Source organism: Pelagicoccus sp. SDUM812005 (assembly GCF_031127875.1).
Classification (GTDB): Bacteria; Verrucomicrobiota; Verrucomicrobiia; order Opitutales; family Opitutaceae; genus Pelagicoccus.
This window is the reverse complement of the sequence record NZ_JARXIA010000010.1, coordinates 115,343-173,013: the sequence shown is the minus strand read 5'-3', so window position 1 is coordinate 173,013 and position 57,671 is coordinate 115,343. Positions and strand designations below refer to the sequence as shown.

Sequence of the window (57,671 nt, the reverse complement as noted above, 5' to 3'; positions counted from 1 at the left end):
TGGCGCCATATTGGTCGACAAGAAGAATTTCGAACGCAAGCCGTCCTACGACAAGACCGAGCGCGCGTATGGAGCCATAACCTACGATCCGTTCGAAAAGACCCGCTTGCGCTTCACGATCGAGAGTTTCTCGAACGACCACAACCGCCCCAACACCTTGACCCCTCGCGACGCGGCGACACCGTGGATTGAAGGCGGATCATGGGGATACAATCCTTCCAATGGAATGCTATCCAACGCATCGGGCCAAATGAAGGGACCGATCGCGCAACGAGCCGACTCTCCCCGTATGGACGAAACTCGCGCTTACATCATGGGCCTCCCCGGCTACGACGCGTCTCAATGGAACGACGATCAAACAACCTACAACGGTGTTAAAATCTATGGTTGGGATGCCATCGGCAACCAAGACTCTGTCCTGTATACGCCCGGTATCGAGTTCGGCAACTCCTCCCGTCCGAAGATCCAAGTTGCGAACGGCGCCCCGGTTAGCTACGACTATTATTACGGTGGGCCTTATTCCGCAGGATTCACCGCTGATCCATCAGGAGGCACTAACAACAACGGCCTTCTTGATAATGTAGCTACTACGGATGAAGTTTACGCCAACCCAGTCTGGGCGGACGCATACGATACCGCCTATTCGCAAAGCCGCCTGAATCCTACGCTAAATAGAACGTCCAGCGGGGCTCTCATTGGCAGCTATAAGTGGCCGGGGGTTACGGATACCTCTGTGTACGACTACACGTCCACCAATATTCTTAACATGAATTTTGGCAAGGGGGACGCTAAGACCTACAACCTGGAGTTCGAACAAGAGATCCTCGAAGACTTAAACTTCAACGCAGGTTACTTCCGCCAGGATTACGATTCGACCACGAACTACACCGTATCGCAGCTCAACGTAGCGACCGTGTATGTGGATACGAATACACACTATCCAGACGGAACCGTTAACCCTTACTTCGGGAAGACCTACGCCTACGACTTCGATCCTGACCAGTTCCTCAACAACAGCCGCAACGAGAGCACTCGAGCGATGCTGGCATGGACTCCCGACTTCACGAAGAACGACAACTGGACCAAGTGGCTCGGTAGCCATCAGGTGGTAGCGAACATGACCACCAACAAAGTGGAAAGCCAGTTCATCCGCAAGCGCTGGTTCATCCAGGACAGCGAGGAAGGCAACGCCTCCGGCGTGCGTCATTTCCTGCCGAACCCGAACAACAACCCTGACGGTTCACCCACGGGCTACGCCGGCACCAACCGCAGCGTACACCGCCTCTTCTACCTCGCCGATCCTAGCGATCCCAACGGCAAGGTGACGCAAGGATCCGGAACCTGGAGAGCGGAAAGCTACACCGGCGACATGAGCTACTTCGACTACGGAAACAGCTCTTGGGACGGCCTGCAATACACCACCGGTTGGGTCGACACCCCTTGGGGAACAGGAGGAACGCAACGCCAGGTCGATTCCGAAAGCTTCTCTATCACGAGCCGCCTTTGGGAAGACCGCATCGTCGCCACCATCGGCGTGAGAACCGATGACTACAAGGCGCGTTCCACCACGACGGGAGCCCTTCTGGACGAAAGCCAGAATCAGATTGCCCCAAGCATGACGAATCAGGAGCAGTGGGTTAACGGCGTCTTGCAAACCGAGACCATCCTCAACCGCTACAACTACTGGGACCGTCTCTCTGGCGATACCGAAACCCTCGGCGGCGTATTTCGTCCTTTCAGGAACTGGGGTGGCATCGATAGCGAGTTCTTGAACACCCTCGGCTTCAGCTACAACAAGTCCGACAACTTCAACCCGCCCAGCAGCCCTGCGGTTGACGCCTTCGGCACCCCGCTGCCGAAGCCGACAGGCGAAGGCGAAGACTACGGTGTTCAGTTCTCCCTCTTCGAAGGAAAGCTCTTCGCGCGTCTCAACTGGTTCAAGTCGTCCAACGACAACGAACGCACCAGCCCTGGCGCTTCGATCAGTCGTCTGACGAACAACGTAGATACCACGCTCTTCCGCAACTGGGCGCGCACCATCGCCTTGATCAACATCGGCGAGGACCCAACAGAGGATAATTTCGGTACCAATCTCTCCACAGCTCAGGAAGAAGCGCTGGAGGACGATATCGCTGCAATCTGGCAGCTCCCTTACGACTACTACCAAGACATTGGAAGCATCGGAGCCACACGTTCGGCCGTCGCCGAAGGAATGGAGCTGACCCTTACCTACAATCCTACTGAAAACTGGACCATCAAGGTAACTGGCGGCGAGCAAGAGACCGTCTACTCCGGCGTACTCAAGGAGTTCGACGAATGGTACGACGTTCGCTTCCCAGTTTGGCAGTCTGCCAAAGCAGCGGATTACTTGCTGCCGGAATACCAAGAGTTCGCCACCTACCAGACTCCTGGTGGACGTAGAGTCGATCTCACCAACTTCTGGAAATCTACCGGATTCAACAGCAACGTGAGCGACGACGACCAATGGGGTAACGTGTATGTTGAGGACTACTACAACAATGTAGTCGCTCCGCAGTACGCGATCTACAGCGAACTCGAGGGACAAGCCTCCCCCGGTCAACGCAAGTACCGCTCGTCCATCCTCACCAACTACCGCTTCACAGACGGCCGCTTCAAAAACTTCGCGGTCGGCGGCAGCATGCGCTGGGAAGACAAAGCGATCATCGGCTACTACGGTCGCCCCAATCCAGCAGTAGCGGGCGCGACAGATATCACCTTGGCTGACATCAGCCGTCCGATCTACGACGAAGCGAACACCTACACGGACCTCTGGTTCAGCTACGACAAGGCGCTTAGCGACGACTTGAACCTCAAGGTTCAGCTCAACATCGTCAACGCGTTCGAAGACGGCGGCCTGCAAACGGTAGGGGTCAACTACGACGGTTCCGCCAATGCCTTCCGTATCAAGGATCCCCGCCAGTTCATCCTGACCACGACCTTGGACTTCTAGACGAAGCTCATCGTCCAACGATTCTCAACGGTCTCCTTCTCTCGAAGGAGGCCGTTTTTTTGGTATTCTAACACTCGATACGTGTAGCTTCGATGCCAATCGTCAAGCGGCCTCGCCCCTCCTTAAACGATGAACGCTCCTCGGGGCTAGAGTATTTTTCGTTTGATCATTCGCATAAGGTAGGGCGGGACCGCCGGGCACGCCGCGTTTCCCTCATCACACAGTACGACTAACTAAACGAAAAACGCTCCAGCTTGGCTAACGAACTCCCGCTCCCGTGAGTTGCTGCATGAATTGCAGGTACGCAGCCTCTTGCGGGGCGAGCTTCAAGGCTTCGGCAAGGCTGTCACGCGCCGAGAGCACGTCGCCTAAGCGCGTTTGCAAAACGGCTAGGTTGAACCACCAGCGATCTTGGCTCGGATCGATGCGCAGGGCCTTTTTCATCGAAGCCACCGCATCCTGATTGTTTCCTTGCTCCGCAAGCAACAGGCCAATGGAAAAGGGATACAATCCGGAATTCGGATCGTAGGCGCTGGCGATCCTCAGGTGCTGGATCGCCTCGGCAATCAACCCCACCCGATCGTAAAGAATGGATACGTCGTAGCGGATGGGAGCGCTCTTGCGATCGAAGCCGATCGCGAGCTCCCCGTACTGCTTAACCAAGTCCGCGTTGCCGTTGCTCGCCGCCTGCGAGGCCAGCTTCAAGGCTCCGGATGGGCGATCCGCATTGTAGCGCAAGTATTCGTTGTACTCTTCGCGGAGCTCCGGCGTCATGTAAGGGCTTCCCGATAGCGTATCCGCAGCCTGCATACGAACGATGCGGGCCGGATCCTGGGCGGCCGCCTGCAGCGCCTCCAGCCCATCCTGGCGGCTGCCAAGCAGCAGCACCGCGGAATCTCGCACGATCGCATGCTCGGCATCCTTGTAGGAGAGAGCTAAGTCGCGTACCGCGTCCAGTCCGACGAAGGGCCTGAGCAGACGCAGCCAACTGGCTTGCCAATACGGATTCTCCTCCGCCTTCAGCCGCTCGATAATGGCCTCCGGCTCCGCCAGCGCCCCCGTCCACGCATCGCTCAGCAAGTGAGCGCGCTGACGCAGGTCGGCCACTCGCTCCGACTCGCCGAACCATTGGTTGAATTGGCCGAGTAGTTCGTCGGTATCGATATCTTGGTGACACTCGCTACAGGCATCGGGAGCTCCGAAGGTCTTTGCCATGTAGGGATCCGGAATCGTAAATCCGTGGTCACGACGCGGATCGCGAGCCATATAGTCGCGTTCCGGCATATGGCAAGCCACACAGGAATCTCCTTCCGACCCGATCGGATGGCGACTGTGATTCGAGAGGTCCACGATGCTGGCTCCGAGATTTCCGGTACTGTGGCACTGGATACAAGTGGCGTTGGTGTCGGCGGGCAGCTTCAGGGTCGTTTCATGAGGATCGTGGCAATCCATGCAGGAGACGCCGGCGTGGCCCATCTTGCTATGCATGAAGGAACCCCAGACGAAGTTTTCCTCGTTCGCCTTGCCATCTGGGAAATAGGCGGTGGGATGATCGTAGAGCATGAGGCGGTAGTGGTCCTCGAAGGATTCGCCTGCCTTGAAGTCGCCGTGCGAGAGCTCTTCGCGGCGCGCGTGGCAACTGGCGCAGTTTTCCATCATGACCCGCATGTCCGGCTTCGCTGGCGGCAGGTAGTCCGCTTTGCCGGCGTTGGCCACATGCTCTTCCATGTCGGAATGGCAGGCGATACAGCTGATGCCCTGATGGGTCCAAGAGCTGGCGTAGCTGTCCTTGGCCGGATCGTAGTTCTTTTCGTATTCAGTGGTATGGCACCAGGCGCAGTTGGAGTTCCAGTTCATGCCCTGCCCGGACCAATGTCCCCATTCGCCCAGCAAACGTTCCTCGTCGCCGAACACGTTGAACCATTCCTTCTTCTCCGTATCCCAAGCCATGGCGTGAGCCTGCCAGCGTCCCCGTTCGCCTTCCACCAGCGGCTGCTGCAGGGGCGTAAGTCCGATCACCGCCTTGGCCTTGGCCGGGAGGTAATCGCCATCCGCGTTCTTTTCGCTGATAAAGAATTCTCCGCCCTCATGGCTCACCCGATACTCGCGTCCGGCCGCGTCCTTGAACTCGCCTACGCCGTAGCGGGCGGCATCGGTTTCGATATCGACGAAGCGGTTCGCGTTGGCGTGATGGCTGCCGACCCAGGAGCTATGCTCTTCCTCGTGGCACTTCAAGCAGGTCTCGGGCTGCCGCCAATCGCCGTGTTCCGCGACGGTGTCGGTGGGGACCGCGGCCCGGTCTTGTTCTTCCGCCTTTTTCGAGCAGCCGAAAAAGAGCGCCATGACCGCAATATATGCGGAGCCTAGGACGAAAAGGGATTTCTGGGGGGAGAATCGTTTCATGCGACAGGGCTATCTAACAATCCATTTCACCCTCCGCTTCCAGAACATTCCTGCTCAAAGACCGATTTACCGAGCACCGACAAACAAAGGTAGACAGCCAATCCCTGGCACGCATCCTCTTGTCCATCGTGCCGATCCAACTCCGAAAATTCAAAGCAGCGACCCGTGGCCATGGCTTTACCCTGGCCTTGCTGGGCGTGGCCTTGGCCGCCTTCGCCTACCCGAGCCTCGGCAACGAGGGCGGCCCCCTGCATCCGGAGCTCACCACGAAAGTCGCCGTGGCCCTGACCTTCCTGGTTCAGGGCCTCTTCCTCCCGACGCGGCAGATCGCCGCCAGCGCCACGAAGTTCCGCCTGCACGGCTTCTGCCAAATCGCGATCTTCCTGCTGGCCCCTGCTTGCATGCTCTGTCTTCTGCTGGTATCCGGATCCTGGATTCAAGCGGACTTGCGGGCGGGCTTCCTCTTCCTGTCGGCCCTTCCCACGACCATCTCCTCCGCTATCGTCATGACCGCCAATAGCGAGGGCGACAGCTCCGCAGCCCTCTTTTCCACCACCTGCTCCAACGTGCTCGGCATCTTCGCTACGCCCGCGCTTTGCGCCGCGCTGCTGAGCTCCTCCATCACGGCGGAGCTCCCCTTGCTTCCGCTTATAGGCAAACTGTCCCTGCTGGTCTTGCTGCCTCTCCTGCTCGGCCAAGCGATCCGTCCATTCGTCCGCGACTGGGCTCAAGGCTCGAAGGTCCTGTTCAAGCGATTGAGCAACGGCTTCGTGCTCTACATCGTGTACTCCGCCTTCTGCGGAAGCTTCGCCAGCGGCGTCTGGCAGACTGTGGCAAGCCAGGAACTGCTGGGAGCGCTGCTTCTCACCTTCATCTACCTGCTCTCCTTTTCCGCAATCGTCTGGCTCGCGAGCCCGCTGGCCTCCCAGCAGATGCCGGAACGGATCGCCGCTTTCTTCTGCGGCTCACAAAAGACACTGGCCGCAGGGGTGCCCATGGCAGCGCTCATCTTCGCGGGCGGCTCCGACGGGGTTCCCGCTCCTTCTCTCGGCCTCGTCATCCTGCCGCTGCTTTGCTACCACGCCCTCCAACTATTTCTAGCCGGCGTCCTAAGCCCCGTTTTCGCCAAAAAAGTAGTAGCCGCCTAAGCAGCCCGCCTTTCCAGGCGGCTCATTCCATAGAGGGCCCCGAGGATCAAGGTTCCGCCCAGCACGATGCCAAGCCCGATCGTCTCGCCCTCCACCAGCAGGGAGGACTCGATCACGCCGCAGAGCGGGATCAGGAAACGGTAGGCCGAGAGGACATTGACGCTGTATTGCTCGATCAAACGGTTCCAAAGGGTGAAGGCGGTTGCCGACAGGAACGCCAAGTACAGCAGGGCCCACAAGGCCTTTCCGCTCAAATCCCTCCAAAATCCGTCCCAGCCCTCGAGCCCGACCAGCAGCAGGCACAGGCCGCCCGCGAAGAGCGAGATCGCCGTGATGGCTCGACTCCCGTGGAAGGCCGACAGCTTCTTGAGCCCGATGGCTCCGAAGGCACCGGAGAGCGACGCCAGCAGGAAACACAAAGCCCCGAGGCCGACCTGCCCGCTTCCCGCCCCCGGAGCGTAGACCGCTAAGCCGATTCCCAGCGAGCAAAGCCCGATCATGGCCCATTGCCACCCGCTCGGCAGCGCCGTCCGCAGGAGGAGCGGAGCGAGCAACATCCACCAAAAGCTGCCCGAGCTTCCCAGCAAGGCTCCGAGGGTTCCGCTGGAAACGCTCAAGGCGTAGTAGAAAAACACATACTGCAAAACCGTTTGCCCGAGGATCACCCAAATCAGCAAGCCGCGGGGAGCGGTCCGGACCGTCTCCACCACCGAGCTCCGGCAAAACGGCACGATCAGCAAGCCCGCCAGCGTGAAGCGCAAGCCGGCGAATACCATTTGCTCCTGGAAGCCATCGATAGCCAAGGCCTCGTAGCTCAACTTGATCACCGGAAAGGCGCTGCCCCAAAGAGCGGCGCAGACCAGGACCTGCAAATAGAAGCTGAAGGATAAAGGTTTCATCGACGCGAAAGCATGCAGACAAAGCGATCCTGACTTCCCGTCCGCAACGTAAAAAGGCTTCGCCTGCCGCGAAACGGCCCCATCCCGCCTGCCCTGGTCGTTCCCTACGTCCCTCGGACCGTGCTGCAAAATTGAACGCCAATTTCACCGCTCTGGAGTGGCGCGACGCTAGCTTTGGTGGCATAGTCTGGGGGCCTTTTTGCCCCTGCAAAACTCTCGCTTCGCCGACGCAATCCGAAGCGAGCCCAAGCCGTTTCCTTTTCCAGTGCTGCACCTACCTGCCTAATCCAATCCCAATCCCGTGCCTACCGGCCTCAGATTCATTCGCGCTAAACGCCTCCAGTCCATCCGCTTGGGCTGGCTGCTCTGCGCCTGCCTATTGGCCCTCCCGCAGGCCCGAGCAGTGGACGTCCTGAACCTCTTCAGCGAGGCGCCCACCCTCGAAAGGGCCCGAGTTCTCGTCAATGCGGGCAAGTACGAGGAGGCCATCGACTACACGCAAGCCGCCCAGGAGCTAGACCCTTGGGTTACCGATTGGGAGATCCTCAAGGCGGAGTCCCTCTTCGCCCTGGGCCAGTACGAAAAAGCCTACGTCTCGCTGGACGCCTACGTTAAGGAACGCTCCTACGAGATTCGCCCCCGCCTGCTCCTTCGCCAAGCCGCCCTCTACACGGGCCGCAGCCTGGAGGCCGAACGCCAGAAGGACGCCCTCGGCTATCTCGTCAACGAACGCTCCCGCCGCTACGCCTACGATCCAGAAAACGTGGTCGCCATCGGGCACATCGCCCTCCTGTTCGACGTCGAACCCAAGCTGGTGCTGGAGAACTTCTTCCGACGGGCCCAGGAGTTCAGCAGCAAGCCCGTATCCGCTTTTCTCGGTACAGGGAACCTCGCCTTGTCCAAGGACGATTTCAAGCTCGCCTCCAAGGCCTTCCAAGAAGGCCTCCTGGAATATCCCGACCACGTCGAGCTCCTCTACGGCCTGGCCTGCGCCTACGAAGAAGGCGACCGGTCTCAGCTTATCAACTACGCCCAGCAAGCCCTCGCCATCAATCCGCGGCACGCCGCCACTCTGGTCCTGCTCGCCGAGCATTTCCTCGCCGCCGAGTCCTTCGAAGCCGCCGAGCAAAACCTGGACGCCGCCCTGCAAACCAACCCCCGCCATCCGGATGCCCTCGCCCTCAAGGCCACCCTGGCCTACCTGCGTAACGACAGCGAGAGCGGCGACACCCTTCGAGCCGCCGCCCTCTCCTCCTGGCCCGGCAACCCCGGCGTGGACTATCGCATCGGCAAGCAGCTGTCCCGCAAGTACCGCTTCTCCGACGGAGCGAGCCACCAGCGCATCGCCCTCGGGCTGGACGAAACCTTCAATCCCGCTCGCATCCAGCTCGCCCAGGACCTCCTGCGCCTCGGTCGCAACGAGGAAGCCTGGCCCCTCGCCGACGCCGTGCACGAAGCCGACCCCTACAACATTTCCGCCTACAACCTCGTCACACTGCGGGACCGCTTGCAGGATTTCGAAACCATCGAATCGGAACGCTTCCTCATCCGCATGAGCAAGGAAGAGGCGCCCGTCTACGGACAGCGGGCCCTCCGCGTGCTCGAGGACGCCCATGCCCGGCTCACCCAACGCTACGGCCTCGAGCTGCCGCAAAAGACCACCGTCGAAATCTATCCCAATCCCGCCGACTTCGAAACCCGCACCTTCGGCGTTCCCGGAAATCCGGGCTTCCTCGGCGTCTGCTTCGGGCCGGTTTTCACCATCAACAGCCCCTCCACCCGAGCGGCCAACTGGGAAGCCGTACTCTTCCACGAATTTTGCCATACCATCACCCTGCACCTTACCAACAACCGCATGCCACGCTGGCTGTCGGAAGGAATCTCCGTCTACGAGGAACAGGAGGCCAATCCCGCTTGGGGACAGCGCATGAGCGCCTCCTACCGCAACCGTATCCTCTCCGGCCAAATGCAGCCGATCAGCTCCATGAGCTCCGCCTTCCTGCAAGCCGAGGACGGCGAAGATATCCAATTTGCCTACTACCAGTCGTACCTAGTCATTGAATACATCGCCCAAAACTTCGGCTTGGAACCCTTGCGGCACCTGCTCGTTGCCTTGGGCGAAGGCGTATCCATCAACGACGGACTCGAGCAGCACCTCGCCCCGCTCGCGGAATTGGACGAGGGCTTCGCCGCCTTTGCCCGGCAGCAGGCTTCCGAGCTGGCCAGCGACTACCGCTTCGATTCCGCCTCCGGTCCGCTCGGCGCCGTTCTGAATCTGGCCTCGCCCCAGAAAAACTACAGCGACTCGCTCGACCAAGCCCGCCAAGCCCTAGAGGCTGAAAACTGGAACGAAGCCATCGAGCTGCTAAGCGAGCTGGTCGAAACGGCTGGCTACCTGCCCGGACAGGAAAACGCCCACTGGCCCCTCGCCCAAGCGTATCGGGGCATCGGATACGCGGAGCAGGAGAGGACCACCTTGGAGGACATGCTGCGCCACGAAGCGAATCGACTTCCGCCCGTAACCCGCCTGCTCGAGCTCGCCAAGGAGAGCGGCGATCCGCGCGAGACCTTCAAGTGGTCCAACGCTTGGCTCGCGATCAACCCCATGGCCGAAACGCCTTGGCGCGCCTTACTGGACGCCTCCCGTTCCCTCGACCATCCGCCGCGCTCGATCGAAGCCGTATCCGCCTTGCTCGCCCTCAAGACGCCCGATCGCCCCTCCCTCCATTTCCAGATGGCCAAGCTGACGCAAGAGTCCGACCCCGAAGGCGCCAAACGTCACGTGCTGCAAGCCCTTGCCGACGCCCCGCGCTTTGCCGAGGCCTACGAACTTCTCAGGAACCTCCAGCTCCAAATCGCCCAAGCGGAAGGTCCCGATCCGCTGGAGGCTCTCGACCTAAATAATGACTTCGTCAACTAAACGCATCCTGCCACGCTGGACATTGGCCTTCCTGCTCGCCTTGACGATGGGCAGCCTCCAGCTCGCACGCTCTCAAATGCTCGACCGCGCAGGGGTGCCCGAGTGGGAGGTTTCGCCGGCGTTCAAGGAGGATGTCTTCACCTTCGCCCGCATCGAATACGACTCCTTCGGCCGCGGCGGTGGCTGGGGCGGGCGACGCGGCCGCTGGGCGATCGACTACCCGGACGCCGAGCTCAACCTCGCCTATCGCCTCCAGCAAATGACCAGTCTCAAGGTCAATCCGGACTCCGCCGTCGTTCGCCTCGACCAGGACAACCTAGCCGACTACCCCTTTCTCTACATGGTGGAGCCGGGCTCGCTTTCCTTCCGCGAAAGCGAAGTCGAAGCCCTGCGCTCCTACCTGCTCAACGGTGGGTTTCTCATGATCGACGATTTCTGGGGCGAGGAAGAATGGTACAACTTAGAATACGAACTCAAACGCGTCTTCCCCGATCGCGAATTCCACGACCTCCCCATCGAGCACCCCATCTTCCACATCGTGTTCGACCTCAAGGAAAAGCCTCAAGTCCCCTCCATCCGCCACGCCCTTAGCTACCAAGGGACGGGACGCACCTGGGAGCGCGAAGACGCTCGCGAAGTCCACTACCGAGCCATCTTCGACGACAACGGTCGCATGATCGTCATCATCTGCCACAATACCGACCTCGGCGACGGTTGGGAGCGCGAGGGCGAATCCGAATGGTACTTCCGTGAATTCGCCGAAAAGAAAGCCTACCCCATGGGCATAAACATCATCGTCTACGCCATGACGCACTAATCTCTCAACCCTTCGTATCCTAAAATCCACGACATGTCAGACACCATCCAAACCCAGTCGGAAATCTTCGAACGTATCCAAACCGGCAGACAAAAAGTCGAAAGCGAACTTTCCAAGGTCATCGTCGGCCAAAAGGACGTGACCAAGCAACTGCTCGTCGCTTTGCTCGCCGGCGGACACTGCATGATTACCGGTGCGCCCGGGCTGGCCAAGACCTTGCTCGTGAAGTCCATTTCCAACATCTTCCAACTTAATTTCCAACGGATCCAGTTCACTCCGGACCTCATGCCCGCCGACATTACCGGAACGGAAATCCTGACCGACACCGATCACGGCCGCCAGCTCACCTTTGTCCGAGGCCCGATCTTCACCAACCTCCTGCTCGCCGACGAGATCAACCGCACACCTCCGAAGACCCAGTCGGCCCTTCTGGAAGCCATGCAGGAGCACCAGGTCACCGCCGCTGGAGCGCGACACGTCCTCGAGGAACCCTTCTTCGTACTCGCGACCCAAAACCCGGTGGAGATGGAGGGCACCTACCCGCTTCCGGAAGCTCAGCTGGACCGCTTCCTATTCAACGTTCTCATCGACTACCTGCCGGAAGAGGACGAAATCGAAGTGGTGCGCCGAACCACCACCAGCTCCAACGAACGAATCGAGCCAGTCTTCACCGCGGAGGAAGTCATCGCCATCCAAGGCCTCGTTAAGGAGGTTCCCGTATCCGACGACGTCATACAATACGCCGTCAAGTTTTGCGCCGCCAGCCGCCCGGGGACCGCCGCTTCGCCGGAGTTCGTCAACAAATATATCAATTGGGGCGCCGGGACTCGAGCCGCCCAAGCCCTGGTGCTCGCATCCAAAGCCCTCGCCCTCTGGGAAGGCCGATCCTACGTGAGCAAGGACGAGATCCGCACCCTCGCCAAACCCGTACTCAGGCACCGCATCCTGCTCAACTACCGGGCTGAAGCAGAAGCCAAAACCGTCGAAACCTTGATCGAGGAACTAATCGAAACGGTCTAGTCCGCCACCCCCCGATTCCCTTCCATGCCACCGACGCCGAGCCAAAACATCGACCCCGAAGCCCTGCTCGCCATTCGCGACCTGGAGCTCCGCGCCCGCATCGTGGTAGATGGCCTTTGGTCCGGCTTGCACCGCAGCCCCTACCATGGCTTCTCGGTCGAATTCTCGGAATACCGCCAATACAGCCAAGGCGACGACCTTCGCTACCTAGACTGGAAGGCCCTCGCCCGCACCGATCGTGAGTACCTAAAAATCTTCGAGGACGAAACCAATCTTCGCTGTACCATCGCTTTGGATTCCAGCAAGTCCATGGCATTTTCCTCTGGAACGTACCCGAAGTCCGAATACGCTAAGACCCTTGCAGCCACCCTTTCTTACTTTCTCCTCCAGCAACGCGACATCGTGGGACTCGCGCGTTTCGACGAGGATGTTTCCGACTACCTCGATGCCCGCTGGCGACCGGGTCACCTGAAACGTGTTTTCGCTCTCCTAGAGCGAGGCGCCGAAGGCCTTTCCACCAATATCGAGAAAACCTTGCAATCCATGTCGCGACTCTGCCGCAAACGTGGATTGATCGTCCTCATCTCCGATTTCCTGTCCGATGCCGAGCAGTGGAGGCAAGCCCTCGCCCAGCTCGGAGCCATGGGCCACGACGTGAGAGCCTTGCAGGTCCTCGATCCCGCGGAGCTCAGCCTCGACTTCGGAAAGTCTGCCTACTGGGAGGACATCGAATCCGGCGAAACCCTCTACGTCGATCCGGACAGCCTGCGATCCCGGTACCAAGATCGCTTCCAAGAACGCCAAGTGAAGCTGATAGAAGTCTTTCGCTCGACCGGAGTGCGTCACCAAACCATCACTACGGACCAGCCGCTTGACCAAGCCTTGCTCCACTTCGTCCGTAACCTAAGAACGAACCAACCCGCCCGACGATGAGCTTCCTCGCCCCCTTATTCCTGCTCGGGCTCGCTCTAGTCGTCGGTCCCGTCCTCTTTCACCTCATACGGCAAACGCCGCGCAATCGTGTCGTCTTCAGTTCCACCGACCTTTTGGAGCCGAGTCCCCCGAAACAGCAAAAAAGTCGGCGTATCCAAAATCCTTGGCTCCTCCTGCTGCGTTGCTTGATCATCGCCCTGCTAGCCTTCGCCTTTGCCCGTCCCTTCCTGCCCAACACATCGCAGCAACCAAGCGCTAACGACATCCGCCGCGACATCGTCATCGCCCTCGACAGTAGCCTCAGCATGACGCGGCCCGAACTTGCAGCGCAGGCTCGGGACGAAGCGCTTGCCATCTTAGAAAAGATTTCCCCGAGCGATCAGGTTAGTATCTTCTCCTTTAACGATTCCATCGAGACGCTCGTTTCCAGCGAACAGTGGGCCGACTTGAGCCCGGATCGACGCAAGGCCTTCGCTGCCGAACAGATCAAAAGGTGGACGCCTTCCAACTTCCCCGGCGAACTCGACCAAGCGATCGCCGAAGCGGTCAGCCAAATCCAAGGGCTACGGGAACGTTCATCGGCTTCCGGATACGGAGAAATTTATCTCCTATCCGATTTCTCAGAGGGCACCTCCTTGAACGAAATCGAGCTCATCGATTGGCCGCCGTCCGTTCGCCTCGCTCGCGTTCCCATCACTCTTTCGGACCCCGGCCCCAATCTCTCCTTGCGCTGGATCAGCTGGAGCGAAACGGAAGATTCAGGCCCCGTGGCCCAGATAGCGATCGCGACCAGCCAACCGAACCGTCGCACCGTAGCGACAATCTCGATACAAGACGCCTCCGGCCGCGCAATCCCAGCTTCCACCCGCGAGTTCGTGCTGGAAGGCGCTTCAGAAACAGTCGTTAGCCTACCGGTTGAAAAGTCGCTGCAGAACAGCCCCCTCGTCTTCGTGCTCGAAGGAGACCAGCAAGTCTACGACAACAAACTTCCCATCGCCCCCGAGTTCATTCCTCGAGTCAGCATCGGACTTTTCAGCGAATCCGCAACCGACTTCGAAAAGGCGGTGCCCTATTTCATTTCGAAAGCCGTGCAGGGTTTCGAGTCTCCGCTCACCCGACTCGATCCGCAATCGCCCTCCAACTCTAGCCACCACGCCTACCTCGTGGACCGACCACTTTCCAGCAACGAAGCAAGCGCCTTGCGACGCGAACTGGAAAACGGAAAAACCGCCTTGCTCCTGGTCAACGGTAGCCAGTTTGTCGATACATTGAACGTCCTGACCGCAAGCGATTCTTGGATCCTCAACGAACGGCCCAAGCAGGACAAGCTGCTCATTGGCGAAACCGATTTCAACCACGCCTTCTTCCGTCCCTTCGCCTCGCCGCGCTTCAGCAACTTCGCGAACATAAACACCTGGGAGGCGCCCGAGCTAGAACCTCCATCAGATCTCGAAGCGCGGCACCTCGCACGATTCGACGACAACAGTCCGCTTTTGAGCGAAATACAGATCGGCCAAGGCTCGCTCTACGTCTGGAGCGGCAGTTGGTCGCCCCAAGCCTCCCAGTGGGTGCTTTCCAGCAAGTTCATTCCTTTCTTGCATCGCTTCGTGCTCGGAGCCTCAGGAGGTCCGCCCCTCCCCAGCAACCTTGCTCTCACCCAAGGCAACGCCGCCCACCTGGCTTCGATTTTATCGGATCAAAGCATCGACCAGGTCGGGCTCTACCAGGTCCCAAACACGGAAAACCGCTGGATTGCCCTGCAATCGAATCCGGAAGAAAGCAGGACCAATCCCATCACACTCGACGCCTGGGAGCAGCTCGGCTTGCCGGACTTCGACGAATCCGTTGCGCTCGCCCAAATAGAACGTATCCTTTCCCAATCGGCAGCAGAATCGGCTACGCGTACCGAAGAGCGCCAGCGCCTTTGGCAATGGTTGCTTTGGCTGGTTCTTGCCCTGCTGGCTTTGGAGAGCTTTGTCGCAATTAAATCGATACAAAGGAGAGAGGCCTTGCCGCAATGAAACCGAAACTTCCAGAGCAAGCCCATCTGCCTCACCTCAAGCTTCGTTACGCGCTCTACCCGGTCGCCAAGCGGCTTCGCGATCGGGAGCGACTCCAGCTGCGGACCCGCGCCTTCCTTCTCGCTTTTGCGATTTGCTCCGGAGCCGCTGCGATCGCTTACTTTCTTCCTTCCCTTGCCGGCATCGCAGCAGGGGTCGGCTTGCTTAGCGTGCTGCTTTCCCTCGTCCTCTCCTACCGTCAGGAAAACCGAGTCCACCTCGATTACCTCAGGGCCGCTCGACGCATCGAGTCCGAGAATCCCGATTTGAAACAGGCCCTCGTCACCGCTGTCCAGCAAAGCCTTGCGAGCGATACCGGTTTCTTCGCCAACAAGGTTGCCTCCGAAGCGCTCGCTTCGCAAAGCGCGGCCAACTGGCACCGCGTGGCGAAGTCCGACGCCGGCAGAAGCATATTCGCCCACCTCGGGGCCCTAAGCATACTCGTTTTCAGCCTTTACGCCTGCTTCCATGCGAACACTTGGCGGGACGGCGAAGCAGACACCTTGGCCAGCCGCACGAACCTCCCCACTACCGTCGCAGTGGAACCGGGCGACACCGAAATCGAGCGCGGTTCCTCCATCGTCATCACCGCCCGCTTTGGAGGGACGCTCCCCAAGGAGGTCGACCTGGAGCTGCTCTACGAATCCGGAGAAACTGTAAGTCACCGCATGGCAAAGAGCCTTTCGGATCCCGTATTTGCCTTTTCCCTACAAGGTGTGGAATCCCCGCTGAGCTACCGAGTCAACTTTGCGGAGCAGGCAAGCGACTTGCACCGCGTGCAGGTCTACGACCTGCCTAAGCTCCTGAACGCGAACGCAGAGCTCGAATTCCCGCAGTACACGGGTTGGGAAAAACGCACCGTTCAGGACACCCTCCGCCTTTCCGCCATCGAAGGAACTCAGCTCTCCTACACGTTCAACGTCAACAAACCAGTCAAGGACGCCTACCTGAGAAACAAGCAAGGAAAGCTCACCACCCTGCATCCAGTCGACGAATACCGCACCCAGTTCCTCCTCGAGTCCACCTTGCAAAGTTCCGAAGTCTACACGCTGCACCTTGAGGACGAAGCAGGACGCAAGAACCAATTTCCCTCGGAAATACGTATCGAAACAATTCTGAACAAACGGCCCATCCTCAAAGTCGAGGCCCCTCGCGGCGATCTCCGCGTCTCGCCGCTGGAGGAAGTTCTCTTCAACGCGAACATCGCCGACGACTTTGGCTTGCTCGACTACGGAATCGCTTTCGCTTTTCCCGGCGAAAAGCCATCCACTCTTTCGCTTGCTGGCTCAACCGACGGCGCTCCGGTTTTCGAGCAAAAGCTAAACTACTTGCTCAAGCTCGAGGAATACGGGGTCGAGCCAAGGGACACGTTCAGCTGGTATTTGTGGGCCTCCGACTACGGCCCCAACGGCGAGCTTCGACAAACCAGCGGGGACCTCTATTTTGCCGACGTACGCAGCCTCGAGGAGATTTTCCGCGAACAGGACCAAGGCGGCTCCGGCCAAGGCCAAGCCGGAGAGCAAGGCCTCGAACTTTTGGAAAAGCAGCGCCGTATCGCCATCTCCCTCTTCCGTATCAAGAATTCTGCTACCCAAGCGGAATCGGAACGCGAAAACCTAGATGTCGTACAGACTAGCCAGATCGAAGCCATCGAAGAGCTGCAGGAACTGATTCCTCAGTTGCGTGAAGCAAAGTCCGTGCAAATAGCCAGCGAGGCCCAGCGCTTTATGGAGGGAGTCGACGTGGGCTTGGGCCAAGCCATCGACCTGCCGAGCCTCGATCCGCTGGAACTGGCTTGGAGCGACGCCCAGGGAGCTTACGACCGCCTGGTAAAGCTGAGCGACGACGAGTTCAATGTTTCCCGTTCCCAAAATTCGCAGCAAGGTTCGGGCGGCGGTGCCTCTCGCAACCAGGCCCAGCTCAACGAGCTCGACTTCCGCCAGGAGGACAGCCGCTACGAAACCGCTTCCCAAGCTCAGGCTCTCAGCAATCCCGACGACAAGAAGGACCTGGAGCTGATCGCCAAGCTCACCGAACTCTCGCGACGCCAAAACGACATCAACCAGCGCCTGCAGGAAATGCAGAGCGACCTCGCCCTCGCGGAAACCGAAGAGGAACGCCAGCGCATCGAGCGCGAGCTCAAGCGGCTCGAGGAAGAGCAACGCCAAATGCTTGCGGACGCTGACGAGGCCATGCAACAAGCGGGCAATCGGCAAAGCACCCGCCAGCTCAGGGAACAGCTGGAAGACGTTCGCGAAAACATGCGCGACGCCAGCGAAAGCCTGGAAGAAGGACGCGTTTCGCAAGCGCTCGCGTCCGGCACGCGAGCCCGAAATACCTTGGACCAAAGTCGGGAACAGATGCGGGAATCCAATAGCAGCGAATTTTCCGAAGCCTTGCGGGAAACCCGATCCCGAGCGTCCGACTTATCCCAAAAGCAAGAGGAGCTGGAGAAGCAGCTGGACGGACTCAGCGACACTTCCCAGCGCAAGCTCGACGACTCCGGCGAACGAGAAGGGCTTGCTCGACAAATCGAAGAGCAATCCCGCCAATTGAACGAATTGCTGGATCAAGTCCGGGAAATAGCGGAAGCCTCGGAAAACGTGGAGCCTGGCTTGTTTCGCGACTTGTATCAGATTCTTCGCGACAACAACAAGGACCGCTACGAGGAGCGCTACGATGAAAGCTCTCTCTACCTTCGCCAAGGTTTCCTCGACGAAGCGCGTCGCGGGCAACGCGGCCTGTCCCGCGATCTCTCCACCCTGAGCGAATCGATTTCGGAAGCGGCCGAAAGCGTTCTCGGCACCGCGGAAGCTACCCTGCAATTCGCCCAAGCTGAGATCGATGCCCTCAACCAACAACTCGAATCCGAACGGCAAAGCGAAACCTCCAGCTCGCAAGCCTCCGGCAACCCCGGCAGCGAGGCCGGCGAAGGTTCTCCAAGCCAAGGCTCCCCAAGCGATGGTTCCCCAAGCGAAGGTTCCGCAGGCGGAGGCGGCGGACTTCGCGAGCAGCTCCGCAACGCCTTGTCTGACTTCCAGCAGACCGGGGGCGGACCTCTCACCGGCGCCTCCTTCAGCGAGTGGATCGACAGTCTCAATACGGTGGAATCGCTTCTCGAAGAGCCAAACGTTCGCGGCAGAGTGAGCGAAGCGCGGGAAACCGCAGAAAGCATGCGACGCGACTTCAAGCGTCACGGAGAACTCCCCCAGTGGGAGATGATCGAAGAGCAAATCGCCCAACCCTTAGGTGAAGTCAGGGCTTGGCTGGCCGAGGAATTGCGCCGTACCCAAGGAACCGATACGCTGCAGCCGATCGATCGGGATCCAGTCCCCGACGAGTACAACAAGATCGTGCGCAGCTACTACGAATCGCTCGGCAACGACTAGCCTCATGACTTTCACTAGCAACATCCCTTGGCTCGCCTTCGCAATCGCATTGATCGTATTGCTCCCCTTGAGCTGGCTTTCCTGGAAGTCCGGCAGCGACAAGCCGGGCCCCATGCGTCTTATTGCCCTTTCCCTTCGCGTCTTGGGCATCCTCTTCGTGGCCTTCGCCATCGCAGATCCCCAGATAGTCGGCGAGCGACCCGTGCAAGGGGCTAACATCGTCGCCTTGGTCGCGGACAACAGCAAGGGGCTCGCCATCCGCGAAGGCAGTCAATCTCTCAGCCGCGGCGACCAGCTACGCCAACGATTGAGCGATTCCAGCCAAGCCTGGATGGGCAGCTTGCGCGACGACTACCAAGTCCGCAGCTACCAATTCGATTCCCAGCTGCGCCGTACGGCCGGATTCGAAACGCTCGATTTCACCGGCGAAGAAAGCGCCATTGGCTCCTCCCTCAAGAACCTCGCGGAGCGGCTTCGAAACAAACCCGTAGCCGGGATCGTGCTCTTCTCAGACGGGAACCGAACCGACATGGAGCTGACCCCAGAGGAACTGGCGGAGCTTCCTCCCGTCTTCCCTATTGTGGTCGGCGAAAGCGACCGCGTCAGCGATCTTTCGATACAGGACCTCCGGGTCGAGCAATCCGCCTTCGGCGATTCTCCTCTCCGCCTCACTGCCACCCTGCGCCAGAGCCATCTTTCGGAACAAGCGGTGCGTACCCAACTCAAGCGAATCGACAGTGGAAACCAACTCTCTCAAACCTCCGCGGCTCCCCTCCACTCGCGCACCAACGTGATCGAAAACGAAGATCGCTACAGCTACGAATGGAAGGCCCCCGGCGGCGGTATCCAGTTTTTCGAGCTGTCGAGCTTCGCCGAAGATCCCAACGCCACGGAAGCCACCCTCGACAACAACCGCCAGCTTTTCGCGGTGGATCGTGGCAAGGACAGCTATCGCATTCTCTACGTAACGGGCCGTCCCAATTGGGAATACAAATTCCTCAACCGAGCCCTCGCCTCCGATCCGCAACTGGACTTGGTAGGGCTGCTAAGGGTCGCCAACCGTGAGCCGAAATTCGAATTCAAGAGCCGAGCTGGCGAGAACTCCAACGCCCTTTATCGGGGCTTCGGACGCGAGGACGAAACGGAGCGCTACGACGAAGCGGTTCTCATCCGCATGAACGCGCGCGACGAAAACGAGCTCAAAACCGGTTTCCCGGACGAAGCGGAAGAACTGTTCGCCTACGACGCCATCATCATAGACGACCTCGAAGCCGACTTCTTTTCCTTCAGCCAGCAAACCTTGATACGCGACTTCGTGAAGCAACGCGGCGGTGGGCTGCTGGTCCTCGGAGGCGTGAACGCCCTCGAAGACGGAAACTACCAAAACACCCCCATCGCCCAAGTCCTGCCGCTCTACCTCGACGGCATGGGCCCTTCGAACTCTTTCGACAAGTCCGCCCGCTGGGACCTGACCCGCAATGGCTGGGTGGAACCTTGGATGCGTATCCGTCCTTTCGAGACAGAAGAGCAATCCCGCATCCTGGCGATGCCAAGCTTCCGCGTCTTCAATGCCACGCAGAGAACCAAGCCCGGCGCTCAAACGCTTGCCACGATCGAGGACCTCCAGGGAGAAAGCTATCCCGCCCTCGTGACTCAACGCTTCGGTACGGGACGGGTCGCCACCGTAGCTGTCGGCGACTTTTGGCGATGGGGAATGCAAACGCCGAGCTCCCAAGCCGACCTCGCTCAATTCTGGCGACAGGTCTCGCGCTGGTTGGTCAAAGACAACCCGAATCGCGTCGAGCTCACCGCCTCCGAAGTAAGCGAATCGAGCGTAACGCTCAAAGCCATCGCTAGAGACAGCGAATTCGTTCCGCTCGCGGCCGGCACGGCAACCTTATCCCTCGAACGCGTAGACAAAGCGGAGCAAGCTCGGGAATACGAGATGAAGTTGGTATCCAATTCGCCCGGACAATTTACCAGCAAAGTTGCCCTTCCCGAATCCGGCGCCTACCGAGCTAAGATAAGCGTCTACGACCTAGGTGGAAAACGGATCGGCGAAGCGGAAACGGGCTGGGTCTACCAACCCTTGGTTAAGGAACTGCAAAACCTGTCACCAAACCCTCAATACCTGGAAACGCTTGCGAGGGCCACCGGAGGCGAAGTCCTCAGCATCTCCGCGTTGGGAGGCCTTCACGAAATCCTGAACGCTCGCTCCTCACCTGTCATGGAAACCTGGTCCGAACCTCTTTGGCACCGCAATTGGCTCTTCCTGCTGGCCTTGAGCGCCTTCCTTTCCGAATGGTTGCTTAGAAGAAAGAGAGGCTTGGCATGAAATTTTTCCTCACGCTCACTCTCCTTGCCGTTGCCACCCTCTCACCGGCGAAGCAACACGTCCTACTCATCCAAGGCGCTGCCGGAGGCCCGGAGTTCGAGCAGGGGTTTAGCAAGGCAGCCGAACTTTGGAGCAACCTAACAAAGCAAGCCAACGCCGATTTCACGCTCGTTAGTCCGAAAAACGCCGGCGAGGCATCGAAAAAGCGGATACACGCTTGGATTGAGTCTCCCGAGCGAAGGCAAGCGTCCAGCCTCTGGATCGCTTACCTCGGACACGGCACCTACAACGCCGGCGGCGCCAAGCTCAACCTTCCGGGCGACGACCTATCCGCCAGCGAACTAGCTGAATGGCTAGCCGATAAGAAAGAAGAGCTCGTTTTCATCCATGGCGGTTCCGCCAGTTCCCCTTTCCTTTCCAAACTGGCAGGCGAGAACCGCGTGATTATCACCGCAACGCGCAGCCCTACGGAACTCAACTACGCCCGATTCGGCGAGTTCTTCGCACAAGCTCTGGCAAGCGAAACCAGCGATATCGACCGCGATGCTAGCGTATCCCTCCTCGAAGCCTTTCTGAGCGCCTCCGCCGCTACGGAGACCTTCTACAAGGAAGCAGGACGCTTAAGCAGCGAGCACGCGCTTATCGACGACAATGGGGATGGCAAAGGAACACCTGCCAGCCAGTTCTCCGGTCTCCGCCTGATACCTAAGGCTCAGGCGCCAGCGAGCGAAGGTCGCTTTGCTCGCAACTTAAGCCTCTCGCCCCAGCTTAGCAGGGTGGACTTAAGTCCCGCCCAGCGTGAAGAACGCCATCGCCTCGAAACCGAGCTCGAACTTTTGTATTCTAAAAAGGAATACCTGAGCGAGGAAGAATACTTCGATAAGCTCGAAGGAATCCTAAGCCAGCTCTCCCAATTCTACCTGCCCCACGACGAATCGTAGCCGCAAAAAAAGGTTCATCGCCCTTTTGCGGGGAGACGTTCTCGAGTGTAGGGCTGGCGCTCGCGCCACGCCGCTTTGCAGGATATTAGTGCAGGGATCTCCGGCACGTCGCAAGCGACGGCCCTACGGGTAAACGGCTATTCCACTGCTTTTGGTGATAACGCCAAAAAAAGGCAGGCCCCTACAGGCCTGCCTCCATCATCGTCTTTAGCTAGCAAGAAAGATTACCACCAGAGCTTGCCCCAGAAGGAGTGCTTGCGGCGCTTCCAGTAGTCGCGCAACTGCTTGATCTTTACGGCGCGATCGAAGTCACTGTCGGAGATCTCGAACTTCCACAGGGCATCCCCAAGGCCGTTCGGCACGTTGGCGAGGTTAGTGCTGTCCGGATGCTGTACCGCAAGTACGAACTCGGTTGGCTTAACGGGATTGAAGATCATACCAGTCGCCTCGGAGCCATCGACTTGGATACTCAAAAAGTGGTCGAGGGATTCCGCTACGCCATCGTTGTCCACGTCGCGAGCGAACCAAACGTCGCCGCCAGTGCTCGAACCGTTCGGCGCGTCCTCGATGATGTAGATGTTACCGATCGCGTCTTGGGCAAGATTGTCAGGAGAATTCAATACGCCAGTAGTGGGAGCGAAACCGACATTCTTCGGGGTGTTCGATCCATCGACCAGCTTGCCGACCTTAGCCTTGTTGCGTCCGAGCATTTCCACCGTGTAGACAGACGCTTCCGAGGTGACGGCTATGTAGAGAACTTCGTTCCCGTTGGCCAACTCGCCTACTTCCATATCCTCAGGACGTCCGTAAGGAGTGGCCCCAACGTCGTCCGCCGCGGGACGGCCGCCACGCGTGTCGGAATTCGTACGTGGGTCGTTGGTAGGACCGTTCCGGAATGGATCCGTGATACCGGGAAGCACATTGCCATTGCGGTCCGTGAGCGGAATCCAAGTGGCCAAGCCCGTGCGCTGGGCGTTTACGTTCGTGCCTTCGTTCCAGTACTCCGCAGCATTGCCATCGTAGGCGTCCACCTTGAGCACGAAAGTTTGGCCACGAGTATAGTCGCCGGCCCGCTTCATGACGAACTTGTAGATCGAGCCCGAATTCCACTCGTCGATGTAGTAGATAACCTTGGAGTCTTGCAGGCTGAAATTGATGCCTTCGTGGGCCACGTTGGCGATGCTGTCCAATTCGCGGACGACCACGTCTTCGGGGGCGTCGAAAGGATTGAGAACCTCCATGACGCGGCCTTCGCCGGTCCATTCCTCGGCAAGCAGGAGCGTACCGTTGGGAGTGTAGCGGCAGGGGTCGAAAGCGCCGAAGTCGCCGCTCCAGTCGCCCTCGGCTCCACCTCCGTCACCTTGGAAAATCACTTCCGTGGAGCGGGCCGCCATATCGTGCCGCGATACTCCGGCACCGAAAGGCGTTTCGTGCGGAATGAACAGAAACTCTCCCGTGTCGTCGTAGGCAACCATGTCGAACATGGAGGAAGAGTTGCCAGCAGGTACGCGCACGATGGACTGCAAGGGGCTCAAAACCTCGTCCTCGACTTCGCGGAGGCTGACGAGATTGGTCTGCATGAGGCCGTAAGGAGCGACCCAGGGCTCTAGCAGCTCCTCGATGTGGTTGGGGGGAACAACGGGAGCCGATTCGGTGAGCGGCTGAAACCAGACGTCGGATCCGCCTGCAAACGCGTGCTGGCTAGATAGCAACAAGCAAGCAGTCGAAAACAAAGCGCCGAAGCGCTGCGCATTATTATTGGTTGAACGATTCATTATGGAATTCCGTATATAATTAGGATTAGGCTAACACTATATCGATACCTTTCGATTACATCAAAAGGCTCTCTAAAACCCAAAGTCGCTAAGCACTTTGTCTTCAATACGAATGCACGATCCCCGCGTTACATTATCATGCAGCCGTTCATGGCATTGTAACATTCCCCTCAACACCTGCATCCCGTCTCCTCTTTGCGACATTTGTAACCTCTTCGTGAATACGTTCCGGAAACGTAACAAGAAAGAACTGGGCCTAGAATCTCCTTTCGGCATCAAATCCAGGGCTAAAACCATCCAACCCACCCAGTTGATAACAGATGAGACCGACAGTACTCGCAGTCCTAGCCTTCACGATCCTCCTCAACGCTTTCATCCTCTACGGAATGCGCCCCGCATCCAACGCGACGGAGGAAAAAGCCTCTCGGCTGCACCAACAGTTGGAAGCCTTGAAGCAGAACCGCTCCGTGCTTCCGCCGGTTCCCGAAGGACACCCGGTCGATTCCGTCTACAATCGCGAGGCGATCGTACCGCCGCAATGCTACACCAAAACGCAGGGCAACTACAACCCATGCTACGTCTGCCACCAAAACGAAATACCGGGCCGCGAAAATCGCATGAACGACGAGGACCTCCAGGTCGAGTACAGCTTTAGCGACCTGGGAACCAAGAATCACTGGGAAAACCTTTTCGAGGACCGGAGCGAGCGGGTCGCCCAAATGAGCGATTCCGAGATCCTCGACTACGTGAACGAGGAAAACTATTCGCAATTGTCGCAACGCCTGCAGGAAGCCGGTTTCGAAGGCTGGATTCCGGATTTGCAGAACCTGCACTTGGGTAAGGACGCCTTCGACGAAAACGGCTTCGCCAAGGACGGTTCCCATTGGGTCGCCTACAACTACAAACCCTTGCCCAGCACCTTTTGGCCGACCAACGGCTCGACCGACGACGTGATGATCCGCCTGCCGGAAACCTTCCGCAGCGACCGCCAAGGCGAATACTCCCTCGACGTCTACAAGGCGAACTTGGCCATCCTCGAAGCGAAGATGAAGGGACTGGGAGAAATCGGCTCCTTGCCTATCGACGAAACGTGCATCGGAGTTGACCTCGACGGAGACGGGAAGCTCGGCCTAGCAAACCGTATCCAAAACACGGAGAGCTATGTAGGGGCTGCGAGCGAAGCCTTCGCCGACACCTTTCTCTACCCGCAGGGCACGGAATTTCTCCACACCGTTCGCTACCTTGGCATTTCCGACAAGGGCATCATCGAACCTTCGCGACGCATCAAGGAAGTTCGCTACATGAAGAAGTGGCAGCAGTATTCGAAGCAAAACTACGGACGCAGGTACCAGCTAGAAGCCTTCGAAAAGGAAGCCGGCAACCTTCCCGGGTACCAAAACCTTGGGCACTGGGGACTCGACAACGGGACCGGTTGGTCGCTGCAGGGATTCATCGAAGACCCCACCGGGCAGCTGCGAGCGAACACCTTCGAGGAAACCTTCTTTTGCATGGGCTGCCACAACTCCATCGGCTCGACGATAGACAAGACCTTCAGTTTCGCCCGGAAGGTCGACGGGGCCGCTGGCTGGAGCTACATCAACCTTCACGGCATGCCGGACGCGCCCAATGTCGGCGAAGCTCAGGGAGAAATCCTGACCTACCTCCAGCGCGTCGGCGGCGGCAGCGAATTTCGCAACAACGAAGAAATGTCGCAGCGCTGGTTCAAGGAGGACGGCACGGTGGACGTTTCGAAGGTCGAAGCGGCAGCCGACGTCTACGAACTGCTCGCTCCCTCCCGCGAGCGAGCCCTGGCCCTGAACAAAGCGTACAAGACCATCGTCGAGGACCAAGACTACATCTTCGGCAGGGACGCTGTCATCAGCCCACCCAGCAACGTCTACGAGAGCATCGACAACTTGCGCACGCCCACCCTTCCGGAGGACCGGACCTTCTCTTGGGACATTCGCCTCGACTGGAGCGCCAAGCCGCAAAGCGTCTCCCAGCGCTAACGTCGCAACCGCGGCAATTCGAAGCGAGAATTCGGTTTGCCACTCCTGCCGCAAGCAACCACGCTAGGCGGCGTGAAACTTCGTCTCCTTGCGCTTCCGCTCCTGTGCTTCCTTCCCTTCCTTCTCACATCCTGCGAAACCACGAGCAGCTCCGGATACGGCTACTACATGGGAGAGCTGACCGACGATACCATCGTCGAGTTCTTCGCCCTTAGCGACGACGCGGCCAAGCGACAGGACTACGAATTCTACAAAAGCTTCTTCTCCCCGAACTACAGCAGCGTGGACCGGACGGACTACAGCAGCACGACCACCTACCGCGAAGACTACCTCACCATGGTCAATGAGATTTTCGAATCGGCCAAGTCGGTCCACTTGCAAACCATGGTCATGGATATCGAGTATTCAAATTACGGGCACAACGCCCTCGTAAAGATCCACGAAGAGGAGAAAATCGATCAATATGGTCAAACCCGCCATTACATCAGCCTGCTCGACGTGGAACTGGAAATCGAAGACGGCTGGGTCTTCATCAACAAAACGACCCGAACCTCGATGCAAACCATCGAGGAATAGCGGCGCGCCTAGTCGCGAACCTCGCGGGCGTCCACCGCGTCTTCCGCTGCGTAGCTGAAGGACTTACCAACCATGTCGGCCGGCGGGTTGTCGCGGTACCATTCCACCGATTCGGCCAAGCCATCGTAGTAGTCGGTCGGCTCCTTGTAGCCGAGTTCCTGGCGGATCAAGCTGGAGTCGATGAGCATGTCTTGGGAAAAGTCGCCCGGCGTCTTGAGGTAGTCCGGCAGATCGACGGTGGACACCACCTTTACGCGACCGTCCCAGCCAAAAACGGTACCCAGATGCTCCAGACGCTCCTTCATGGTCGGCGTCTTGGCTTCGCCCACGTTGTACACGCGGTGCTTCTCGCCCGGATTCATCACCGCAAGGGCGATAGCGTGGGCGACGTCGTCCACGTAGGCGTGCGTCCAACGCCAGGTGGCCTGGCTCGCTCCCAGCAGCACGAAAGGCCGCTCGTCGATCATGCGGATGATGAGCGGATAGAAGCGGCGCAGGTAGTCGTTGGGACCGTAGACCGGAGGGAGCCGCAAGATGGTGCACGGGTCCTTGGAGTTCTTCATGATCTTCTCCACGTCGCGCTTGTCGCCCTGCTCCTCCTTGCCCAAGCCGAGCTTGCGGATCTCCGCCTCCTCGTTGATCGGAACCGCCACCGCCGGACCGGGCTCCGTCTTCTTCAAACGGGCATGGGCGAGGTAGACGTTGGTATTGCTGGTTACGACCGTTTGGGCGACCTGCCCCTGAAAAACCTCCAGAAAGGCGGAGGCCTCCTCGCCGGTATTGGCCGAAAGGTGGACCGCGATATCCGGCTTAAAATCGAGACATTCGTCTCGGTAGAACGCGAGGGAGCCCTTGTCGCCAAAAATATGGCTTACTCGGTCCGCGACGCTCTCAGGCGGAGGATTCGGGTCGAGAAAAGCGACTTCATACTTCGCGTACACCAGCTCTTCGATGAGCTTGGGGGCGATGAAGCGGCCGCTTCCTATTATGAGGCATTTCATTGCAAAACTGTCGGCGTGCGAGGGGGAGCCGATTTCCAAAATGTGGGAGGTTAACCTTGTTGCGCAACCCTTTAGACGGCAGCAGATCCCATATCCTGAAGCGAAACTGGACGAATTCGCATTGCTCCGCCCTCCTAAAGGGCTAAACCCGATACCCTTATGCTTAAACTACCCAAATCCACCTGCCTCGGCCTCGGCGCCGCACTCGGCCTCGCTTTCCTCTTCGCCGGCTGCGCGAAGAAGGAGACCCAACTCCACGCCACCATCGATACCTCGATGGGCCAGATCGTAGTGCGCCTGCTCGACAAGGACGCCCCCAAGACGGTCGAGAATTTCATAGGCCTCGCTGACGGAACCCGCCTGCTCGACGAAGGCGAAGATCCTGCCAACGCCAAGCCCTTCTACGATGGACTGACCTTTCACCGCGTCATTCCGGACTTCATGATCCAGGGCGGAGACCCTGCGGGCAACGGATCCGGCGGCCCCGGCTACACCTTCGAGGACGAAACCTACACCGAAGGCGAACCGCTCACCGGCAAAATCGGCGACGAGGCCCGCGCCGAGTACGTCTTCGAGCAATGGGTGGTGCCCCACCTGCGCGAACACCGCGGACAGAGCCCAGTCGAATTCATCGCCAATCTCTTCGGCGAGATGCAGCAAGCGCAAGGATTCGACCCCATGTACGACGTCACCGTAGAGGAAGTGGCAGCCGCCCTCGGCAAGGAAGAACCCTTGGAAGGACGCGGCGAACTCATCAACTCGGTGGACTACGGAACGCTCTGCATGGCCAACGCCGGCCCCAATACCAACGGCTCCCAGTTCTTCATCGTCACCAAGGAAGGCGGCACGCCCTGGCTCAACGGCAAGCACACCGTTTTCGGTGTCGTGCTTTCCGGCATGGACGTCGCCGAAGCGATTTCCCAAGTCCCGACCCAAGGCCCCGACATGCCCGTCGAGCCGGTCGTCATCAACAGCATCCGGGTCAACGAAGTTAAGGTAAAGGTCGAGAAGACGACCGACGAGCCGAGCGAAGCTTAAAACAATTCGTCGTGCTTCCGGCGGTTTCGCCGCTGGAAGCGCTTATCGATCTCTCCGCTGGAAATCTCGATCAGCGACGGTCGCCCTTCCGGATCGGTCAAAGGCTTCTCGCAGCGAAACAGGCTTTCCAGCAAGGAATCGATCTCCGAAGCGCTGGGCTCCTCCCGCGGCTTTCGCAAACGGGCTGCCGCCCGCTTGGCGATCATCTCCACCGCCACGCCCTCCTTGTCTTCCGCCACGTTGCCCTGACGCAGCAGAGCGATGGTTTCCTTGACGAACTCCTCCGCCTCCGCGTCGTCCAACCAAGTGGGCGTGCCTTCGATGCGGAAGAAATTCCGGCCAAAGGGGGCGACCTCGAAGCCGAGCCGCTCGAAGAAGTCCAAGCTCTCCTCCAGCACTGCGGAACTCAAGGGATCCAATTCCACCGGCTGGGCCAAGAGCAGCTTTTGGCAACGCACCGCTTTTGCGGCGAAGTCCTTAATCATGCGCTCGTAGAGGATGCGCTGCTGGGCCGCCCGCACGTTCAGCAACACTACCCCGGCGCCCGTATCGAAAGTCGCGAACTCGCCCTGGGCCCAACCGAGGTAGTTCCAGTTCTTCGACTTCGCTTCCGGTTCCGAATCCGGCTCGTTCGCTGAACTGCGAACCGCTACCGCTGCGGGTTTAACAGCCACGCTTTCAGCTGGAGTGGCTGTCTCGACTTTCTCGATACGCGTCGCCGCAGGCGGGGCTTCTGCCGCGTCCTCTTCGGGCTCCACGGTTTGCACCAAGCGGCGCGCCGGCTTGGCAGGAGCCTTGGCCTTCGCTTTCGTCGGCACAGGAGCGGCGACCTTCGGGCGGACGGCCTCAACGGCGTCCTCCGCCTCGCGCTCGACGGTTTTAGGCAAGCGTACCTCGACCGGCTTGATCGCCTGGTACGATTCCGTCTCGGTCCGCAATGCCTCCAGCAAGGTCCGCACTGCGAATCCGCGGGTCTTGGCTTCCTCGCGAAAGCGAATCTCGCGCTTAGCCGGGTGCACGTTCACGTCCACCCGCTCCGGATCGATGTCGAGAAAGAGGAAGGCGACCGGGTAGCGTCCCTTGGGAATGTGACCGTAGTAGGACTCCACCAAGGCGTAGCTCAAGGTCTTGTTCTCGATCGGGCGATTGTTCACGAAAAAGAGCATCTCGTGACGGCTCGAACGCGACAGGCTCGGCTTACCGATGAATCCGTGCATGCGAATCCCATCCTCCTTGGCGTCCACGGGGATCAGGTTGTTGGCGATCTGTTTGCCGAAAACCTCCGCAATGCGACTCTTCAAGGAAGAGTTGGCGGGCGACTGAAAAAGCGAGCGACCATCGTCGAGCAAGCTGAATCCAATTTCTGGATGCGCCAAGGCGTAGAGCCGCACGCACTGCACGATATGGGCCGACTCGGTGGTCTTGCTCTTCAGAAATTTCCGCCGGGCGGGCACCGTATTGAAAAGCTTGCTGATCGTCATGCGAGTTCCCTGCGGCATCCCGCAATCTCGCACATGCACCATCTTGCCACCGTCGATCAGTATCTCGGTACCGCCTTCCGCCCCCTCTTCTCGGGTCTGCAATTGAAACCTGGATACGGAAGCGATCGACGGCAAGGCCTCCCCGCGAAAGCCCATGGTGGTCAAGCCATCCAGGTCTTTCACCTTCTGGATCTTGCTCGTCGCGTGACGCTCCAAGGCGAGCAAGGCATCGTCGTGGCTCATGCCGCCGCCGTTGTCCTCGATCCGCATCAAACTGGTCCCGCCATTGCGAAACTCCACCTCGATGCGGGTCGCCCCCGCATCGATGCTGTTCTCCACGAGCTCCTTGACGACCGAAGCCGGTCGCTCGATCACCTCGCCGGCCGCAATCTGGTTGGCGACGTGGTCTTCTAGTAGGCGAACTTTTGCCATTTAAACTTTGGGAGCGATTACCCGAGCTGCTTTTTCCAGCGAGCCAGTTGCTTGCGAATCTGCTTAGGTCCGGGCATCCCGATGCCTTCGCGAGCTTTCATCGCCCGCTGCAAGTCAAAGATCTCAACCCAGTCGTCACCAATTTTTGGATGCAACGCCTTAGCCTTATCGTCCGGCACCTCGTGCAGCGGACAACCCAGCTTTTCAGCCAAGGCAACCAAGGCGCCAACCACATGGTGGGCGTCGCGGAAGGCTACTCCGCGATCGACCAGGTAGTCCGCAAGATCGGTTGCGAGCAAGGCGGGATCCGCCACGGCCGCCGCGCATTTGTCGGCGCGAAACTCCATGCCGGCCAAAGTACCTGACAGCACGTCCAAGCAGATCGAAATCTGGTCGAAACTGTCGAACACCTGCGGCTTGTCCTCCTGCAGGTCGCGGTTGTAGGTGAGCGGAAGGCCCTTCACCATGACGAACAAGGATTGCTCGTTGCCGATGATGCGACCGGACTTGCCGCGCAGGATTTCCAGAGAATCCGGATTTTTCTTCTGCGGCATCAGGCTCGATCCCGTGCAGAACGCATCCGGAAGCTCGACGTATCCAAACTCCGAGGAGTTCCAGATAATCACATCCTCCGCTACGCGAGAGATATGGGTCGCCGCCACCGAACAGGCATGGGCAAAGTCGAGGAACAAGTCGCGGTCCGCCACGGAATCCATGGAATTTTGGGTGACCTGCGGCTTGCCGCGTGCGTTCACGAAGCCTAGGGCCTTGGCCGTGAACTCGCGATCGATGGGCAAGGTCGTTCCCGCGATCGCTCCAGAGCCAAGCGGGCACCAGTTCGCGTTTTCCAGCACCTCTTGGAAACGCTTGATATCGCGGCCGAACATTTCGACGTAGGCGAGCAAGTGGTGGGCGATGGAGACCGGCTGGGCGCGCTGCAGGTGCGTGTATCCAGGAATAAATACGTCTTGGTTTTGCTCGGCGACTTCGAGGATCGCCTTCAAGAGCGTTTCCAGCTTGGCGATCACCTGCGAGCAGGCGTCCTTGAAGAAAAGGCGTACGTCGGTGGCGACCTGGTCGTTGCGGCTGCGGGCGGTATGCATCTTCGCTGCAGCGGGGGTGATCTTGGTCAGGGCCTGCTCGATGTTCATATGAACGTCTTCGAACTCGGCCTTCCACTCCAGCTCGCCTTTCGCGATCTGCTTGCTGAGGACTTCCAGGCCCTTGTGGATTTCTCGCAGCTCCTTCTTGGTGAGCAAACCGATATGCTGAAGCATCGCGGTGTGCGCCTTGTTCACTTCGATGTCGTAGGGGGCAAGTCGTTTGTCGAATGACACAGATTCGCTGAAGGCCAGCATCAGTTCCGCTGGCCCTTTTGAAAAACGTCCACCCCAAGTCGCTTGAGCTTTTTTCGCCATGCCCCGTAGGCTTTGCATCGACTCGCGTTTAGCAACAGGAAATTTCGCCGCTTTTCCCGCAATTCCCCCGAGCAGCTCCTACTCCACCGCGAAGCTCACCGAGCGCAAGCCCGCGTCTTGGCAAGCGTCCATGACCCGTACCACCATTTGGTGAGGCGTGGCGTCCGAGGGAGCAATGGTCACTCGGGCGGAACTTTGGGCGGCCTCCGTCCCTTCGCGGTAGCGGCGCAGCATCTGGGCGAGCTGCTCGTAGCGGAGGGATTCCGGCTCGTCGTAGCCGTATCCGTTTACCCAGGCCCGGCCGGCGGCGTCGACCTCGATTATCTGCTCGTCGGGAAAGGAAATCGGCTCGCTGGTTTCTACCTTTGCCGGCAGCGAAAAGCCGATATCCGCCTCCTGCTTTTGGATGCTGGAGCTGACCATGAAGTACACGAGCAACAGGAAAACGACATCGATCATCGGAGCGATCGGCAGTTCCCCTGCCTCCTTGTTCGCGTGAGCCTTCCTTAACAGTACCGCCATCTCGTTCAGTGGGTTCCGCTTTGGTAGGTCGCGTAGAGGTAGTCGCCGATTCCCGCCGCGGCAGCCTGACGCATGGTTTCCTTGATGGCCGAAAACGGGGTGTCCTTGGCAGCTCGAATGGTCAGCTTGGCGGCCGGCTCCGTTTCCCGAAACTGAAGCAAGGCCTCCTTCAGTTCGCCTGTTTCCACGGAACGGTTGCCGAGAAAGGTCTTTCCGGCCGAGTCGATACTTACGATCATGCGTCCCGAAAAGTCCTGGGCCACCTTGGACTCCGGAGAATCCGGCAAATCCAGCTCCAGCTTGCTTCCCGCCTGCGACATGGCGCTAGCTGTCATGAAAAAGACCAGCAGCAAGAAAACCATGTCGATCATCGGCGCCATGGAGACGCCAGCTAGCTTGCGAGCCTTCGCTTGTCGCTGTAGTTGGACAGCCATTACAGGTTTCGCTTTCGGCTTCTACCAAGGAATGGTTTCGCCGGTGTAGTCCAAAAACGCCCCTGCTGCGGCAGGCGTCAGCTTCGCCACGGTCTCGCGGATCGCCGTCACGGACTCCTCCACGGTGAGGCTGGCTTCCTGCCCGCCCATATCCGTCTTGACCCAACCCGGACTGAGGGCCACGGCGATCACGCCTCGCTCCATCAGGGAGGGAGCCACCTGCCGTACGAGCATGTTGAGGGCGGACTTGCTGGCGGCGTAGCTGGCGAGCTCGCCTCCTAGGTTCGCTTCGAAGTCGAAGGAGCCCATGCGGGAGGAGATGTTGACGATCTTGCCCTTGGAAGACATGGCCTTGGCGAAGGATTGCATGATGATGGCCGGGGCAACCACGTTGGTTTCGAGGGTCGCGGAAAAAGCGTCCGCCGTCCAGCTGCCCACCTTTTCGGCGATGGCGATGCCGGCATTGTTGTAAAGTATGTCTACCGAATCGCCGCGTTTGGCCAGCATGCTGGCTAAGGAAAGCACCGCAAGCGGATCGACCACGTCGAGGGCCTGCACCTCCACGTTTTCAAAGCTCTGGCTGAGGTGTCGCAGGGCGTTGGCGGTATCCGGATCCCGGCAAGTCGCGATGACCGCGTCGCCCGCTTCCGCGTACTGGCATGCTAGCTCCAAGCCAATCCCACGACTGGCGCCCGTAACAAGAATCGTAGCCATAAGCCTAAACCCTAGCGGGCGAAGGGCTTATTGAAAGCATCAATTTTTGGGGCGAAGGAAAACGGACTAGGCCTTGTCCTTCTCCTTCAAGTACGTGGACGGTACGAAGGTATTGGCGAGGAAGCCGAGGGCACCCTTGGCGTCCGACACGATGTATTCGATTTCCTGATCAAGCGGGTTCTTCCAATCTTCGGAGATTTCGAGCAGCCCATCCGTCGCAGTGGCGTTTTCCTGGATGGCTGCAATCTCTCCGCCTTCAATTTGCGAGTCCGTATCCAAATATTGGTAAGCGGCAAAAACGACCGCGAGGGCGGCGAGGCCCATGCCCGCGTTGCGTACCCAAGCGCCCCACAGCGGCGACGCTTCCTCCTCCTGGGCGGCGTGGTAGTCCTCCTCGGCGATCTGCTTCAGGACGCGGGCCGCCATGCTGTCGCCTTCGAAGGATGCGGATTCGTCGGAGCGGGGCTTCCGAAGCTCGCGGGTCAAGGTCTCTCCGAACGCTCGTTCTTGAGCGAGGCTGGGGTCCTTTTGGCAAGCACGTTGCAGCCAAGCGGGCAGTTCCTTGTCCGAGGCTTGGTACCAGTTGATCAAAATTCTGTAGATTGGCTTCATCGTTAGCGTGCCCTGGGGTTTTCGATCTTCCGCAGCTTCTTCAATTGGTTGCGGGCGCGGAAGAGGATGATTTTCACGTTGGTTTGGGATTTGCCCATGATCTTGGATATTTCCTCGATCGAAAGGTCGTCGCTGTACTTGAGGCTGAGGGCCTCACGGAAGTCTGGCTTCAGCTTTCGGGCCGCTTCCCAAACCCAACTTTTCTCGTCCTCGCGGGAGGCTTCGATATCGGGCGTATCCGCAGCGGCGGCCACGTCGTACTCGAGCGACTCGGTCGGCTTGTTGTCGCGGAAATGGTTGTAGGCGGTGCGACGTGCAATGGTGTAGAGCCAGGTCGAGAAGCTGTACTTGCTGTCGTAGCGGTGAATGTTGCGGAAGGCCTTGACGAAGGTATCTTGCGTCAGGTCTTCGGCGTCTTGGCGGTTTCGCGTGTAGCGGAAGAGGAAGTTGCGCAGCTTGTCCTGGTGCTCTTCCACCAAGGCTGCGAAGCCTGCACGGTCGACCCCGTTCCCTGCGGGCAGGGATTGAGCGGTATCGAGATTTGTCGCGGAGCCGGTCACGGTAGCGTTGGATAGAGGCAATACGGAGCTGTTAGTCATGTCCAGCAAAGGCGAGCAAGGTGCCCTTCCCCAGCTCGATCTGGCAGTCGCCGTTGGAGGAGGTATGCTCGCCGTGACCCTCGCCACGCTCGCGCCCCTCCATCATGTCAACTGCGGTCCCGATCAAGCTCATGAGCTTTTCGATTGGATAGCGAAAGTCCAAGGAAACGAAGTCGTCCCCCTGCTGCACGTCCACGCTGTCCACCACTTCCATCATGCTTTGGTTTTCCACCTGCGTAAAGGAGGCCAAGGCCAGCAGGCCGCGAACGATCTGGGAAAGCTGCAAGGAGATCTTCGGCCCCTCGGTGGTGAGGATCAGGCTTGCCCGGAACTCGCCATCGGACTCGCCGATGGACAATTGCCCGCCCTTCGTCTTCTGCAGCATGCGGGCCTGCGGCGGCACGTTCTTCAAGCCGTTGATGCCGTTGGCCGTGACCATGAGGAAGAATCCCGTATCCTCGTTGAGCACGAGCTTCTGGTCGATGTCTACCAGGCTGTCGGCCTTGCCGGCGATCACCGCGAACGCTTTTTCGATGCGATCGAAATTCTTGCCGGCGATGGCGTAGTTCTTGTTGGGAAAGGCGAGGTAGAGCTCGTCCTCGAGCAAGAAGGTTTGGTAGGGCTTGCCCTCGACCCGCTTGAGCGGGCTTTGGTCGCCCTCCAGCTCCTGATGGGCAACCAGGCCTTCGAAGATCGCCTGCAGGCGGTCGCCGGTTTTCAGGATGAGAACGCTTTCGGCGGCGGCGGTCTCCGTGAAGCTCGCCCCGTAGGCGGTGAAGGACTTGATCTCGGAAAGCACCAGGTCCACGTCGATGCTGATCTTTTCCTTGTTGGCCTCGGCGATGGCTTCCTTGAGCTTGGCGACACCGATATCGCTGAAGGAGGACGCCATCACCCCTTCCATGTCGATGTGAGCCAACCATTTAGCGTCCTTCGCGATTTCCGATTTCACGAGGGGGGCCGCCGTCATCAAGCTTGCCGCTGCTGCGGCTCCGGCGAGTAGGATGCAAAAGTGTTTCTTTATCATGCTGGTAATGCGTTTGTTGCCTCAGGTTTCACCTCACGAGACGAATCGGTTACGAAAAAGTTTTGTTTGTTTATCAAGCTTCCTTCTCGCTGCCCACCACGTAGCGGGACTGGCTGAAAACCGCCGCTCCGACGACAAGGCCCAGCGCTCCGGTCGCGAGAATCCAAGCGAAAGGCTCCAGGCTGAGGTTCCCTCCGTCCCGGACCATGCCGGAGAGCAGGGATTTCGTATGGAAGCTTAGGGCGAGGCGTTGCACGCCGTTGGGAATGGCCCCCAGGCCGAGCTCAACGAAAGAATAGTAGAAGATCCCCAGCACCACGAACTTCGAGGACAGCGATCCGATGGCGCCCGAAATCGCCGTAAAGCTGGCCACAACCGCCAAAATCGTAACCCAGAGTGCGAGCAAGCCGTCTAGGCCGACCACCCCCATGGTCAGCCCCGCAACGCTGATCCCCAGCAAGGCCGGTCCGATCAAGGCCAGGATCCCCAGGTAACTGCTAAGCATGAAACCGAAATAGAGCTCCACCTTGCTGGCCGGACGCACCCAAAGGTATTCGATGGTCCCGTCCTTCAATTCGCTCCGCAGCGTTTCGCCGCCTTTGGTCAGGCAGAAAATCGGCAGGAACTTGAGGGCAAAAATCCCAGCCACCAAACCTTGGTACCGCTGGGCGGCTTCCTGCCGATCGAGGCCGACCAGCAGGAACAGCAAGAAACAGGCGACCGCAATCCCTGCAGCCCGCAGTAGCGAGATAGGCGTGACCAGTTCTTGGATACGCATGTAGAGCAAACCGCGCAAGGCGCCGAATCGTGCTCTCCTGTTATGGGACTCGCTCATCGTGTCATCCTTTCAAATATGCTGGAGAGGGCTTGGTTCTTGTTTCGCATCTCGTAGACCTCGCAGGCGCAACCGGCGAAAAGCTGCGGCCACGCCGCTAGGAATTGCTCCGGTTCGTTCACCCAAATCGTTAGGTCCTGCCCGTCCGCCAAAAAGCCGCGCAGCAAGCCTTGAGCCTGCAAGTGGGCAGCCAAGTGGTTCGGATCGGAGCAGCGGATCGAAATTTCGTCCGACCATTCCACCACCGTCTTGCGGATGTCGATCTGGCTTCCCGAGGCCAAGACGCGTCCCCAGTTCAGCATGACGAAGCCGCTGCAGAGAAACTCCAGTTCGTGCAGAATATGGCTCGAGACGAGAATGCTGGTCCCCTGCTCGTTCAACTCCTTGAGGATTTCCCCGAACTCGGAGCGCCCCATCGGATCCAATCCGTTCATCGGCTCGTCCAGCACGACGAGCTTCGGATCGTGCATGATGGCCTGGGCAAGCTTCACCCGCTGCTTCATCCCTTTGGAGTAGGTGCCGATCCGCTTTTTCCAGTGCTCCTTGCCAAGCCGGGAGCGCTCCAGGGCCTGCTCCGCCAGAGCCCGGGTTTCCCACCAGGGCGTGCCGGAAACCGAAGCCAAGGAACGCAGCCACGCGACCGGACGCAGGTCCTTGGGGAGCTGCTCCCGCTCGGGACAGTAGCCCAACTGGCCGAGCAGCCTAGGATTGTTGCGCGGCCTTTGGCCAAACACGGTCAGGCTGCCTGAGGACGGAGCGAGCTGCCCCGTCACGAGCTTTATCAAGGTGCTCTTGCCGGCGCCGTTGGGCCCGACCAAGCCGGTAATTCCCGCGGGAATCTCGAAGCTTACGTTGTTCAAGCCGAGCACGATTCCGTAGAAACAGCTGAGCTCCTCTGCTTTGACGATGGAGTTCATGAGGCGCGCACCCTTCTGCTAACGACTGCAATTGAAACCGCGCAATAAGCGGCCAAGGCCAGCAAGGGCAGGACGATCTCGCCGTTGCCGATGGGCAGGTCCGACGGGTCGGTTCCGTCGCTCACGGATTTGAAGAAGCCGCCGAAGAAAGGAAGCATTTCCTGGGCGTCGTTCACCAAGTCGAGCATGCGATAGATCCCTGCCGAAAGGTCATAGATGGCTTGGGTAGGGCTAATGTAGTTGAAAGCTGGATGCGCGTAGCTGGCCACGCTTCCGACAATGCTGAGCGAAAACCATCCCAAGATCCAATAGGCCACCGCCGCTCCCGTCTTGCGGGCAAGCGAGGACACCAGCAAGGCGAGGCAGCTCAAGGACACTACCGCCACGCTGCCGATGGCCAAGCCGCGGAGCAGCGACGGGAAGGAATGGTAGAAGAAGCTCCAATCCGGCGAAAGGAAGTTGCTTATCAACCAGGAGGCAAGCACGGGCAGTATCCAAACAACGGAGAGCAAGGTCGAAACCACGATGAACTTGCCGGTCAGGTAGTCCCAGCGCGTCAAGGCCTTGCTGTTATAGATCACGATGGCGTTGCTAGCGAGGTCGTTGGCGATCAATCGATGCACGAACAAGGCCACGATGATCATGGACAGAAAGGGTCCGCTAAAGGTCATCAGGTAGAACATGACGCGATATATCCCATCGACGCAAATTTCTGGATACAGGAGCGCCCAGGAACTGAGGCCGCTGATAACTCGCACCACCTGCTCCCCTCCCAAGCCTTCCAGCCAAGTCAACAAGGCGCTCTCCGGCGCCACCAGTTGGCCGAACAAAAAGAAAACCGCCCCAAGGACAAAAGTCTGGGCGAAGGCGAGGACCAGGAAGATCTTGATGATCTTTCCCGACAGGCAAAGCCGCAAGCCATAGCGGGCGATCGACAAGCGACGTTGCCACACCCCTACGCTCTGGCCCTGCCAGCGACGGTATTGGGCATTCCAAGCATGACTCATGCGGACACCTTTCCCTTTTCCAAAGCCTGCAGGAAAAGCTCGCTCAAGGCATTCGGACTTTCCTTCACCTCGAGCGGGGCAATGCCAGCGGCCCGCATCACTTCGATGAGCGGATTGATGGAGCTTTGCCCGTGCACGACTTTGACGTTCCCATTGTTCAAAATGGAACAGGACCAGCCTTGCTCGCGAAACAGCCCGATCAAGGTCTCCTTCCCCTCCGCGACCACAACTTCCGCTTCCGGGCGGCGACGCCCCTTCAATGCGGCCAAGGTGTCGTGGGCAACCACGTTTCCCTGGGCGATGATCACAATGCGATCGCAGATCCGATCCACGTCGTGGAGCAGATGCGAAGAAAGCACCACGCTGATGCCGGACTCCTTCCAGATCCGCTCGATAAGTTCCAAAATCAACGCCTGCCCCTTGGGGTCGAGGCCGTTGGTCGGCTCGTCCAGGAAAACCAGATCCGGATCGTGCACCAGAGCTTGGGCGATCTTGATCCGTTGCTTCATGCCCGTGGAATACGTATCCACTTTTCGGTAGCGCTCCTGACCCATCCCCACGAAGTCGAGCATCTCGTGCGCCCGTTGGCGGGCCGCTTCGAAGGGCATGCCGCTCAACTCCCCGCAATAGGTCACGTACTCGCAGCCCACCATCCCCGGAATATGGCAATCCTGCTCCGGGGCGTAGCCGATGCGGCGGCGGGTCTCCCTTCCGTGCGTATCGATATCGTTGCCGAGCAAGCTCACGGACCCGCCATCCTTCTCTTCCAGCTGCAGCAGGCATTTGATGAAAGTCGACTTCCCTGCCCCGTTTGGACCTAGCAGACCAATGGCGCCGGCCGGCAAGGACAGGTCGACCGAGTCGAGCACGGTTTGAGTCCCGTACCGCTTGATCAGTCCGCGGGTCTCGATTACATTATGGTTCGGCATAGGAATAAGAGGAAGGTTCGACGCGATTTACACAGGCGGGCTTTGAAAGTTACAGCTTTTTAAGCAAATGCTTAGCGACCTCTCCGCCCACTCTAGTGAAAGACTGGCAAGACACTGGCCAGCCCAAGGGATCTGGCGCACTTAACTATAAACTCCAAATGCTTAGAAAACACTTTAACCAAGTACTCGCCCCTGCAGCATTGGCTACCCTTGCACTCGTTGCTTCCAGCTGCAGCAAAGGTCCCGAAACAAACGCGACTCCCAGCCTGCACGAAGCATTCGACGGGCTCTTCCTAATCGGCGGAACGCTCAGCGACTCCATGTTGGAGAATCCATCGGATCCTGGATACAATGTAGTTGCCAAGCACTTCAACAGCCTTTCTCCCGAAAACTGCATGAAATGGGGGCGCATGAATCCCACTCCGACCGAAACCCACTACGAGCTGGTCGACTCCTTCGTCCGCTACGGATCCCAAAACCAGCAGGCCTTGGTCGGACACACCTTGTTTTGGCATAGCCAAACTCCAGACTGGGTTTACCAGGACGCCGCGGGCAAGGAGCTCTCCCGCGAAGCCCTGCTGGCCCGCATGAGGGAACGGGCCGAGCTGATGGCGAAGCGCTGGGGCGACGAGATCCTCTACTGGGACGTGGTCAACGAATCGATCTTGGGCGACGGTAGCTGGCGAAAATCGAAGTACCAGCAAATCATCGGCGACGACTTCACCGAGCAAGCCTTTCGCATCGCCTCCGAAACGCTTCCTCCCCACGCCAAGCTGCTCTACAACGACTACAGCATGACCGATCCCGGCCGACGCGACGCGGTTGTGGCCATGGTTAAGGATTTCAAGTCCAAAGGCATTCGCATCGACGGAATCGGCATGCAAGGACACTGGCTGATGGACTTTCCGGATACGGCAGATATCGCCGCCTCGATCGCCGCTTTCGCCGCCACCGGCGTCAAGGTGCACATCACGGAGCTCGACATCGACCTTCTCGGCCGAGCGGCCTTCTTCGGCGCCAACGTAGATGCCGAAAAGCTGGTCGCCACGCCCGAGAACAATCCCTACCCGGACGGGAACCTGCCAGCCAGCGAAGAGGAACGCTTCGCCCAACGCTACCAAGAAATTTTCGAAATGCTCGTCCAGCAGGCCGATCACATCGAGCGCGTCACCTTCTGGGGAGTCAGCGACAAGACGAATTGGCTCAACAACTTCCCAGTGCGCGGACGTACCAACTTCTCCCTGCTCTTCGACCGCAACTTCCAGCCCAAGCCCGCCTTCTACCGCGTGCTCGAAACCGCCAAGAAACGCTAACCGCTCCTAGATCCATGTACCCCAACAAACTATTCGCCACTCTCGCCGCCCTCGTTCTCGCAGCTACGCTGCCAGCCGCAGACTCCCCGCAACCACTCGCCCTCGGATCGCCCGCGCCCGACTTCACGCTACCCGGCGTCGACGGCAAGGACTGGTCGCTCAGCGACTTCGACGACTCGCAGCTCCTCCTGGTGGTCTTCACCTGCAACCACTGCCCCACCGCCCAATACTACGAGGAACGTATCAAGTCTTTGGTGACGGATTATCAGGACAAGGGTGTCGCCCTCGTGGCCATCAGCCCAAACGACCCGGCATCCGTGCGGCTCGATGAATTGGGCTGGGCCGTCCGAGGAGATTCCTTCGAAGACATGAAAGTGCAGGCCGAAGAACGCGGCTACAATTTCCCCTACCTATTCGACGGAGAAACCGAGGAGGTATCGCGCCAATACGGGCCGCTTGTCACTCCCCACGCCTTCCTTTTCGACGCGGACCGGAAGCTCCGCTACGTCGGCGCCATCGACGATTCGGAACGCGAGCAACACGTATCCACCCACTACGTACGCGATGCCATCGACGCGCTTCTCGCTGGCGAGGCTCCTGAAGTCGCCCAAACGAAGGTAGTAGGCTGCTCGGTCAAGTGGGCTGGCAAGGCTCATCTGGTCGACGACTACATGAAAAAGCTAGCCGCCCGCCCGATTTCCGTAGAGCTCGCGGACGAAGCCACCCTCGCCGCCTTGCGCGCCAACCAAGGAACCGAGGGCGAGCCCGCAAAATTTCGCTTGGTCAACTTCTGGGCAACCTGGTGCGCCCCCTGCATCGCGGAGTTCGACGAGTTCGTAACCATCGATCGCATGTACAGCCACCGCGAATTCGAGTTCATATCCGTTTCCCTCAACCGCCCCGACGAAGAGAAACGCGTACTCGCTTTCCTCAAGAAGAAGGAGGCCGCCAACAAAAACTACCTTTTCGCCTCTTCCAAACGCGATCCCCTCATCAACGCCTTCAATCCAGAATGGCAAGGCGTCGCGCCCTACACCGTGCTCATCAATCCCGAGGGGGAAATCGTGCACAGCGAGGTCGGCTCCATCGATCCTACTGCCCTGAAGCTGAAAATCGTTTCCGAGCTGAACGCCCGCAACCCTTGGTGATCCCTAGCGGTATCCGCAATCCCATTACTTGCGATTGGAAAACTGCAAGCTGTCGGCCGTATACATCATCAGCTCGATCGCGTTTCCATCCGCATCCTTGATCCAGCACTGGTAGGAGTGGTCGATGCCCTTGATGATATCGGTCACCTCCAGGCCTTTTTGCAGCAGATCTCGGCGGGTCGCCTCGATATCACTCGTCTCGAAACAAAGGTGGCGATAGCGGCTGCTCGAAGAATCCTTCAAGCCCACCACCTCGCCGCCCCATTCCTTCACGGCTCCCTTTTGATCGAAAATCTCTACGAAGGTATCCTCGCCGCAATCCATGTACCAACCGAAAGGGGTTCCGCATTCGCTATTGCTCATGACAAAAGCGATGGGAAAGCCGAGGACATCGCGATAGAAGGCGACCATCGCCTCCGCGTTTTTGGTGAAGAAGCAGACGTGAGCTAGCTGTTTGATCATAAGCGTGTTCTTTCGTTGAGGAGGATTGAATCAATGGGCGTGCTGATGACGGTGGGCGCGAATCAGGTCCTCCCCGAAGTCGCCTTCGAATTCCCGCCAAACGCTGTGGATATGGTTGTTTCCGTTCTGTGTATTGTCATACTCGATCAAGAAGCTCGGCCCCTGCAGGTAATAGTAGTTTCCCATCTCGCGATCGATCGGACCGGCCCAGCCAAAACGGATAGATTCCCAACCTTCCGCTTCGATCTTCGCCCTCGCAGCATTCCTCAGCTCCTCCTTGGCTTTCGCCAAGTAGCATTCCAAAAGGGAGCGTAGCAAGCGGCGTTGATCCGTATCCAACTCTGAATACGCAATGCCTTCGACCGGCAAGGGGCTAACCTTGCGGTGCGCTCCGGTAAAGATGTCACGCGGCGCCCTCGGCTGAAACACAGCCTTTTCCGCTTGGACCGCCGTCAAGCTTTCCGCCAAGGCGAAGGCCAAATCTTCCTCGTCGCCAAGCGCTCGAAAGCCCTTGCGTTCCCCGCTGGGCACTTCCGCTGGATTCGCCCCCAGAAAACGCGGCGACATCGAAACGCCTTCCCCCGGCACAACTGTAGCATTGATCGAGATGTGGTGGCCTTCGAAGCTCCAGCCCCATTCGCTGCGGCCGGAACTGGCGAAGACAGAAAGGTAGTAGTTTTCCGGATCGCGAGGAAAGTAGCGGTCCGGACCTTCGAGGAGCTGCAGCACCGTCTCCAAACTTCGGATATCCTCAACGGTTCGCAAACCTTGTTCGCTCAAGCCTTCCGCGATCAGGGCGAAGGCCAAGCGACGCTGCTCCTCGTTCATCGACGAGAGCGGCAATCCCTTTCGCTTGCGCGGGACGAAATGCCAATCTTTCCGCTCTTCGTCGAATTCGCGCAAAGCCGCGTCCAGCTGGATCCCGCTGAGGCTATCCAAAAAGGCAGCCGAGGCGGCCTTCATTCGCTGGTCGACCTCGCCTGCTCGGACGTATCCGGCAAACAAGGCCGTAAAACAGGCAAACAGAATCCAACTGCGAGCGAAGAAGCGATGGGGGCGGGGCATGCCGTAACCCTAGCGGCCGCCCGCTCCGTGGAAACTAAAAACGCTTCGCGAACAGCGAAAGCCTAGTCCTGTCGGATTTGGCGGAACTTGATGTGCAGCTCCGCCTCCAGTTCCTTGATACGCTTGAAGTCGCCCTTGGTGATGAAGGCCATGGAAACGCCTTTGCGACCGGCGCGAGCCGTACGACCGGAGCGGTGCGTGTAGTACTCGATTTGGTCCGGCAACTGGTGATGTACCACGTAGGCCAGCCCCTCGACGTCGATTCCGCGGGCGGAGACGTCGGTGGAGACCAGCACCTCGGCGCGGCCCTTGCGAAAGGCGCGCATCACCTTGTCCCGATCCTTTTGCGAAAGGTCGCCCTGCAGGGTCGCCACCTCGAAACCGCGTTCCCCCAGGGCGCGGGCGATGTTTTGCACGCCGGCCTTGGAGCGGCAAAAGACGACGCCGGGACGCCCCTTCTGGGCTTTGATGAATCGGGCGATTTCGTCCGGCTTCTCCTCGATGGTGCACACCGTGAACCAGTGATCGATGTTCTTGTTCACCGGGTTCTTGCGATCCACGGTGACGTGCTCCGCATTGGGAGAAAGGTAGCGCTCGATAATCGCCTTCACGCCCTTGGGCATGGTCGCGGAAAAGAGCCAGGTGTTGTTCGCTCCGCGCGTGAACTCCAGGATCTTGTTGAGATCGTCCTTGAAGCCGAGGCTCAGCATCTCGTCCGCCTCGTCGAGGACAAGGGTATCGATCTTGGAGAGGTCGACCGCCTTCGCCTTGAGCAAGTCGATCAAGCGACCGGGCGTGGCCACCACAATATGGGTCGGACGGGCCAAGGCTGCGATTTGCCCTTCGATCTTTTCTCCGCCCGCGACCGCTTCGGTGAAAATCTTGGAGCTGTACTTCGTGTAGTGGAAAAGTTGCTTGGCGATTTGCTTGGCGAGTTCGCGAGTGGGACTGAGCACGAGGGCCTGCACGTGCTTCTGCTTGGGGTCGATCTTCTGCAGCAGGGGCAGTCCAAAGGCTGCGGTCTTGCCGGTTCCGGTTTGAGCCTGGCCTACGAAGTCCCCTTTGTTCTTGAGCAGGTAGGGAATGGTAAGCTCCTGAATCTCAGTTGGCTCGATGATGCCCTTCTCCTCGATCCCTTTTATTAGATCCGCTGCTACTCCTAATTCCTTAAATGTCTTCATATCGCGATTAGCAGGCGAGTAGATGGAGGCTGAGCGCTTTTTGTCAAACTGCGACGAATGCAGCGGAGCGGTTACAAGCGAGGCTCGCTTCCAAAAAACCTTTGCATCCTGCCTGCCCCCTCACTTATCACGCCTTTTCTGGATCCAGAACCCCAGCTCAATGGACGAATCGCGCAATACAGCCTTACAAGCCATCCGCTTCCTCATGGTAAGCGGCATCTCCCTGTCTATCGACTACGGAGTGTACAGCACCTTGAGCCATTTCACCGTCCTCGACAGTTCCTGGGCCAAGCGCCTGAGCTTCGTCTGCATCTTCGCTTGGGGCTACTTCGCTCACAAGCACTTCACCTTCAAGAACAGAGGCTTCAGCGCCAGCGAACCACTTCGCTTCGGCCTGCTCTACCTGACCGGCTGGGTGATCAACAGCCTCGTGCACGACTACGCGGCCTCCCATCCCGGAGCCTCGACGCCGGCCTTCCTGGCGGCTACCTTCGTCTGGGCCTGCTGGAATTTCGTCGGCCAGAAGTTCTTCGTTTTCCGCAAGCGGGAAATTGAAGAGGGATAGCGGCTGTCGACCCCGAAAACCGCTACCCCTCGACTAGCGGTAGCATCTGGGAACCCCAAACCAGACAGGTTCCCAAAAAGTAAAATCTCGTGAAAGCGTTTCCGCTTTGCCTCGAAATACCCAGCCGGGGAAATCAACGAATGAAACCGAATGGGGCTGGCTTCGATTCAAAGGGAATAGCTAGGACTTTAGATATACTTGCGGTTTTACCAACAGCAATTGAACGGCAGTTCATTCTCTCTATAGAGCGAACCGATGACTAGCTGAAGTCGAACTGCACCTTATCGCCCTGGATCTTGAGTTTGGCGCTGAATTCCTTGCCGGCCTTCGACTTGAAGCCGTCCAAGGTATCGGTGACTCCTTTCTCGAGCAAAGTCCTCGCCTCTTCGGCGGAGAGGGGGCGTTGGGCAACCTGCTTCCAGATGATGAAGCGACAGCCGTTCTTCCAGTTGCAGCAGCCGTAGCCCTTGCTTCCTTCCACGATCGGGCTCTTGCAGATCGGACAGTCGCCAAACTTCTCCTGCCCTCCCGTGTCTTGGCTGGTCTCGACTTGTTCGAACTTGAGCTTGCCGCCCCGTCCCAAAGCAAGGAAGCCCAAGAGCTTCTTCCCCTTGTCCACGATCGGATGCGGCTCCAAGGTGCGGCCGTTGTAGAGCAGCTCCCGCATCATGGCCGGCTGGAAGCTCATGCCGTACTCGCCGTCCTTGATTACGAACTTGCAGCCGTCCCGCCAGCTGGAACAGCCGTATCCAGTTTTTCCACGCATGACCGGGGCCCTACACTTCGGGCAGGGACCCAAGTTTCGGAGATCGATGGTTTTGCCCGCATCGTTGGCCAAGATTTCCTTCGTGTATTCAACCACGTCCGACATGAAGGAGGCCGCATCCTGCTCGCCGCGCTCCACCTTTTTCAAACGAAACTCCCAATCGCCCGTCAATTCGGGCGACTTCAGGCGCTCGTCCTGGATCAACGAAATCAGGTGGCGGCCGCTATCGGTACTGATGAGGTTCTTCTTCTTGCGCTCGACGTACTTGCGCTGGATCAGCACTTCGATGATGGAAGCCCGCGTGGCGGGGGTGCCGACTCCTTTGTCCTTGAGCGCCTCCTTCAACTCTTCGTCGTCGACGATCTTACCGGCGGTTTCCATGAGCGACAGCAAGGTAGCCTCCGTGAAGCGCTTGGGAGGATTCGTCTTGAACTTTTCAATACTGGGCTGGTGGGGATTGCTTTCGCCCACTTGGAAGTTCGGCATCACCGCAGGCTCTTCCGCAGCGCCTTTCTTCTTCTTGCCCTTGGCGGGCTTTTTCTCCGCCTGCGGGTAAAGGGCTTGCCAACCGGCATCGAGCAGAACCGTGCCCTTGGCCCGAAACGTCTCTTCCGCCGCCTTGGCCTCGACCGTAGTGACAGCCTTGATACAGGGCGGATAAAAGACAGCGATCAAGCGCACGAGAATGGCGTCGTACACGCGGGCTTCGTCCTCGTTTAGGTTGCGAGGCAGGTCTTCGGTGGGAATGATGGCATGGTGATCGGAAACCTTGCTATCGTCGACGATGCGCTTGCTGAAAGGAAGGTTGTCCAGATCCAGAGGCTCCAGTTCTTTCGGCTTGGAGTTCGCCAAGCGCTTGAGCAAGGGGCCAATCGTCGGTTCCAGGTCAGTTGAAAGGTAGCGGCTATCCGTTCTCGGATAGGTGATATGCTTCTGCTCGTAGAGGTTCTGGGCGATTCGCAGGGTTTGGTCAGCGGTAAATCCGTAGCGGCGATTCATCTCTCGCTGCAATTCCGTCAAATCGAAGAGCAAGGGCGGATTGGTGCGCTCGTCCTTTTGCTGAACGTCGCTGACCACCAAGGGCTGACCGTCGACTTTTGCGAGCAGGGCCTTAGCCTTTTCCTCCTCGGTTATCTTACCACCGGTGTGACGAAACTTCGTTTCGCGGCACTCGGTGTGCACTTCCCAGAAGTCTTCCGACTTGAAGCCCTCGATTTCCGTGTCGCGCCCAACGATCATCGCCAGGATAGGCGTTTGCACGCGACCGAGACTGAGCAGCAGGTTGCGTTTCCCGTATTCAACAGTGAAATACCGGGTCGCATTCATGCCGACGATCCAGTCCGCCTCGCTGCGACAGCGAGCCGCGTCGTGCAAGGTATCGAACTCCTTCCCGTCCTTGAGGGCAGCGAAACCCTTGCTGATCGCGGAACTGGTCAAGGAGCTAATCCACAGCCGCTTGATCGGCTTCCCGGTACAGCCCGCCCATTCGAGGATATAGCGAAAGATGAGCTCCCCTTCCCGGCCCGCGTCCGTCGCGCAGATGATCTCTTCCGCTTCGGTGAACAGCTTCTTCACCGTCTCCAGCTGCTTCTTAGCTCCATCGTCGCCCCGGGCCCGCAATTCGAAGCGTTCCGGGATGATGGGCAGCAGGCTCTTCTTCCAGGACTTCCACTCCGGACGGTACTCCTCCGGCTCCTTCAGCTCGACGAGATGCCCGAAGGCCCAAGTCACAGCCCACTCCCCGCCCGCCAGGTAGCCGTCGTGTCTCTGGCCTGCATTTAGATGCTTGGCGATATCTCGGGCAACGGAGGGTTTTTCGGCGAGGACAACTTTCATTCGGAGAGGCTGGCCGAGGCAAAGAAACTAACCTGCAAAGTCAATGGCGAGATGAACGGCCGCCCTTACCTCCTCGACGACGCTCCCCTAGGCCCTCCCCGTGGCGAAATAGGCGCAAAATAGACGCAAAAAAGCCTCCGGGCTACCACCCCCGGAGGCTGTTCAGATCAAACAAACTAGATTTACGATATCCCGAAGAACAAACAACTGGCGCTTAGAAGCGAAGCCCCCAAATGCCGTTATCCATCTTAGAAAGTCTTACCGAGCCGTAATCGCTAGCGAAGATGGCAACGGTGCCCTCCGATTCGATTTCCGGCTTAGCGGCCAGGGCAGCCTCGTAGGAAAAGACCAGAGCCTGCAGGGTTTCTGCATCGGAAAACTGGGAGCTCAGGCTATCGACGAGCTCTTGCACGGCCGCCTCCGACTGGGCGTGGCGGGCGTCTAGGCAACGCTCCTTCACCAGGTGTTCCCAGTCGTTCTTCTTGTAGAGCTCGACGATGGCCTTGAGGGCTTGCTCAGGCGTTTCCCGTTGACCGTTGTCAGCTTGAGCCAGCGAGGCCCCGAGAAAGAGAAGGATGCAAACGATGGAAGATAATACTTTTTTAGGCATGTGTAATCTGGGTTATGGATTGGAAAGCGACTTGGTATCCAAAAACTGAGTGCGCTTATCTAATCTCCCGCTACATGCGTGCCATCGTGGGGCTTGGACGCTTGTCGGAGCTAAGCCGCATTAGGGATGCGGGCCTAAATCTCCATTAGGATGCCTTACCTATACGGCCGTGCGTCGCGAATCTTTAGGAAAAAGATCAAAAAAAAAATGCGTTGCCGAAAGACTCGACAACGCAGGCGATTAAAACGAGCTGAGGCTTTAGTCCCGAGCCACGGGGAGGATCTTTCCGTCCTCGTCGTAGAAGATCTCCTTCACCTTGACGTTGCGAAGGTGGTTTACCCCCTTGGAAATTTCGCAGTCGTGATGGAAGAGGTACCAGCGCCCCTCGAACTCGACGATCGAGTGATGGGTCGTCCAGCCTAGAACCGGCTCCAGGATTCGCCCGCCGTAGGTGAAAGGTCCATACGGATTGTCTCCCACCGCGTAGCACAGGTAGTGGGTGTCGCCCGTAGAGTAGGAAAAGTAGTAGCGACCTTGGTACTTGTGCATCCAAGCCGCTTCGAAAAAGCGACGATCGTGGTCGCTGCCTTTGAGCAGGTCGCCGTTTTCGTCCACGATCTCGATGCGCCGCGGCGTTTCTGCGAACTCCTTCATGTCTTCCCGCAGCTTGCCCACGACCGGCAGCAAGGCGGGCTCGTCCCCTTCCGGTTCCTTGCCGTCCGGATCGAAGTCGTCGCCTTGCCAATTCTGCAGCTGGCCGCCCCAAATGCCGCCGAAGTACAGGTAGGCTTCGCCGTCGTCGTCCACGAAGGTCGCCGGATCGATGCTGAAGCTGCCCTTGATCGGTTCCGGCTCCGCTACGAAGGGCCCTTCTGGACGGTCGCCCACCGCGACCCCGATGCGAAAGATCCCGTCGGCAGCCCGGGCGGGGAAGTACAGGTAATACTTGCCATTCTTGCAGGCCGCATCCGGAGCCCACATCTGCTTGTCCACCCAAGGCACGTCCTTCATGTCGAGAGCTACCCCGTGGTCGGTCACCTCGCCGTCGATCGAGTCCATGGAGAAGACGTGGTAGTCCACCATGTCGTACTGGTCGCCATTGTCATTGGTCGGCTGGTCCGTCTCGCGATCGTGGGACGGGTAGATGTAGATCTTGCCCTCGAAAACGTGAGCGGAGGGATCTGCTGTGAAGATGTGAGAGATTAACGGCTTATCGGACATAGAAACGTAAACGAGGATTTGGAAGGGGTACGCTCTCGAACGAGAGGGCTGGAAGATCGCTCTTCTTTCTCCAATGCACAACCGGATCTTAAGGGATAGGCCCTGCGATTTAGTCTAGCTATAGCTCGCGTCAGACTGCGCCTAAGACTAGGGTAAACACTAGGACTATGCCGGTTTTTACCGTTATAAGGGTGAGGCCTAGGGGCCTCAAAAAGGCGTTGCGTCTGAGGGCGTCTCTGTAAGCATTCGCCGCAAGTTACCCATGGCTTTTCAGTTTAGTACTCTTAGACCCCCGTTACGGCGCCTTACGCAAGGTTTCGTCGGGCTTTCATTGCTGACTGGTACCGCCTTACAAGCCCAGGAGGACCTCGCCGAATCGAGCTCGCTTCCCGTTTCCCTGGACGAGCTCGCCAACGCGCCGGTCATCATTTCCTCCCGGCTGGAATCCCAAATCTTCAACGCTCCCACGGGTTCCTTCGTCTTCGACGAGGAGGACATCGCCAAACTGCCGGTGGACTCCATTCCCGAAATGCTTCGCTACGCGCCGGGCGTCCATATCGTCCGTCCGAGCAACGGCATCTGGGGCATGGGCATCCGCGGCGTCAACTCGCGCTTCTTCAATCGAGCCCTTTTCACCGTGGACGAGCAAAACGTCTACGCCTCCATTTTCGCAGGGCTCTTTGGCAGCCAGCACGACCTCCTCATGGAGGACGTGGCTTCGGTGGAAGTCGCCTACGGCCCGGGGGGCGGCACTTGGGACAACAACGCCGTGAACGGACTCGTGAACGTGCGCATGAAGACCGCCTTCGAAACCGAAGGCAGCCTGCTGCGGGTAAACCTAGGCACGGAAAACCGAGGCATGGCCGCCCGCATCGGCTGGGCCATCGACGACAAGACTTCCGCCCGCGTCTACGCCAAGGCAAACCAACGCGACTCCAGCCTGACCCGCTTTCCCTACGAAAACGATTGGGACACTGCCCGGGCCGGATTCCGGCTCGACCACCGGGCCACCTCCCACGATCTCCTCAGCATCTCCGGGGAAGCGTTCTACTCCGACCTCGGCTACGCCTACGATCTAGCCAATTTCGACACTGGTTCACTCAACTTCACGGCGGACGCAGAACGGCTCGCAGGGGCTAACACCCAGCTCAAATGGACGCGCAACGTCTCCAACGACAGTTCCTACTCGGTGCGCAGCTGGTTCGGCTATTCCGACCTCGACGCCGCCTACGCGGCTTTCGGAATCTGGACCGCAGGCCTGGAAGCTCGCGGCAAGCAGCAATGGGGCGATTTCCATACGGTAAGCTTCAACCTGGGCGCCGCCTACGACGAGGAGCACACCTCCTCCACCTTGGCTTCCGACTTCACCAACCGTCTGCTCGACAGTTACACAGCGTATTCAGGATTCCAGGACAATTGGGCGATCTACCCCGAAAAGCTAAGCCTCTCCTGGGGCGTCGATTTTCGCTACGACGATCGTTCGGACGATACGACGGTCTCGCCCAACGCCAGCCTCATCTTCGAAATCGACGAATCCAGTCGGCTCTGGCTTTCCTATTCGCAAGCGAACAGAAATCCCCCCGTCTCACTCAGCGTCATCGAGAGCCTCCGCAGCGGCAAGGCCCTGGACCAACCGATCTCCATTCCCACGCCCGACGGAACCCTCGTCCTGGAACACAGCCTCGCCGACGCCGTATCCACCGAACTTCTGGACGCGGAGGTGATGGATTCCTTCGAAGCGGGCTATCGAACCCTATTCGCCGACGATAAAGGCAGCTTTACCCTCAACGCCTTCGTCTACGAATACGACGAACTGATCGCCCGCGTGGGCGTGGACAACAGCCTCGTCCTCACCACCCCTACTCCGTACGTCAAAATCAACGGAGCCTACGACAACCTGCTCATGGGAGACGCCTATGGATTCGAGGCTTCCCTCGACTGGGAGCTAAACCAGAGGCACCGAGCCCGCTTGAACTACTCGTTCAAGAAGGACAGCTTCCAATCCCTCATCGATCCGGAAAACGCGTTCCAGGAGGACTTCATCGCTTTCTCGATCGGCGAGTTCGACAACAGCACGCCTGACCACATGGCGAGCCTGAACCTCTCCTCGGAAATCGCCGATGATTGGAATCTGGATACAGGATTCCGCTACACCAGCAGCTACGATTTCGCGAAAGGGCAGCAACCCGCAATCTTTCAACTAGACGCTCGTCTAACTTGGCAAAAAACAGAGTCCCTCAAACTCTCGCTCGTAGGCCGTAACCTCCTGAACCCCACGACCCAAGAAGCCCGACTCAAGGACTTCTTCGGACATTGGACCGAGGTTAAACGGGAAGTGTACCTGGAAATCAGCGCCCACTATTAGGCAAGGACTGACAGCATGCTGCACCGCAACTACAAGCTCCTGGCGCCCCTCGCCGCCCTTCTGCTGACTCTACTCGTGTCTGGGCCAAGCACCTACGGTCAAACCCTTCAAATCGACTCCTCAACCGCTAACTGGATAGAGGGCTTCGCCGACTTCGTGCGCTGGCAAGACGAGGAAAACTACGAACGGATCACCATCGGTGTGATCGGAGCCCCCGAAGTCGCCAACTACCTGGCCCGACGCGCCCAAACGCGGAGCAGCAAGCCGCGTATCCAAGTATTGGAACTCACCCATCGCGATTCGTTTGAAGGCCTGGATATCGTGTACGTCGGCGGGGGAAACCGAAAGCATTGGAAGGAGATCCTAGAAAAATGCGTCCGTCACCGGATCCTGAGCATCAGTTCACGGGATGGCTTCGTGGAAGCGGGCGGCTGCGTCGAATTCGTTGTCAGGCGGAATCGACTGCGCTTCTATATTGCCAACGAGAACACCAAAGCATGCGGTGTGGTCATCAGCTCGAAGCTGCTGGAACTCGCCCTGGAGCCAAATAAATGATGAACGCAATCGAGAAGATCAAGCGCTTCGCCTTCAAATGGCACATCTCTACCAAGATCGTCGCGATCTGCGCCCTCACCTCGTTCGTCACCCTGACCTCGCTTTGCTCCATCGCCGTTTACCTAGATTGGAAAGAGTTCAAAGCAGCGCGGCTCAGCTCCCTCAAAACCCTTTCCGAAATCATAGCGAGCAACAACGAGGCAGCGATTCGCTTCGAGGATAGCTCCACCGCCATCGAGCACCTGCATTCGCTCAAGCACGAGCCAGGAATCCTGCAAGCGACCCTCTTCGACATCAACCGCACCCCCTTCGCCTACTATTCATCGGGCGTCGCCCGTCCAAGCTTGGAGTACACCGAGTCCTCCACTCCCATCTGGAACGATGACTCGCTGCTCATCACCCATCCCATCGAACTCAATGGCGAAAAGATCGGCCAGCTCGTCATCGAAGCCGACACGCGGCCCTTCATGAATTCCGTCTATCGAAGCATCACCGCAAGCGCCCTATTGCTCGTAGGCGGAATGCTGATCTCCGTTTTCCTCGCTTCGCGCATGCAAAGGCTGGTGGCAGCTCCCATCAAGGAACTGGACGACATCGCAATGCAGGTCCAAGACTCCGAAGACTTTTCGAAGCGAGCGGTCAAGCGCTACAACGACGAAGTCGGCTCCCTCGTCGACAGCTTCAACTCGATGCTGCAAACCATATCCGACCGCGATCGCTCCCTGCGGGAAATCAACTCCAACTTGGAGGCCATCGTCGAGCAGCGCACCAAGGACCTTCGTATCCAAAATTTCGCCCTGCAGGAAGCGATCGAAGCAGCCAAAGCGGCTTCCGTCGCCAAGAACGAATTCCTGGCGACTACGAGCCACGAGCTCCGCACTCCGCTAAATCCAATTATTGGATACGTCGAAAAAATCCAACGGGATCTGCCGCACGGTCCCCACGCCCGCGAGCTTTCGCTTATCCGCCAATCCGCCTCGCAGCTCCTGCGCCTCATCGAAGACATCCTGGACTTCAGCCGCATCGAGAGCGGAACCCTTCTCCTGAAGAACGAAAGCGTTCACATTCCTAGCCTTTGCGAAGGCGTAGCGAACATGCTCCGGCCCCAAGCGAACGCAAAGGGCATCGAGCTCAGCGTCGAAACCTCCGAGGACTGGCTGGGAGAAGGTCAAAACTTCAACGTATCCATCGACGAAGGACGGCTCAGGCAGGTCATCCTCAACCTGGCCAACAACGCAATCAAGTTCACCCACCAAGGCTCCGTTCGCATCAAGACCGAGCTCATCCGCAAAGGAACGAGGAAAGCGGAGCTCCACTTGGAAGTCAGCGACACCGGGATCGGGATCGACCCCGCGGACCGGAAAAAGCTCTTCAAGCCCTTTTCCCAAATCGACGGGTCATGGACGCGTGAATACGGCGGCATGGGACTTGGACTCGCCATTTGCCAACGCATCGTCAACGCCATGGGCTCCGAAATCGTCTGCAAGAGCGACCCCGGCAAAGGCAGCTCCTTCGGCGCCGTCATCCCCGTAAAGCTCTGCAGCTACTCGCCGCAAGGGAACGATCTGGACGAAAACGTTGGATCCTTCTGCCTGGATACGGGAGTGCGCGTCCTGCTGGTGGAAGACGAACCGGTCAACAGAGAGCTTATGGACTCCTTGCTCTCCAGCCTCGGTCACCAAGTCACCCCGGCGCAAAACGGACTCGAAGCCGTCGCCGCAGCCAGCGAACAGGAGTTCGACTTCATCTTGCTCGACATCAGCATGCCCAAGATGGATGGCTTCGCCGCCAGCCGGAAAATACGCAAGCTCGGCAAGGACAACGCCTTGGTCCCCATCGTAGCCATGACCGCCCACGTAACGCCTGAAGACAAGGAACGGTGCTACGAAGCAGGCATGAACGACTACCTCTCCAAACCGGTTTCCTTCACCCAGCTCAAGCATACCTTGGCCAAGTGGGTTTCCAAGAGAACGGTCTAGCCGAGGCGAACGGCGTCTCTTTCTCGAGCGCCCTCGCCTAGTTTAGCGTAGCTGTCGCTCTGCTAAGCCTTGCTCGCCGCTTCCGCCTTGACGGGAAGGCTGGAGCCCGGCACCCAATTCGCCTCAACCAAGACGCGTCGGCAATGATCCGGTTCGCCTCTGTCGTTTCGGTTCAAGTGCCCCACCAAAACATGCACCGCTACCCGCCCGATCTCGAATGGGTTCTGGTCGATGCCAGCGTCGATTCCGAAGCGCTCCGTCACGCTGGACGAAGCAACCGGAATGTCCTCCGGAATGCGAATCCCCTGCTTCTTAAGCGTAACTGCAAGGCCGATCTCGGAAGTGAAAATCGCATCGACCTCGTTCTCCTCGATCCAAGCGGCGACCTTTGCCCCAATCTCCTTCGTTCCGCCTTCAACCGGTACTGGATTATCCAATACAAGGGGAGCAATCGCCCTCAGCCCCGGCGTCATTTCGGTGGCTCGCAGGAAGCCCATGCGGAAGTTGCCGCCGGTCTTAGTGTCGAAAGGCTTGTTCGTAATAAATCCGATCGAGCGGTACCCCGCTTCGCTGATCTTGCTGACCGCCAGCTCCGCGCTGCGCATCTGGTCGCAACCGATCATGTGGGCCCTGATGTCGGCGATCGAAAAGCCGAAGCGCACCACGCTAAACTTGTCCCACTCAATCCCGAGGTCATGCCAAGTATCGTTGGAAGCGTGCGGTGGAATCATGATTCCCTGGATGCCGCGAGCCTGCAAAATGTCGTTGAGACGGTGGCCGCGCAGCTCCTCGTTCACCACGAACTCTTCCAGCTTGTAGCCAAGCTCTTCCGCCGCCTTTTCAGCTCCCTTCCAGTACTCGTCGAACTCGCTGTAGCGGCGCAGCTGGCGCGGGTCGGGCCAACGGTTCACCCAAGCGATCGTCGATACGACCGGCTTCTCTTGCTTCCGCTGGCGGTAGGCCACCAGCGACGAGAGCATCGGGTCCGGGCGGTAGCCGATCTCCTCGGCGACCCGCCTTACCTCGATCCGACGTTTTTCGGAGATTCTAGGGTTGTTCCGCAATGCCATCGAAACGGTGGCGTGGGAAACGTTCAAGCGACGCGCGATGTCGCGCAGGGAGGGTCTCTGGTCTTCCATTTTTCGGGGGGTAGTTTCTAAGGGTAGGCTCTCGACAAAGCCGCTGGGGACCCGCCAAGAACTAAAACTGCTCAATAGTGTAAACACACTTGCCCACATGCGAAGGAAGCGATTGTTTACACTGTAAACTGATAATTATCAAGCTGCGGAGGTCTGGGAATAATGCCAGTAAAAAATGGCCTTATCGGCGAAACTACCGTGAGGGCCTACACGATCGTGTAGGCGCCGAAACTCAGGCTAGCATCGCCTTGGAAACCCGCTCTCTGGCAATCTAGCCCCTCGAACCTACTCCCTGCCGGTCGCGAAAAATCGACTGGCCCCGAAAGATCCAGCATGCGGTAATCATTGAGCTCCCAGGTCGCTGTTCCAGGTCTTTCATCCTTATTATTATAATGTCCCCGTCCCGCCTTCCCATTCCGCCCCTCTTTCGACTCTACCAAAAGCTCACCTTGGCAGTCGCGTTCAGCCTCTTCCTGATCCCGTCGCCACTGCAAGAGTTGAAGGCGGACGAGCTCTTTCTCTCGTCCCGGATCAGCGAACTGAAGCAGCAAATTCTGGGCATCCAAAACCAGCTCCAACAACTTCCTCCCAAGGAGCTGAAAAGCATGAACGGCTACCTCGGCTACCACAGCGCCATTACTCCTGCCGATCCCACTGGAAAGCCACTGAACAAGTCTATCACCTTCCTCCTGCAAAAGGACACCGCGAAACGGATACGCACCATTGCAATTATGCCCGCGTCCAATCCGCGCTACAGCCCGGATGTCGCCTACGGCTTCCCCAAGCGATTCCGCGTCGAAATCCTAGGAGATCCAGAAGAAAAGCCCCTCAGGACCTACGACTACTCCCAGCAGGACTACGCGGAAACCCAGCTCATTCCGCTTCTGATCTCCAACATCGATACGACCGCCCAAGCGGTTCGCATCGTGGTCGACCGTGGAGTCGAGAAGGACGGCTGGGAATACTTCGCCCTGGGCGAAGTGTACATCTTCTCGGACGGCGATTTCAATACTACGGTCAATATCGCCCCCTACTCCAAGGTCTTCACCAGCGACTCCTTCGAATCTCGGGCGACCTGGAGCCCCTACTACCTCTACGATCGGATGACCCCCTACAACATGTCGCTCGGCCCCAAGACCAAGGCCGACACGGACTATGTAGCGGTTATTCCACTACAGGAGGAAATCGAACCGCAGATCCAAGTGACCATCGACCTGCACGAACCCACTCCCATCGGCCGCATCGAGTTCTTCCCCGCGCGTCCTCCCTGGGAAATCTCACTCCCGCATTTCGGCTACCCCGGCAGCATCGTGGTCGAAGCCTTCGAAGACTCCGACTTTTCCGCCGAGCCCGCCATCTATAAGGAAATCATCAACTCGTGGGACGAAACCCGCTCCATCGTGCTCGGAGACATCTTTTTCAGCGTTCCCCTCTTCTCTCCCGGCGCCCGCTACGTGCGCGTGACCTTTGGCGAACTTCCCGTACACGGACCCTCCCGCATATTCGCCATGGGCGAGATCGCCATCCTTCGCTCCGGACTCAACGTTTCCAAAAACAAATCCGTATCCGTATCCGGAATTACACAACAGGGCCTCGACCCGTCGCTGCTTGTCGACAATTACGCATCGAACCGAGAAATCCTCCATCCGGAAGTCTGGCTGCACGGCCTCGTCGAACGTCACCAGCTCGAAAAGCGACTTCGCCAATCCGAAGCCGCCCTGCACGAAGCCACCTTCACGCGCGAACGCCGGATCAACAGCAGCCTGATTCTCGTCCTGTTGTTCGCAGTCACCTGGGCCCTCGTCCTCTACGTCCGCTCCCGCTTGTCGCGCAGCCGCGAGCTGGTACAGATCCGCAACCAAATTTCCAGCGACCTGCACGACGACGTCGGCAGCAGCATCGGGGCCTTCAGCCTCGGCATGGAGCGTCTGCGCAACCACTCCCATTCGCCGGCAGTCGACAAGGTCACCCAAGACCTGCGCCTGCTCGCCAAGGAAGCGGCTGTGGCCCTGCGCGAAGCAGTCTGGCTCACCAAGCAGGATTCCATCTCCCTGAAGGATCTCGGCAGCATGATCAAGGAACGGGCCTTCTTCATCCTCGGGAAGGACCGGGTCATCTGCCAAATGGAAGAATCGCTGCCGGACCTGATAGTCAGCATCGTGCACAAGCGAAACATCATGCTCCTCTTCAAGGAAGCCCTGCACAATTTCGTGAAGCACGCCCAGGCCAGCCACCTGGAAATCACCTTTCGCCGAGGCCGGAACAACACCTTGCTGCTCCAGCTCGAAGACGACGGAGTCGGAA

The 57,671-nt window shown here is 58.7% G+C and carries 43 protein-coding genes (2 of these 43 running past the window's edge); 20 read left to right on the top strand and 23 right to left on the bottom strand.

Translation table 11 applies throughout. The annotated features are described in order from the left end of the window. Nucleotides 1-2,971: the 3' portion of a TonB-dependent receptor plug domain-containing protein gene (locus tag QEH57_RS13410; protein WP_309007260.1), read on the top strand. It extends 710 nt beyond the left edge of the window; only the last 2,971 of its 3,681 coding nucleotides appear in the window; the start codon falls outside the window, past its left edge; its stop codon occupies nucleotides 2,969-2,971. A 258-nt stretch (nucleotides 2,972-3,229) separates the two neighbouring features. Here QEH57_RS13410 and QEH57_RS13405 read toward each other — a convergent pair whose 3' ends face one another. Further along, nucleotides 3,230-5,374, bottom strand: a complete 2,145-nt coding sequence (locus tag QEH57_RS13405) for a tetratricopeptide repeat protein (protein ID WP_309007259.1) — start codon at nucleotides 5,372-5,374, stop codon at nucleotides 3,230-3,232. Between the two features lie 128 nt (nucleotides 5,375-5,502). Between QEH57_RS13405 and QEH57_RS13400 the strand changes: the two genes are divergently transcribed. Continuing rightward, nucleotides 5,503-6,522 (top strand): bile acid:sodium symporter family protein, encoded by a 1,020-nt coding sequence (locus QEH57_RS13400; RefSeq protein WP_309007258.1) that lies wholly within the window; start codon nucleotides 5,503-5,505, stop codon nucleotides 6,520-6,522. Here QEH57_RS13400 and QEH57_RS13395 read toward each other — a convergent pair. Continuing rightward, the gene (locus QEH57_RS13395) at nucleotides 6,519-7,421 is read right to left on the bottom strand and encodes a DMT family transporter (protein WP_309007257.1); all 903 of its coding nucleotides are present in this window, start codon (nucleotides 7,419-7,421) and stop codon (nucleotides 6,519-6,521) included. The two genes, QEH57_RS13400 and QEH57_RS13395, sit on opposite strands and share 4 nt — an antisense overlap. A gap of 301 nt (nucleotides 7,422-7,722) precedes the next feature. Between QEH57_RS13395 and QEH57_RS13390 the strand changes: the two genes are divergently transcribed. Genes QEH57_RS13390 through QEH57_RS13355 form a run of 8 tightly spaced genes read left to right on the top strand, consistent with a single transcriptional unit; the run spans nucleotide 7,723 to nucleotide 21,836 of the window. Then, complete coding sequence (locus QEH57_RS13390) at nucleotides 7,723-10,341, top strand: tetratricopeptide repeat protein (protein WP_309007256.1); 2,619 nt, start codon at nucleotides 7,723-7,725, stop codon at nucleotides 10,339-10,341. A 46-nt stretch (nucleotides 10,342-10,387) separates the two neighbouring features. Continuing rightward, nucleotides 10,388-11,158, top strand: coding sequence for a DUF4159 domain-containing protein (locus QEH57_RS13385; RefSeq protein WP_343224778.1), 771 nt, complete (start codon nucleotides 10,388-10,390; stop codon nucleotides 11,156-11,158). A 33-nt stretch (nucleotides 11,159-11,191) separates the two neighbouring features. Continuing rightward, nucleotides 11,192-12,178 (top strand): MoxR family ATPase, encoded by a 987-nt coding sequence (locus QEH57_RS13380; protein ID WP_309007254.1) that lies wholly within the window; start codon nucleotides 11,192-11,194, stop codon nucleotides 12,176-12,178. A gap of 24 nt (nucleotides 12,179-12,202) precedes the next feature. Next, nucleotides 12,203-13,111, top strand: a complete 909-nt coding sequence (locus QEH57_RS13375) for a DUF58 domain-containing protein (RefSeq protein ID WP_309007253.1) — start codon at nucleotides 12,203-12,205, stop codon at nucleotides 13,109-13,111. Beyond that, entirely contained in the window at nucleotides 13,108-15,132 is a 2,025-nt protein-coding gene (locus tag QEH57_RS13370) for a BatA domain-containing protein (protein WP_309007252.1), read from the top strand. Before QEH57_RS13375 ends, QEH57_RS13370 begins: the two co-directional genes overlap by 4 nt. Then, nucleotides 15,129-18,560 carry a hypothetical protein gene (locus tag QEH57_RS13365; protein WP_309007251.1) on the top strand — a complete coding sequence of 1,144 codons (3,432 nt, stop codon included), beginning with the start codon at nucleotides 15,129-15,131 and terminating at the stop codon, nucleotides 18,558-18,560. The genes QEH57_RS13370 and QEH57_RS13365 overlap by 4 nt, the downstream gene beginning before the upstream one ends. A 4-nt stretch (nucleotides 18,561-18,564) precedes the next feature. Beyond that, on the top strand, nucleotides 18,565-20,895 hold the full coding sequence (locus tag QEH57_RS13360; protein WP_309007250.1) for a glutamine amidotransferase: 2,331 nt from the start codon (nucleotides 18,565-18,567) through the stop codon (nucleotides 20,893-20,895). Further along, on the top strand, nucleotides 20,892-21,836 hold the full coding sequence (locus QEH57_RS13355; protein ID WP_309007249.1) for a hypothetical protein: 945 nt from the start codon (nucleotides 20,892-20,894) through the stop codon (nucleotides 21,834-21,836). Before QEH57_RS13360 ends, QEH57_RS13355 begins: the two co-directional genes overlap by 4 nt. Before the next feature lie 224 nt (nucleotides 21,837-22,060). On the opposite strand, the gene QEH57_RS13350 is transcribed toward QEH57_RS13355, so the two are convergent. Continuing rightward, nucleotides 22,061-23,611: an alkaline phosphatase PhoX gene (locus tag QEH57_RS13350; RefSeq protein WP_309007248.1), complete on the bottom strand. Its 1,551-nt coding sequence runs from the start codon at nucleotides 23,609-23,611 to the stop codon at nucleotides 22,061-22,063. A gap of 320 nt (nucleotides 23,612-23,931) precedes the next feature. On the opposite strand from QEH57_RS13350, the gene QEH57_RS13345 reads away from it, so the two are divergent. Both QEH57_RS13345 and QEH57_RS13340 read left to right on the top strand, forming a co-directional pair. Beyond that, entirely contained in the window at nucleotides 23,932-25,620 is a 1,689-nt protein-coding gene (locus QEH57_RS13345; RefSeq protein WP_309007247.1) for a hypothetical protein, read from the top strand. A gap of 72 nt (nucleotides 25,621-25,692) precedes the next feature. After that, the gene (locus QEH57_RS13340; RefSeq protein ID WP_309007246.1) at nucleotides 25,693-26,196 is read left to right on the top strand and encodes a hypothetical protein; all 504 of its coding nucleotides are present in this window, start codon (nucleotides 25,693-25,695) and stop codon (nucleotides 26,194-26,196) included. An 8-nt stretch (nucleotides 26,197-26,204) separates the two neighbouring features. On the opposite strand, the gene QEH57_RS13335 is transcribed toward QEH57_RS13340, so the two are convergent. Next, nucleotides 26,205-27,197 carry an NAD-dependent epimerase/dehydratase family protein gene (locus QEH57_RS13335; protein ID WP_309007245.1) on the bottom strand — a complete coding sequence of 331 codons (993 nt, stop codon included), beginning with the start codon at nucleotides 27,195-27,197 and terminating at the stop codon, nucleotides 26,205-26,207. Nucleotides 27,198-27,356: 159 nt separating this feature from the next. Here QEH57_RS13335 and QEH57_RS13330 point away from each other — a divergent pair, with 159 nt between their 5' ends. Further along, nucleotides 27,357-28,235, top strand: coding sequence for a peptidylprolyl isomerase (locus QEH57_RS13330; RefSeq protein ID WP_309007244.1), 879 nt, complete (start codon nucleotides 27,357-27,359; stop codon nucleotides 28,233-28,235). Here the strand turns inward: QEH57_RS13330 and mutL are convergent. The 12 genes from mutL to QEH57_RS13270 form a co-directional block, all read right to left on the bottom strand. Then, on the bottom strand, nucleotides 28,232-30,148 hold the full coding sequence (mutL, locus tag QEH57_RS13325) for a DNA mismatch repair endonuclease MutL (RefSeq protein WP_309007243.1): 1,917 nt from the start codon (nucleotides 30,146-30,148) through the stop codon (nucleotides 28,232-28,234). The genes QEH57_RS13330 and mutL overlap by 4 nt on opposite strands. 17 nt (nucleotides 30,149-30,165) lie before the next feature. Beyond that, the gene (gene argH, locus QEH57_RS13320; RefSeq protein WP_309007242.1) at nucleotides 30,166-31,566 is read right to left on the bottom strand and encodes an argininosuccinate lyase; all 1,401 of its coding nucleotides are present in this window, start codon (nucleotides 31,564-31,566) and stop codon (nucleotides 30,166-30,168) included. A 78-nt stretch (nucleotides 31,567-31,644) separates the two neighbouring features. After that, entirely contained in the window at nucleotides 31,645-32,088 is a 444-nt protein-coding gene (locus QEH57_RS13315; RefSeq protein ID WP_309007241.1) for a biopolymer transporter ExbD, read from the bottom strand. Between the two features lie 5 nt (nucleotides 32,089-32,093). Beyond that, a complete protein-coding gene (locus QEH57_RS13310) occupies nucleotides 32,094-32,522 on the bottom strand; it encodes a biopolymer transporter ExbD (protein ID WP_309007240.1) in 429 nt (142 codons plus the stop codon). 21 nt (nucleotides 32,523-32,543) lie between these two features. Beyond that, on the bottom strand, nucleotides 32,544-33,236 hold the full coding sequence (locus QEH57_RS13305) for an SDR family oxidoreductase (protein ID WP_309007239.1): 693 nt from the start codon (nucleotides 33,234-33,236) through the stop codon (nucleotides 32,544-32,546). A 66-nt stretch (nucleotides 33,237-33,302) separates the two neighbouring features. Next, nucleotides 33,303-33,848: a hypothetical protein gene (locus QEH57_RS13300; RefSeq protein ID WP_309007238.1), complete on the bottom strand. Its 546-nt coding sequence runs from the start codon at nucleotides 33,846-33,848 to the stop codon at nucleotides 33,303-33,305. 2 nt (nucleotides 33,849-33,850) lie between these two features. Beyond that, nucleotides 33,851-34,447, bottom strand: a complete 597-nt coding sequence (locus QEH57_RS13295; protein ID WP_309007237.1) for an RNA polymerase sigma factor — start codon at nucleotides 34,445-34,447, stop codon at nucleotides 33,851-33,853. Continuing rightward, nucleotides 34,440-35,474, bottom strand: a complete 1,035-nt coding sequence (locus QEH57_RS13290) for a hypothetical protein (RefSeq protein WP_309007236.1) — start codon at nucleotides 35,472-35,474, stop codon at nucleotides 34,440-34,442. The genes QEH57_RS13295 and QEH57_RS13290 overlap by 8 nt, the downstream gene beginning before the upstream one ends. Before the next feature lie 73 nt (nucleotides 35,475-35,547). Beyond that, nucleotides 35,548-36,309, bottom strand: coding sequence for a hypothetical protein (locus tag QEH57_RS13285; RefSeq protein ID WP_309007235.1), 762 nt, complete (start codon nucleotides 36,307-36,309; stop codon nucleotides 35,548-35,550). Next, entirely contained in the window at nucleotides 36,306-37,226 is a 921-nt protein-coding gene (locus QEH57_RS13280; RefSeq protein ID WP_309007234.1) for an ABC transporter ATP-binding protein, read from the bottom strand. Before QEH57_RS13280 ends, QEH57_RS13285 begins: the two co-directional genes overlap by 4 nt. Further along, nucleotides 37,223-38,233, bottom strand: a complete 1,011-nt coding sequence (locus QEH57_RS13275) for an ABC transporter permease subunit (protein ID WP_309007233.1) — start codon at nucleotides 38,231-38,233, stop codon at nucleotides 37,223-37,225. The genes QEH57_RS13280 and QEH57_RS13275 overlap by 4 nt, the downstream gene beginning before the upstream one ends. Further along, nucleotides 38,230-39,162: an ABC transporter ATP-binding protein gene (locus tag QEH57_RS13270; RefSeq protein WP_309007232.1), complete on the bottom strand. Its 933-nt coding sequence runs from the start codon at nucleotides 39,160-39,162 to the stop codon at nucleotides 38,230-38,232. The genes QEH57_RS13275 and QEH57_RS13270 overlap by 4 nt, the downstream gene beginning before the upstream one ends. Before the next feature lie 200 nt (nucleotides 39,163-39,362). Between QEH57_RS13270 and QEH57_RS13265 the strand changes: the two genes are divergently transcribed. Beyond that, nucleotides 39,363-40,475 (top strand): endo-1,4-beta-xylanase, encoded by a 1,113-nt coding sequence (locus QEH57_RS13265; protein ID WP_309007231.1) that lies wholly within the window; start codon nucleotides 39,363-39,365, stop codon nucleotides 40,473-40,475. Nucleotides 40,476-40,489: 14 nt separating this feature from the next. Next, on the top strand, nucleotides 40,490-41,623 hold the full coding sequence (locus tag QEH57_RS13260) for a redoxin domain-containing protein (RefSeq protein ID WP_309007230.1): 1,134 nt from the start codon (nucleotides 40,490-40,492) through the stop codon (nucleotides 41,621-41,623). A 24-nt stretch (nucleotides 41,624-41,647) separates the two neighbouring features. Here QEH57_RS13260 and QEH57_RS13255 read toward each other — a convergent pair whose 3' ends face one another. The 3 genes from QEH57_RS13255 to QEH57_RS13245 form a co-directional block, all read right to left on the bottom strand. After that, nucleotides 41,648-42,085: a VOC family protein gene (locus QEH57_RS13255; RefSeq protein WP_309007229.1), complete on the bottom strand. Its 438-nt coding sequence runs from the start codon at nucleotides 42,083-42,085 to the stop codon at nucleotides 41,648-41,650. Between the two features lie 30 nt (nucleotides 42,086-42,115). Continuing rightward, entirely contained in the window at nucleotides 42,116-43,150 is a 1,035-nt protein-coding gene (locus QEH57_RS13250; RefSeq protein WP_309007228.1) for a DUF3500 domain-containing protein, read from the bottom strand. A gap of 62 nt (nucleotides 43,151-43,212) precedes the next feature. Further along, complete coding sequence (locus QEH57_RS13245) at nucleotides 43,213-44,331, bottom strand: DEAD/DEAH box helicase (protein WP_309007227.1); 1,119 nt, start codon at nucleotides 44,329-44,331, stop codon at nucleotides 43,213-43,215. 160 nt (nucleotides 44,332-44,491) lie between these two features. Between QEH57_RS13245 and QEH57_RS13240 the strand changes: the two genes are divergently transcribed. Then, entirely contained in the window at nucleotides 44,492-44,896 is a 405-nt protein-coding gene (locus QEH57_RS13240; RefSeq protein ID WP_309007226.1) for a GtrA family protein, read from the top strand. A gap of 259 nt (nucleotides 44,897-45,155) precedes the next feature. On the opposite strand, the gene QEH57_RS13235 is transcribed toward QEH57_RS13240, so the two are convergent. The 3 genes from QEH57_RS13235 to QEH57_RS13225 form a co-directional block, all read right to left on the bottom strand. Further along, nucleotides 45,156-47,498 (bottom strand): DNA topoisomerase 3, encoded by a 2,343-nt coding sequence (locus tag QEH57_RS13235; protein WP_309007225.1) that lies wholly within the window; start codon nucleotides 47,496-47,498, stop codon nucleotides 45,156-45,158. A gap of 214 nt (nucleotides 47,499-47,712) precedes the next feature. Continuing rightward, entirely contained in the window at nucleotides 47,713-48,108 is a 396-nt protein-coding gene (locus QEH57_RS13230; protein WP_309007224.1) for a hypothetical protein, read from the bottom strand. Nucleotides 48,109-48,366: 258 nt separating this feature from the next. Then, a complete protein-coding gene (locus tag QEH57_RS13225; RefSeq protein WP_309007223.1) occupies nucleotides 48,367-49,329 on the bottom strand; it encodes a glycoside hydrolase family 43 protein in 963 nt (320 codons plus the stop codon). A 331-nt stretch (nucleotides 49,330-49,660) separates the two neighbouring features. Here QEH57_RS13225 and QEH57_RS13220 point away from each other — a divergent pair, with 331 nt between their 5' ends. The 3 genes from QEH57_RS13220 to QEH57_RS13210 are packed head-to-tail and all read left to right on the top strand — an operon-like array spanning nucleotide 49,661 to nucleotide 54,228. Then, a complete protein-coding gene (locus tag QEH57_RS13220) occupies nucleotides 49,661-51,694 on the top strand; it encodes a TonB-dependent receptor (RefSeq protein ID WP_309007222.1) in 2,034 nt (677 codons plus the stop codon). Nucleotides 51,695-51,709: 15 nt separating this feature from the next. Next, nucleotides 51,710-52,249 carry a YfiR family protein gene (locus tag QEH57_RS13215; protein ID WP_309007221.1) on the top strand — a complete coding sequence of 180 codons (540 nt, stop codon included), beginning with the start codon at nucleotides 51,710-51,712 and terminating at the stop codon, nucleotides 52,247-52,249. Then, nucleotides 52,246-54,228: a response regulator gene (locus QEH57_RS13210; protein ID WP_309007220.1), complete on the top strand. Its 1,983-nt coding sequence runs from the start codon at nucleotides 52,246-52,248 to the stop codon at nucleotides 54,226-54,228. The genes QEH57_RS13215 and QEH57_RS13210 overlap by 4 nt, the downstream gene beginning before the upstream one ends. Nucleotides 54,229-54,290: 62 nt before the next feature. On the opposite strand, the gene QEH57_RS13205 is transcribed toward QEH57_RS13210, so the two are convergent. Then, entirely contained in the window at nucleotides 54,291-55,367 is a 1,077-nt protein-coding gene (locus QEH57_RS13205; protein WP_309007219.1) for a LacI family DNA-binding transcriptional regulator, read from the bottom strand. Between the two features lie 392 nt (nucleotides 55,368-55,759). On the opposite strand from QEH57_RS13205, the gene QEH57_RS13200 reads away from it, so the two are divergent. Further along, nucleotides 55,760-57,671, top strand: partial view of an ATP-binding protein gene (locus QEH57_RS13200; protein ID WP_309007218.1) — the 5' portion only. The gene runs 155 nt beyond the window's last position; only the first 1,912 of its 2,067 coding nucleotides appear in the window; it begins with the start codon at nucleotides 55,760-55,762; its stop codon lies off the right edge, out of view.

Excerpts from the sequence above, each read along its gene's own strand:
- argH (WP_309007242.1), bottom strand. The coding sequence starts at position 31,566 with ATGGCGAAAAAAGCTCAAGCGACTTGGGGTGGACGTTTTTCAAAAGGG.
- QEH57_RS13365 (WP_309007251.1), top strand. The coding sequence starts at position 15,129 with ATGAAACCGAAACTTCCAGAGCAAGCCCATCTGCCTCACCTCAAGCTT.
- QEH57_RS13250 (WP_309007228.1), bottom strand. The coding sequence starts at position 43,150 with ATGCCCCGCCCCCATCGCTTCTTCGCTCGCAGTTGGATTCTGTTTGCC.
- QEH57_RS13355 (WP_309007249.1), top strand. The coding sequence starts at position 20,892 with ATGAAATTTTTCCTCACGCTCACTCTCCTTGCCGTTGCCACCCTCTCA.
- QEH57_RS13345 (WP_309007247.1), top strand. The coding sequence starts at position 23,932 with ATGAGACCGACAGTACTCGCAGTCCTAGCCTTCACGATCCTCCTCAAC.
- QEH57_RS13370 (WP_309007252.1), top strand. The coding sequence starts at position 13,108 with ATGAGCTTCCTCGCCCCCTTATTCCTGCTCGGGCTCGCTCTAGTCGTC.
- QEH57_RS13335 (WP_309007245.1), bottom strand. The coding sequence starts at position 27,197 with ATGAAATGCCTCATAATAGGAAGCGGCCGCTTCATCGCCCCCAAGCTC.
- QEH57_RS13385 (WP_343224778.1), top strand. The coding sequence starts at position 10,388 with ATGGGCAGCCTCCAGCTCGCACGCTCTCAAATGCTCGACCGCGCAGGG.
- QEH57_RS13380 (WP_309007254.1), top strand. The coding sequence starts at position 11,192 with ATGTCAGACACCATCCAAACCCAGTCGGAAATCTTCGAACGTATCCAA.
- QEH57_RS13275 (WP_309007233.1), bottom strand. The coding sequence starts at position 38,233 with ATGAGTCATGCTTGGAATGCCCAATACCGTCGCTGGCAGGGCCAGAGC.
- QEH57_RS13360 (WP_309007250.1), top strand. The coding sequence starts at position 18,565 with ATGACTTTCACTAGCAACATCCCTTGGCTCGCCTTCGCAATCGCATTG.
- QEH57_RS13310 (WP_309007240.1), bottom strand. The coding sequence starts at position 32,522 with ATGGCTGTCCAACTACAGCGACAAGCGAAGGCTCGCAAGCTAGCTGGC.
- QEH57_RS13290 (WP_309007236.1), bottom strand. The coding sequence starts at position 35,474 with ATGATAAAGAAACACTTTTGCATCCTACTCGCCGGAGCCGCAGCAGCG.
- QEH57_RS13215 (WP_309007221.1), top strand. The coding sequence starts at position 51,710 with ATGCTGCACCGCAACTACAAGCTCCTGGCGCCCCTCGCCGCCCTTCTG.
- QEH57_RS13350 (WP_309007248.1), bottom strand. The coding sequence starts at position 23,611 with ATGAATCGTTCAACCAATAATAATGCGCAGCGCTTCGGCGCTTTGTTT.
- mutL (WP_309007243.1), bottom strand. The coding sequence starts at position 30,148 with ATGGCAAAAGTTCGCCTACTAGAAGACCACGTCGCCAACCAGATTGCG.
- QEH57_RS13280 (WP_309007234.1), bottom strand. The coding sequence starts at position 37,226 with ATGAACTCCATCGTCAAAGCAGAGGAGCTCAGCTGTTTCTACGGAATC.
- QEH57_RS13260 (WP_309007230.1), top strand. The coding sequence starts at position 40,490 with ATGTACCCCAACAAACTATTCGCCACTCTCGCCGCCCTCGTTCTCGCA.
- QEH57_RS13225 (WP_309007223.1), bottom strand. The coding sequence starts at position 49,329 with ATGTCCGATAAGCCGTTAATCTCTCACATCTTCACAGCAGATCCCTCC.
- QEH57_RS13315 (WP_309007241.1), bottom strand. The coding sequence starts at position 32,088 with ATGGCGGTACTGTTAAGGAAGGCTCACGCGAACAAGGAGGCAGGGGAA.
- QEH57_RS13205 (WP_309007219.1), bottom strand. The coding sequence starts at position 55,367 with ATGGAAGACCAGAGACCCTCCCTGCGCGACATCGCGCGTCGCTTGAAC.
- QEH57_RS13305 (WP_309007239.1), bottom strand. The coding sequence starts at position 33,236 with ATGGCTACGATTCTTGTTACGGGCGCCAGTCGTGGGATTGGCTTGGAG.
- QEH57_RS13240 (WP_309007226.1), top strand. The coding sequence starts at position 44,492 with ATGGACGAATCGCGCAATACAGCCTTACAAGCCATCCGCTTCCTCATG.
- QEH57_RS13330 (WP_309007244.1), top strand. The coding sequence starts at position 27,357 with ATGCTTAAACTACCCAAATCCACCTGCCTCGGCCTCGGCGCCGCACTC.
- QEH57_RS13235 (WP_309007225.1), bottom strand. The coding sequence starts at position 47,498 with ATGAAAGTTGTCCTCGCCGAAAAACCCTCCGTTGCCCGAGATATCGCC.
- QEH57_RS13245 (WP_309007227.1), bottom strand. The coding sequence starts at position 44,331 with ATGAAGACATTTAAGGAATTAGGAGTAGCAGCGGATCTAATAAAAGGG.
- QEH57_RS13285 (WP_309007235.1), bottom strand. The coding sequence starts at position 36,309 with ATGAGCGAGTCCCATAACAGGAGAGCACGATTCGGCGCCTTGCGCGGT.
- QEH57_RS13230 (WP_309007224.1), bottom strand. The coding sequence starts at position 48,108 with ATGCCTAAAAAAGTATTATCTTCCATCGTTTGCATCCTTCTCTTTCTC.
- QEH57_RS13375 (WP_309007253.1), top strand. The coding sequence starts at position 12,203 with ATGCCACCGACGCCGAGCCAAAACATCGACCCCGAAGCCCTGCTCGCC.
- QEH57_RS13395 (WP_309007257.1), bottom strand. The coding sequence starts at position 7,421 with ATGAAACCTTTATCCTTCAGCTTCTATTTGCAGGTCCTGGTCTGCGCC.
- QEH57_RS13295 (WP_309007237.1), bottom strand. The coding sequence starts at position 34,447 with ATGACTAACAGCTCCGTATTGCCTCTATCCAACGCTACCGTGACCGGC.
- QEH57_RS13210 (WP_309007220.1), top strand. The coding sequence starts at position 52,246 with ATGATGAACGCAATCGAGAAGATCAAGCGCTTCGCCTTCAAATGGCAC.
- QEH57_RS13255 (WP_309007229.1), bottom strand. The coding sequence starts at position 42,085 with ATGATCAAACAGCTAGCTCACGTCTGCTTCTTCACCAAAAACGCGGAG.
- QEH57_RS13270 (WP_309007232.1), bottom strand. The coding sequence starts at position 39,162 with ATGCCGAACCATAATGTAATCGAGACCCGCGGACTGATCAAGCGGTAC.
- QEH57_RS13405 (WP_309007259.1), bottom strand. The coding sequence starts at position 5,374 with ATGAAACGATTCTCCCCCCAGAAATCCCTTTTCGTCCTAGGCTCCGCA.
- QEH57_RS13300 (WP_309007238.1), bottom strand. The coding sequence starts at position 33,848 with ATGAAGCCAATCTACAGAATTTTGATCAACTGGTACCAAGCCTCGGAC.